Raw genomic sequence first — 56,312 nt, 5'->3', positions numbered from 1 at the left:
CAGGCTCAGGGTCGAGCACTGGGACACCGCGCTCAATTCCCCCGAGGTCGCCGCCGGGACCCTGATGGGCGAGGACGTCGCGTACGATCCGGTGCCGTACTTCTGGTCGGAGCAGTTCGGCCACATGGTCCAGTACGCCGGCCACCACCCGGCCGGCGAACGCCTCCTCTACCGCGAGGATCCCGGCGGCACATGGTCGGCCGTGTGGCTCACCGCCGACGACTTCCTGACCGCCGTGCTCGCGGTGGACCGGCCGCGCGATCTCCTACAGGGGCGTAGAATCATCGCGGCGGGTCACCGTCTCGACACGGAACGCCTGGTAGATCCACAAGTCTCCCTACGAGATTGTGTTGTTTGAGCAAGGACGGCATGTGGTAGTTGTGGTTTCGTGACGCTTTCTGTTGCACAGATCGACCGGGAGACCGAGCGGCTCATCGACGAGTGGCTCACTCTCCCCGAAGTGGCCTCGCGCCTCGAGCTTCCGCTGGGGCGGGCCAAGCAACTACTCAAGGACCACAAGCTCCTCGGCGTGCGCCGGGGGAGCGGCGGGCCACAGGTGCCCGCGGTGTTCCTGCAAGGAAACGACGTGATGAAGGGCTTGCCCGGCACGCTGACCGTGTTGCAGGACGCCGGCTACGACGACGTCGAGGCGCTGCGCTGGCTCTTCACTCCCGACGAGTCCCTGCCGGGCTCGCCCATCGAGGCGATCAGGGCCGGCCGTCATACCGAGGTCAAGCGGCGTGCCCAAGCCCTCGCTTTCTGACGCCCGCCTCTATCTCTGCACCGACGGCCGTCGCGACCGCGGCGATCTGGCGGAGTTCCTCGACTCGGTGCTGGCCGGCGGCGTGGACATCATCCAGCTGCGGGAGAAGAACCTGGAGGCACGCGACGAACTCGCGCTCCTCGAGGTCTTCCGCGACGCCTGCGACCGGCACGGCAGACTACTGGCCGTCAACGACCGGGCGGACATCGCCTACGCCGCCCGGCCCGACGTGTTCCACCTGGGGCAGGACGACCTTCCTGTGACGGTCGCGCGAGAGATACTCGGCGACGACATCGTCATCGGACGGTCCACCCATTCCGCCGCCGAGGCTTCCGCCGCGGCGGCGGAGGAGGGCGTCGACTACTTCTGCTGCGGCCCCGTCTGGCCCACGCCGACCAAACCCGGCCGCCCGGCTCCCGGCCCGCCGCTGCTCAGGCACGCGGCGTCGCTGGGCGCCACGCGGCCGTGGTTCGCGATCGGCGGCATCGACCTCGCCAACCTGGACGAGGTCATGTCGTACGGCGCGAGCCGCGTCGTGGTGGTACGCGCGATCACGGATGCCGAGGATCCAGGGGCCGCGGCGGCGGAGTTCGCCAAGCGCCTGTCCTTCCGCTGACCGCCCGTTCCGCTCCCGGCCCGCGCCGGTCCGGCACCGCCGCCTGAGCCATGCCCGCACCGCGGCCTCCGCGGGTGCGAAGCCGGGCGAGGGTCAGGCGGTGCGGGTGGTGGCGGCGATGGCCAGCCCGGTCAGGGCCGCGCGGGACTCCGCCGTGATGGGCGCCTCTTCGAGCGCGGCCAGCGCCTCGCCCAGATAGTCGCCGATCAGCTCCTCACAGACCTGCAGCGCCCCGGTGTCCTGGATGATCCGGCGCAGCGTCGCCACCCCGTGCTCGTCCAGCCCGGGATCCCCGAGCAGCCGCCGCACGGTCTCCGCGCCGGCGGGGGAGGCGGCCGCAAGTGTACGGGCCACGAGCATGGTGCGCTTGCCCTCGCGCAGGTCGTCGCCCGCGGGCTTGCCCGTCTGCGCCGGGTCTCCGAACACTCCCAGGATGTCGTCCCTCAGCTGGAACGCGATCCCGACCCGCCGGCCGTACTCGGTGCAGAGGTCGTCCATCCACGGCAGCAGCTCCCTGGCGGCCAGCACGAGGCCGAGCCGGAGCGGCTGCTCGACCGAGTACTTGCCGCTCTTGAACAGCGCCACGCGCAGGGCCGAGTCGAACGTGTTCTCCCCGTGCGCCTGCTCCAGCAGGTCGAGGTACTGGCCGTACATCAGCTCCGTGCGCATGTGGTCGTGCACGGGACGTGCCGCATCGAGCGACTCGCGCGGCAGGCCGCTGGTGCGCCACATCTCGCCGGACCAGATCAGCAGCAGATTGCCCAGCAGGATCGCCGCGCCCTCGCCGAACTGCTGAGCGGAGCCGTGCCAGCCGGACTTCTCGTGCATGGTCTGGAAGCGGCGGTGCGCGGCCGGCATGCCTCTGCGCAGGTCGCTCTGGTCCATCACGTCGTCGTGCACCAGCGCGCTGGCCTGGAGCAACTCCAGGGAGGCCGCCGCGGTGAAGATCTCGGGCACGTCCGTGCCGCCCGCCCCGCGCCAGCCCCAATAACAGAATGCGGGCCGCAGCCGCTTGCCGCCGGAAAGCAGTTCGCCGGCGGCGGTGCGCAGCGGCTCCAGCTCGGGGTCGCCGGGGGCGGGCAGCTGCCGTTCGACGAACTCGGCCAGGGCACGCTCCACCTGCGTGCGCAAGGCATCCATGCTCGCGGCGTCAGTGGTCATGCCTTGAGACTAGTGCGGAGTGGAACATTTCGGATCTCCAGCTCCCAACAGCCCGCCCAGGTGACCGTCGCGCCTGACTCGACGCGGCGGCGCCGGGCTCGAGCGGTGCTGGAGTTCCGGGATGACCGTTACCTGTAGCCTTGGTTCATGGCTCTTGGTCGATCCTCCATCAGGCCCGATCGTGTTCCCACCGTCCGTGACCTGCTGGCCGCCGGTGGCCGATCGTTCTCCTTCGAGTTCTTCCCGCCGAAGACCGACGACGGCGAGCGGCAGCTCTGGCGGGCGATCAGGGAGCTGGAGTCCTTGCAGCCGACGTTCGTGTCGGTGACGTACGGCGCCGGTGGCTCCACCCGCGACCGCACGGTCGACATCGTGGAGCGGATCGCCCACGACACCACGCTCACGCCGGTGGCGCACTTCACCGCGGTCAACCACTCGGTGCGCGAGCTGCGCCACCTGGTGGGGCGCTTCGCCGACGCCGGGGTGCGCAACATCCTGGCCGTCCGCGGCGACCCTCCCGGCGACCCGACGGCCGAGTGGGTCCGCCACCCCGAGGGCGTGCACTACGCCGAGGAGCTGGTGCGGCTCGTCAGGCAGGCGGGCGACTTCTGCGTCGGCGTGGCGGCCTTCCCCTACAAGCATCCGCGCTCGCCGTCCATCGAGAGCGACACCGACTACTTCGTCCGTAAGTGCCGCGCCGGGGCCGACTACGCGATCACCCAGATGTTCTTCCAGGCTGACGACTATCTGCGGCTGCGCGACCGGGTGGCGGCCAGGGGGTGCGAGACGCCGATCATCCCGTGCATCATGCCGGTGACGCGGATGAGCACGATCGCGCGGTCTGAGCAGCTGTCGGGGGCGCCGTTCCCCGCGGATGTGGCGGCCCGCTTCGAGGCCGTCGCCGACGACCCGGCCGCGGTGCGGCGCCTGGGCATCGAGCACGGGGCGGAGCTGTGCCGCCGGCTGCTGGACGAGGGCGCGCCGGGCATCCACTTCATCACCTTCAACCAGTCCAGCGCCTCCCGCGAGGTGTTTGAGTTGGTTGCCCCCGCTTTGGCGCGTCCCGCCTGAAAACCTTCTTCAACTTCTACGGCGGAGCCGTCCCCACCCATCCGCCGACCAGGGCAGAGGGCCTCCAGGGAGACGGCCTCTGACCCCGCACGGGGTCGGTCGCCGTTACGACGCCCCGCCGGCCGTCTGGGTGGTTCAAAAGCGTTGACCCGGCCGGGATCGCCTATAGGTGTCCGAACGCGTTGAGCCGGCCGGGATCGCGCCTCTGGCTGTCCGAGCCGGCCGGGATCGCGCTTCTGGGTGTCCGAACGCGTTGGGCCGGCTGGAATCCCGCGTCCAGGTGTTTGAGCGCGTTGGCCTGTCCGGAGTCCCATGCCGTGGAGTGCCGGGACAAGGGTGGCCCGTCACCCGCCCGCAGGGGGACCGGGCGGGTGACGGGCAGGGGACGGTAGCCGAGGAGTCAAAGAGTGGTTACTTTGTGTAATGAGTGATGCCCCCGGGCATGCCCCGGCAAACCCATCCCGTCACTTCCTCATCAGAAGTCAGGGTCAGGTCAAGGGGAGGGGGCGGCCCACGATGGCGTACTCCTCCGAACCGCCGGGGAAGACGAACCGGGTCAGCAGGTCCGTGAAGCCGAGGCGGGCGTAGAGGTGGCGGGCGGCGGTGGGCTGGTCATGGGTGGACAGGACGGCCGAGCGCTCGCGGCGCCCGGCGCACAGAGTCCTGATCATCGCCCGGCCGATGCCCTTGCCCTGGTAGTCCGGGTGGACATGGATCTCGGCCAGTTCGAACGCGTTCCCCAGCCAGGCGTTGGCGGCCTGCTGGCCGGACCGCTCCGCCAGCGCCCGCAGGACCACGTCGTGCCACCACTGTCCCGGCGCGCCGCGGAAACCGTACGCGAAGCCGACGATTTCCGGTGCCGTCGCGCCGGACGAATCACGCAATTCCGCGAAATAGCACTGAAAATGGGGATATGTCGCGTGGTTTCGCATGATGGTCTTGCGGCCGGCGAGCTGGTCCGCGGGCGGGCGCATCGCCGCCGCGTAGATGTCGATCACCGTTTCCAACTGCTCGGTGAACTCGGCCGGACCCGCACCGCGAAACTCGATCACCCGTCGCACACTACTCGACGTCCACCGGGGTGCCCCCCGTGATCCGCACCAGTTCGTCGAACGTCGTCGGGAACACCGTCAGCGGATGCCCGCCGGCCGCCCACACCACCTCGTGCTTGCTCAGCCAGTTGTCCACCAGTGTGCGGACGGGCGCCGGATGCCCGACCGGTGCGACGCCGCCGATCGGCTGGCCGGTGGCGGCACGTACGAACTCGGGGGTCGCCCGGCGTACCCGCTGGGCGCCTGCCGTGCGGGCGACGAGCTGCACGTCCACGCGGTGCGCCCCGCTGGTCAGCACCAGCAGCGGCGCGCCGTCCGCGTCGAAGATCAGGCTGTTGGCGATGGCCCCGACCTCGCACCCGACCTGGGCGGCGGCGGTCGCGGCCGTGGGCGCCTTCTCCGGCAGGACGACGATCTCGCCGCTCGCGCCCAGCTCGCGCAGCGCGGACTCCACCAGAACGGCATTCGCCGGCAACTTCTCAGACATGGAGACACTCTAATCAGGTTGACCGCTTCATTACCGGTTGATGGTGCGTGGTATAAGATCAATTGATCTATGCATTATTGGTATGAGAGGTGGTACGGGTGCGTGCCAGACGTCTGCCCGGAGTGGCTGCTCTCCTGACGGCTGGGGCCGTCCTTCTCGCCGGTTGTGGCACCCAGTCGCCGCAACGCTCCCGAACCTCACTGGCCATGACCCAGGCGCCGCCCGCCGCCGCGTGGACCGCGCAGGAGGGCACGTCCGCGGCCGGTGCCCAGGCCGCGCCGGACGCCGCCCCGCGCAAGACGCTCAGGCTCGGCGCCAAGGGCGAGGCCGTCACCTGGATGCAGGAGCGCCTGATCGAGCTCGGCTACCGCCCGGGCAAGGCCGACGGCAGGTACGGCGGCACGACGCTGGCCGCCGTGTGGGCGTTCCAGAAGGTCAACGGCATCAAGCCGACCAGCACGATCGCCGCGCGGACCTGGGACGCCCTGGAGGCCCCGAAGGCTCCGAAGGTCCTGGCCCCGAACGGCAAGCCGACCCGCGCCGAGATCAACCTGACCAAGCAGATCATGGTCATGTACGTCGACGGCCGGCCGGAGCTGATCAGCCACGTGTCGTCGGGCAGCGCCGTCCCCTACTGCGAGACCGCCATGTGGCAGGGCAAGGAACAACGGTTCTGCGGCTCGGCCACCACGCCGACCGGCAACTACAGGACGACGTGGCGTACGAGCGGGTGGCACAGGTCGTACCTGGGGGAGCTCTACAACCCGATCTTCTTCAACGGCGGCATCGCCCTCCACGGCGCGCTGTCGGTGCCGCTGTATCCGGCCTCGCACGGGTGCGTGCGCCTGCCGATGAACGTCGCGGAGGTTTTGCCCGGAATGCTCGGCAAGGGGGTCCCTGTCCACGTCAGGGGCGCGTTCAAGCGCACCTGACGGCTCATGACGTGACCGGGGTGCTCTCCTCGCCCAGCTTCGCCCGCCTGCCCGCCACGACCGCCAGGCCGGCGGCCTGGGCCAGCCCTCCTGCCAGCGGGATGAGGGCCGCGGCCGGCTGCCACGAGGGGATCCCGGCCGCGAAGTCGGGGGAGTCGTACAGCCCGGCGAGTATCCGTACGGGGTTGAGCAGCGCGACGAGGAACGCGAGCGCGTACGGCACGATGAGGACGCCCGACGACACGAGCAGGAACGCGCGGCCCCTGCTCCGCCGCCGCAGCAGCACGCCGATGACGACGTAGGCCACCGCCAGGGCCCCCACCAGCAGCGAGGTCCACGAGACCAGCCGCCAGGAGTCCACGCCCAGCGCCGTCATCCCGTCGGCGCCGACCCGGCCGCCCTCCCATTCCGGCCCGCCGACCTGAGCCTTCGACGCCAGCCGGATGGCGGCGTGGTTGACCACCGCGTACGCCGCCGCCAGGACAGGCCCCAGCGCCAGCAGGACGAGGCCGACCCGCCCGCGTGCCATTCGCTCTCCTCTCGCCCCGGAGGGCCGGCTTTCCAGAACACCCGGCGTTCCGGGCACCGCCGCTGGTCTAGTCGATGGAACGCAGGCCGGACAGGGCCAGATCGGCCGCACGGCGCACCGTGACCCAGACCTGCTCGAGCGAACGCTCGTTCTGGATGTCGGCGATCACCGCGAGCTTCACGGCCCCCAGCAGCGCGCCCACCGCCGCGGCCGCGTCCACCTGCGACAGCCGGCCGGGGAACGCCTCGTGCAGCGCGCGCGCGATGGCGAGCTGGCTGTCGAACAGCAACTGCAGACCCCGCGCCTGCAGCGCCGGCTCGGTCAGGATCAGCCGGACGCGCAGCGCCGCGTCCTCGAACGTCAGATCCCCGTCCGCGGCCGCCCAGGTGACGCTCTCTTCGAGGAGCCTGAGCAGCAACTCGGTGGGCGACTCATCGGGCCTCCTGGCCGCCAGGAGCGCGACGGCACGCTTCGTCCGGTCCGGCCCGTCGTGGAAGACCACGTCCTCCTTGCTCGCGAAGTAGCTGAAGAACGTACGGGTCGAGACGTCGGCCTCCGCCGCGATCTGCGCGAGCGTCGTCTCCTCGTAGCCCTGCTCCGCGAACAGCCGCAACGCCGCCTCGATCAGCGCCTGGCGTGTCCGCTCCTTCTTGCGCTCCCGCAGCCCCACCATGCCGGAACTATACTGCACGTGGCAATGTTTTTCACCCATTGAAATTTTGCAATGAATGAGGTTTTCTGGGGTGGGAACGAGGAAAGGAGCCGCAACATGTCCGAACTCACGTATCCGACCGCCAGGCAGCGCCCGCTCGACCCGCCCGACGAAGCCCTCCGCCTGCGACAACAGGCGTCCATGCACCCGATGACGTACGTGGACGGCCACGTCGGCTGGCTGGTGACCGGCTACGCGGCGGCCCGCGCGATCCTGGCGGACCCACGCTTCAGCAACCGGCCGGAGCTCCTGCACCCGCCGATCGCGGCCAGTGCGGCACGCCGCGGCGAGGAGGGCTTCAAGCTGCCTCCGGGGTTCTTCCTGCGGATGGACCCGCCGGACCACACGCGCTACCGCAAGCTGCTCACGGGGCAGTTCACCGTGCGCAGGATGAAGATGCTCGAGCCCAGGATCGCGGAGATCACCGACGCCTGCCTGGACGGCATGGCCGCCGCCGGCGGTCCCGTGGACCTGGTCCAGTCCTTCGCGTTGCCGATCCCCTCGCTGGTGATCTGCGAGCTGCTCGGGGTGCCGTACGAGGACAGAGAGAGCTTCCAGGAGGACACGAAGCTCCTCGTCGACCTCGAGACCAAGGCCGACGACGCGATGGCCGCGCTCGGACGGGTCATGACGTACCTGCATGGGCTGATCCAGCGCAAGCGCGAGGAGCCGGACGAGCATCTGATCAGCGGGCTCATCGAGGGCGGCGAGCTCAACGACGAGGAGCTTACGGGGGTGGCGTTCCTGCTCCTGGTGGCGGGGCACGAGACGACGGCCAACATGCTGGGGCTGGGGACGTACGCGCTGCTCACGAACCCCGGCCAGCTCGCCGCCATGCGGGACGACCCCTCGGTGGTGGACAACGGGGTGGAGGAGCTGCTGCGCCACCTCACGATCATCCACCTCGGCCCGTTCCGGGTCGCGCTGGAGGACGTCGAGATCGAGGGCAATCTCATCAAGGAGGGTCAGACGGTCGGCATCCACCTGCCCGTCGCGAACCGTGACCCCTCGCGCTTCCCCGACGGCGACGACCTCGACGTCACGAGGCCCGCGGGCGGGCACCTGACGTTCGGCCACGGCATCCACCAGTGCCTGGGCCAGCAGCTCGCGCGGGCCGAGATGCGCATCGCCTACCCTGCGCTGTTGCGTCGCTTCCCTGGCCTACGCTTGGCGGTAACGCCAGAGGAGGTGCCGATGCGCTCGGACATGAGCATCTATGGAGTGCACAGCCTCCCAGTCACTTGGTAGGTCACTATGGAAATCAAGGCAGATACGACAGTGTGCATCGGGGCGGGCATGTGCGCGCTGACGGTGCCCGAGGTGTTCGATCAGAGTGAGGACGACGGCACGGTGCTGCTCCTGCAGCAGGTGCCGCCGGAGGACTTGGAGGACGGCGTACGTCGTGCCGTGACGCTGTGCCCTTCGGGCGCCTTGTCCGCCTCCTGACGGCCCTTCGCCACTCCGGACCATCCGCCGCCGCGGCCCGACCCTGCGGCGGCGGCTTCTCTTGCTCCCATGAGTCCCTTTCCTCCGGCTGGTCTCTCGCATCTCAGACCATGGTCATCGAACCTGTGTTCGTGGAACTGGTTGACAGTCGAGCATGGTCGAAATTATGTTCGATCCAGTGACGATGAGGCTCGCGGCTCAGCGTCACAGGACCTGGTCGCGGGCCGTTCGCTTTCCCAAGCGAGCCCCGCGGCCAGGTCCACGGGCGAAGGGCACGTCCTCGTCGTCGGCGGAGACGAGCGGGCGTGTCCTGGCCGGACGGGGAGAGGGGAAGCTCCTCGTCCGGCCGGCCCGGCGGAAATGTCGGTGGGGTCTGCCAATGTTGGCTTCACCGGCGGAGACGTCGGCGGCCGCCCATGGACTCCAAGGAGGCGCGCAAGATGGCACCAAGGCCTAGAGACACACCCGGGCCCCGGCTGTCGCCTGCGGTTCGGGCACATCTGACCGATTCACGTTCCTGCCTGGCGGAGGCGGCGAGCGCCCGCACGCCGGCATCCCGATATGTGGCGGCCCACCTGGCGGCCCTCCGGGCGGCGGCGGCGATGCTGGCCGCCCGTCCCCGTCCCATGGAGGGCCGCAGGCGCCGGCTGCGCAGCGCGTGGGAGCTTCTGCCTGAGGCCGAGCCGCACCTGGCCGAGTGGGCCGCCTACTTCTCGGTGAGCGCAGCCAAGCGCGCCGCCGCGGAGGCGGGCATGGTCCGCGGGGTCAGCGCGGCCGACGCCGAGGAGATCCTGGCCGAGGCGGAGACCTTCGTCTCCACGGTCGAAGAGCTCCTCGGCCTCCCCGGTCAACCCCAGCTTCCCGTGAGCGTCCCCCTGGCCGGCTGATTCACCGGACGGGGTCACCGCGTCCCGGGACGCCTGGTGCGACCGCCTGGATCCGGCTGATCCACGCTCGGGATGCCGGGTGTGACCGCCTCGGCGCGATCCTCAGTGGTTCGACGATGCCCCACGACGTCGAGGCGGCACACGTCGCTCCGGCGAACGGCCTGACCGTCCGGCAGACGCACCCTGCCCGCACGGCGACCTTGTCCGAGCGGCTGTCCTACGGCGGATCCGGGTAGGCGCCCCGCGGGGGTGTCAGTCCTGCGGAGGGTGCCAGCCGGGCGACCTGGCACGGTTCGGGCGGGTGTGACCGCATCGGCGGCCGCCGCTCTCAGGCGGGTGCTCCGCGATCCGGGCCGCCCAATATGGCAGCTCAATGTGGCAAGCCCGGTATGGCAAAGGAGCCCGCCGGCGGTCGGCGGGCCCCTTGGCGGAGCGAACGGCAGGGGTCAGAACGACTCGACGGCGCGGCGGGCCTCCGCGTCGAGGACACCCCAGCTGATCAGCTCCTCTGTCAGCTCGCTGGGCGACTTGTCATAGATCACCGCCAGGGAGCGCAGGTCCTCCTGGCGGATCGACAGGACCTTGCCGTTGTAGTCGCCACGCTGACTCTGGATCGTGGCGGCGTAGCGGGCCAGGGCCCCCGCCTTCTCCTTCGGCAGCGAGGCAAGGCGCTCCAGGTCGATCACAAGCTTGGGTGTCGGACCGAGCGGGCTGGGGGCGGCGCCGCCCGGCAGCAGCTCGGAGACGGGCACCCCGTAGAAGTCGGCAAGCTCGGCAAGCTTCTGCACCGTGACCGCTCGGTCGCCACGCTCATAAGAGCCCACGACTACGGCTTTCCACCTGCCGCGCGACTTCTCTTCGACTCCATGCAGGGACAGGCCCTGCTGGGTGCGGATGGCGCGGAGTCGTGCACCCAGCGACTTTGCGTACTCAGACGGCATCGTGTGGCCCCCCGGCTCTCGTATGTATCGCTCTCAGTAGATTGTGCTCCCTTGCGGCGAATGCCCGAGCCACCGGGGGGTCAGGTGCCGAGCTCGGCACCAACGGTAGCCATGGCCCTGGGTTTACCCCAGAACGCCGCGCGGTGTGGTTACGCACAGTGACGGTAAAGGGGTGGACGCCCGAGGTCAAGCTGATTGGAAAAAAGATGCCGAATCCGGTCCGGGAGGGAACGCAACAAACGCCCCTCATGTCCCAGTGCTAACACTACTTCGTCAGAGTTTGCCGAGTGACGCCGGACGGCCGGATCCGACGGGTGAGAATCATGACAGGGCAGGTCGAGGCCCATACGGTCTTGATCGAAGTGTCGCCGGGGACGACCCGCCCGGGTGACCCGGCGGCCACTCGAAGCGCATATGATCATCTCGCTGACGGTGAAACCCCCGAGGGGCGAGCGGGACGGGAACGGATGAGGAGTGCGGAAGCGGCCCTGGCGGGGCGCATCCGGTCGGCACGCCGTCGAACTGCATTCAGGACACCTCGGCATTGAGCCGCGAATGGCCATAGCCGTACGCGAAGTAGCAGAAGAGGCCGGCGAGCATCCACAGGCCGAACGCCAGCCAGGTCACCCCGGCCAGCCCCGCCATCACGACGACGCAGAGGATCGCGCCGAGCACCGGCGTGGCAGGGAAGAACGGGACGCGGAAGCCGCGGGGAAGCTCGGGGCTGCGGTAGCGCAGGACGAGCACGCCGACGTTCACGATGGCGAAGGCGAACAGCGTGCCGATGCTGGTGGCCTCGGCGAGCTGTCCCAGCGGCACCAGCCCGGCCAGTACGGAGATGAACAACGCGACCAGCAGGGTGTTGGCGACGGGGACCTGGCGGCGCGGGTTGACCCGCTGGAAGACGCGGGGGATGAGCCCGTCGCGCGACATCGCGAACAGGATGCGGGTCTGGCCGTAGATGACCGTGAGGACGACGCTGGCGATGGCGATGACCGCGCCGAACGACACGACCAGGCCGGGCCAGGTGGCGCCGGTGGCCAGGCCGGCGATGTGGGACAGGCCGGCCTCGGTGCCCTCGGGATCGAAGTCCGTCCACGGCATCGCCCCGACGGCGGCCACGGCCACGAGGACGTAGACGGCGGTCACGACGGCCAGTGACAGGATGATCGCCAGGGGCAGGTCGCGCCTGGGGTTCCTGGCCTCCTCACCGGCGGTGGAGGCCGCGTCGAAGCCGATGTAGGAGAAGAACACCTGCGAGGCCGCCGCGGTGATCCCGGCGATCCCCATGGGGGCGAACGGCGCCAGATTGCCCGAACTGAACGCGGTGAACGCCACCACACAGAAGAACAGCAGCACCGCGACCTTGATCAGCACGAACACGGCGTTGGCCGTGGCGCTCTCCGAGGCGCCGTAAAGCAGGAGCCAGGTGGTCAGCAGCACGATGAGGATCGCGGTGACGTTCACCACACCGCCGCCCTGGCCGGGGGAGTGGGTGATCGCGTCCGGCAGCGTGAAGCCGGGCAGCGCCCGCAGGAACGCGTTGAGGTATTCGCCCCAGCCCACGGCCACGGCCGCGACGGACACGGCGTACTCCAGCATGAGACACCAGCCGCAGACCCACGCCACCAGCTCGCCCAGCGTCGCGTACGCGTAGGAGTACGACGAGCCGGCCACCGGGATCGTCCCGGCCAGCTCGGCGTACGACAGCGCGGAGAACAGCGCCGTGATCGCGGCCAGCCCGAACGCCAGCACCACCGCCGGACCGGCCTTCGGCACCGCCTGCCCGAGGATCACGAAGATGCCGGTGCCGAGCGTGGCGCCGACGCTGAACAGCGTGAGCTGCCACAGCGACATCGTCCGCCGCAGCTCACCGCCCTCGCCGTGCCCGCCCTCCGCCACGATCCGCTCGGTGGGCTTGGTACGGAGAAGCCGGGCCAGTGTCATGCGACACCCCTACAGCGTGCTCGTCAGCGGCCACCTGCCGTTGGGTGTGACGATCGTGCCCGCCGCGCCGTGAAGTATGCGCTCGGCCTGGTCGAGCCGTCCGATGGCGGCCATGTCGCCGGTCGTCTCCACGAACCGGCAGACGGCCTCCACCTTCGGCCCCATCGACCCGGCGGGGAACTCCATGGCCCGCAGCTCGTGCGGCGTGGTGTAGGTGATCTCCTTCTGGTGCGGCGTGCCGAACCCGCGCAGCACGCGCGGCACGTCGGTCAGGATCAGGAACGTGTCGCACTCCAGAGACTCGGCCAGCATCGAGGAGGTGAGGTCCTTGTCGACTACCGCCTCGACGCCGGACAGCCGCCCCCGCTCGTCGCGGACGACCGGGATGCCGCCGCCGCCCGCGCACACCACGACCACGCCCTCGCGGACCAGCCGGTGTATCAGGCGGGTCTCCACGACGCGCCGCGGGGCGGGGGAGGGCACGACGCGCCGCCACTGGGCGCCGTCCTGCTTGACCGTCCAGCCGTGCTCGGCGGCCAGCTTCCCGGCCTCCTCCCGCTCGTAGACGGGGCCGACGAACTTGGCCGGGTCGCCGAACGCGGGATCCACGGCCGACACCAGCGTCTGGGTGACCATGGCGATGACCTGCCGGCCTGGCAGCGCGTTCTGCAGCGCCTGCTGCATCCAGTAGCCGATCATGCCCTGCGTCTGCGCGCCGAGCGTGTCGAGCGGGTAGGGCGCGCGGTGGCCGGGGGCGCCCTGCGAGGCGAGCAGGCCGACCTGGGGGCCGTTGCCGTGGGTGATGACCAGCTCGTGCTCCAGCGCGAGCCTGGCGAGCGTCCGGACGGCTGTGTGGATGTTGTTCGTCTGCACGGCCACGTCCGGCGGCTGGCCGCGCCTGAGCACCGCGTTGCCGCCGATCGCGACCATCACCCGCATTCAGTCTCCCAGGGTCGCGACCATGACGGCCTTGACGGTGTGCAGGCGGTTCTCGGCCTGGTCGAAGACGATCGAGCGCGGCGACTCGAAGACGCTCTCGGTGACCTCCAGCGCGTCGAGGCCGGTCCTGTCGTAGAGGTCCCTGCCGACCCGCGTCTCCCTGTCGTGGCAGGAGGGCAGGCAGTGCATGAACTTGACGGCGGGGTTGCCTGTCGCCTCCACCACGGCGTCGTTCACCTGGTACGGCAGCAGCAGCTTGATCCGCTCGTCCCACACCTGCGCAGGCTCGCGCATCGACGCCCACACGTCGGTGTAGAGGAAGTCGGCCCCCTTGACGCCCTCGTTCACGTCGCCGGTGATGGTGATCCTGGCACCGGTGTCCGACGCCAGCGCCTCGGCCGCCTCGACCACCGCGCCGGAGCCGGGCCGCAGCGCCCCGGGCGCGACGATGCGTACGTCCATGCCGAGCATGGCCCCCGTCACCAGCAGCGAGCGCCCCATGGCACTGCGCGCGTCACCCAGATAGGCGAACGACACCTCGCGCAACGGCCGGTCGCTGTGCTCGCGCATGGTCAGCATGTCTGCCAGCGTCTGCGTGGGACGCCACTCGTCGGTCAGGCCGTTCCACACGGGCACCCCGGCCAGGGCCGCCAGCTCCTCCACGTAGGCCTGCCTGCTGCCGCGGTACTCGATGCCGTCGAACATCCGGCCGAGCACCCGCGCGGTGTCGCGTACGGACTCCTCGTGCCCGATCGGCGACTCCAGGGAGGTGACGTGCGCGCCCTGCTCGCGCCCGGCCACCTCGAACGCGCATCGGGTGCGGGTCGAGGGCTTCTCGAAGATCAGCGCGAGGTGCCTGCCTCTCAGCCGCTGCCGCTCGGCCCCGGCCTGCCTTTCCGCCTTCAGCTCCGCGGACAGCCGCAGCAACTGCTCGAACTCCTCCGGTGTGAGGTCGAGCTCCTTGAGGAAGCTGCGGTCGCGCAGGTCGAAGGCCGTCAAAAGCCCCCCGGATGTCATCGGACAAGCCCCCTAGATGCCGTCGCGTTCGAGCGGGCAGCTCATGCACCGAGGCCCGCCGCGTCCCCTGCCGAGCTCGCTGCCCCGGATCGTGATGACCTCGATGCCGTTGTCGCGCAGGTGGTTGTTGGTGGTGGTGTTGCGCTCGTAGGCGACGACGACGCCCGGCTCGAGCGCCAGGCCGTTGCAGCCGTCGTCCCACTGCTCCCGCTCGGCGGCGCGGACGTCCTGGGTGGGGGTGAGGACCGTGATCTCGGCCAGGTCGAGCGCGTGCGCGATGGCCTGGTGCATGTCCTCCGGCGGGTGGTCGGTGACCTTGAGCTCCTTGCGCGTGTCGCCGGGCTCGATGGTGTACGAGGGCAGCATCCCCAGGCCCGCGTACTGGGTGAACACGCCCACGTCCAGCATCGTCATCACCGTGTCGAGATGCATGAACGCCCGTGCCTTCGGCATGTCGAGCGCCACGATCTTCCGAGCGGAACCGGCTTCGAACAGCCGCTGCGCCAGCATCTCCACCGCCTGCGGCTGGGTGCGCTCGCTCATCCCGATCAGCACCGCGCCCCGGCCGATGACCAGCACGTCGCCGCCCTCGAGGGTGGCCGGCGCCACGGCCTGGCCGGGCAGCCAGCAGTGGAAGCCGCCGCTCTCCGGCCGGTCGAACCCGCCGGCGAACGTCGGGTGATACATGTAGACGGCCTCCATGTTGACCGTCTCCCGCATGCGGGCCTTCTTCTTCATCGCGTTGATCGACACGCCGTCGTACACCCAGCAGGAGGTGTCACGGGTGAACAGGTGGTTGGGCAGCGGCGGGAGGATGAAGTCGTCGCCTGCGGTGGCGTGGAAGGTCACCGACCTGGGGTCGCAGCCCATCTCCACCAGCTCCCGCTTGGTGATGCCGCCGGTCAGGTAGAGCTGCAGCGTCGCCGAGTCCATGCCGTCGAGTGTGTTGCGGATGTCGTCGATGGCGCCGGGGCCGTACCAGCGCTCGTCGATGACCGCGTCGAGGATGTGCTTGCGGGCCTCGGGGATGTCGACCGTCTCCTTGAGCAGGTCGGCCAGCATGTGGATGCGGATGCCGCGGTCGCGCAGCACCCGCTGGAACTCCTCGTGCTCCTCCATCGCGCGCTGCACCCACAGCACGTCGTCGAACAGGAACTCGTCCTTGTTGGTCGGGGTCAGCCGCTTGAGCGCCAGCTCGGGCTTGTGCAACAGGACCTGGCGCAGGCGTCCGACCTCGGAGTCGACATGGAACGTCATCTTCGCTCTATCCCCCGTCATACGGGCCGTATCCGCCGCGCCCGGCCTTTCGCCCAGAGGTGGCGGCGTCGGCGCCCGCACCGCCCCCGGACTCGTACGCCGGTCGGCGGCCCCCGTGACCTGCCCCGCGCGGAGGGCGTTGACACGGTGGCGGGCCCGGAAATTACCTGATCATGGGATCGGGCCGGTCCGCGCCGCGACGGAAGGGCACTCCCGTTGTGGCTGGTGGCCCCTGGTACTCTGTGTCCCGACCAACACCCTTTAAGACCCGTCCCGTGAGGCGGGAAAGGTGGTGAGATTCGCCATGTCCGATTCCCGGGCAGTTCTGGAAGCTCCGGACATCCATCGGGCGCTGACCAGGATCGCGCACGAGATCCTCGAGCGTACCAAGGGTGCCGGTGACGTCGTTCTCCTCGGCATCCCGACCCGCGGCGCGACGCTGGCCCACCGGCTCGGCGACCGCATCGAGCAGTTCGAAGGCGTCAAGATCCCCGTCGGTTCCATCGACATCACGATGTACCGCGACGACCTGCGCCTCAAGCCCGCTCGCCCGCTCGGCCGCACCGAGCTGCCGCCCGACGGCATCGACGGCCGCGTCGTGGTGCTCGTCGACGACGTCCTCTACTCCGGCCGCACCGTGCGCGCCGCGCTCGACGCGCTCAACGACCTCGGCCGGCCTACCGCCGTACAACTCGCCACGCTGGTCGACCGCGGCCACCGCGAGCTGCCCATCCGCGCCGACTACGTCGGCAAGAACCTCCCGACGGCCAAGAGCGAGAAGGTCAAGGTGTTCCTGCAGGAGACCGACGGCCGCGACGCCGTGCTGCTCATGAAGGGGCCTGAGAGGGGGAACGCCAAGTGAACCGGCACCTGATCTCGGCGGGCGACCTCGCCAAGGACGACGCCCTGCTCATCCTCGACACCGCGGAAGAGCTGGCGAGAGTCTCGGAACGTTCCATCAAGAAACTGCCCACGCTGCGCGGGCGCACCGTGGTCAACCTGTTCTTCGAGGACTCCACGCGGACCCGGATCTCGTTCGAGGCGGCGGCCAAGCGGCTGTCCGCCGACGTGATCAACTTCTCGGCCAAGGGGTCGAGCGTGTCCAAGGGCGAGTCGCTCAAGGACACCGCGCTCACCCTGGAGGCCATGGGCGCCGACGCGGTCGTCATCAGGCACAGCGCCTCCGGGGCGCCGCACCGCCTGGCCAACTGGGTGCACGGCAGCGTCGTCAACGCCGGCGACGGCACCCACGAGCACCCGACGCAGGCGCTGCTCGACGCCTTCTCCATGCGCCGCCGCCTGGGCGGCCTCGAAGGGCGCAAGGTGACGATCGTCGGCGACGTGCTGCACAGCCGGGTCGCCCGCTCCAACGTGCTGCTGCTGCACACCCTGGGCGCCGAGGTGACGCTGGTCGCGCCGCCCACGCTGGTGCCCGTGTCCGTCGGCACCTGGCCGTGCGAGGTCTCCTACGACCTCGACGCGGTGCTGCCCAAGTCGGACGTGGTGATGATGCTGCGGGTGCAGAAGGAGCGGATGAACGCCGCGTACTTCCCCTCCGAGCGCGAATACTCACGCCGGTACGGGCTCGACCGCGACCGGTTCGCCAGGATGCCCGACGACGCGATCGTCATGCACCCTGGGCCGATGAACCGGGGGATGGAGATCGCCGCCGAGGTGGCGGACTCCGCGCGGTCCACGATCGTCGAACAGGTCGCCAACGGGGTGACCATCCGCATGGCCGTCCTGTACCTGCTGCTCGGGGGAGAGACCACGTGAGTGAGCGCGGCATGATCATTCGAAACGTCAGGATCACGGGTGGGGAGCCCGCCGACATCCGCGTCACCGACGGCATGATCACCGAGATCGGGCCGGGGCTGGCCGGGGCCGAGAGCGTCGACGGCGCGGGCGCGATCGCGCTGCCCGGCCTGGTCGACCTGCACACCCACCTGCGCGAGCCCGGCCGCGAGGACGCCGAGACCGTTCGCAGCGGCACCCAGTCGGCGGCGCGCGGCGGCTACACCGCCGTGCACGCCATGGCCAACACCTCGCCGGTCGCCGACACCGCCGGCGTGGTCGAGCAGGTGTGGCGGCTCGGGCGCGAGTTCGCGCACTGCGACGTGCACCCGGTCGGCGCCGTCACGGTCCGCCTGGAGGGCAGGCAGTTGGCCGAGCTGGGCGCGATGGCCGACTCGGCGGCCCGCGTACGCGTCTTCTCCGACGACGGCAAGTGCGTGGACGACGCCGTGCTGATGCGCCGGGCCCTGGAGTACGTCAAGGCGTTCGACGGAGTCGTCGCCCAGCACGCCCAGGAGCCCAGGCTCACCGCCGGCGCCCAGATGAACGAGGGCGTCGTCTCCGGCAGGCTCGGCCTGACCGGCTGGCCGGCCGTCGCCGAGGAGGCGATCATCGCCCGCGACTGCCTCCTGGCCGCCCACGTGGGCTCCAGGCTGCATGTGTGCCACGTCTCCACGGCCGGCTCCGTAGAGATCATCCGCTGGGCCAAGTCGAAGGGCTGGAACATCACCGCCGAGGTCACCCCGCACCACCTTCTCCTCACCGACGACCTGGTCGAGGAGTCGCCGGTGGGCGCGTACAACCCGATCTACAAGGTCAACCCGCCGCTGCGCACCCGCGCCGACGTCGAGGCGCTGCGGGCCGCGCTGGCCGACGGCACGATCGACGTCGTCGCCACCGACCACGCGCCCCACCCGGTCGAGGACAAGGAGACCGAGTGGTCGGCCGCGGCCATGGGCATGGTCGGGCTGGAGACCGCGCTCAGCGTGGTGCAGCAGGCCATGGTCGAGACCGGGCTGCTCGACTGGGCAGGCGTCGCCCAGCGCATGTCCGTCGTGCCCGCCCGCATCGGCCGCCTGGCCGGGCAGGGCCAGGCGCTGGAGGCGGGCGCGCCGGCCAACATCACCCTGTACGACCCATCCGTCCGCATCGAAGTGGACCCCTCGGCCTTCGCCTCCAAGAGCAGGAACACCCCCTTCGAGGGGATGACGCTGCCGGGGCGGGTAGTGGCCACGTTCCTGCGTGGCAGGCCGACCGTTCTCGAAGGGAAGCTGGTTTGAACGACAGCCCCGCTGACGACGTCAGCCCCGCTGACGTGCTCAAGAACGTGCCGCGTAGCGGCTCCTCGCTTTCTGGGGGGCGCTTGGGGGGCGAAGCCCCCCGAGGAGCGGTGCTGGTTCTGGAAGACGGCCGCGTCTTCCAGGGATCCCCATACGGCGCCGACGGTGAGACGTTCGGCGAGATGGTCTTCAACACCGGCATGACCGGCTACCAGGAGACCCTTACCGACCCCTCCTACCACCGGCAGATCGTCGCCATGACGGCGCCGCACATCGGCAACACCGGCGTCAATGACGAGGACCCGGAGTCCCGGCGCGTCTGGGTCGCCGGCTACGTCGTACGCGAGCCCTCCAGGGTCGTCTCCAACTGGCGGGCCGACCGCTCGCTCGGCGACTACCTCAAGGAACAGGGCGTCGTCGGCATCGCCATGTCCGGCACCCGGGCGCTCACCCGCCACCTGCGCGAGCGCGGCGCCATGCGGGCCGGCATCTTCTCCGCGCCGTCAGAGCCGGTGGAGGACCTCGTCGAGCGCGTACGCCGCTCGCCCCGCATGGAGGGCGCCGACCTGGCCGCCGAGGTGGCCACCGCCGAGCCCTACGTGGTGCCCGCGATCGGCGCGAAGCGGTTCACGGTCGCGGCCGTCGACCTGGGCATCAAGGGCATGACGCCGCACCGGATGGCCGAACGCGGCTGCGAGGTGCACGTGCTGCCCGCGACGGCGACGTACGAGCAGATCATGGCGGTCGAGCCGGACGGGGTGTTCTTCTCCAACGGGCCGGGAGACCCCGCCACGGCGGACGTCTCGGCGCTCCGGCGGTTGCTCGAGGCCGGGGTCCCGTTCTTCGGGATCTGCTTCGGCAACCAGCTGTTCGGGCGGGCCCTGGGGCTGTCCACGTACAAGCTGCGTTACGGGCACCGGGGCGTCAACCAGCCGGTTCAGGACGTGCGCACCGGGAAGGTGGAGATCTCGGCGCACAACCACGGGTTCGCGGTGGACGCGCCGCTCGACGGCCCGTTCGAGACCCCCTTCGGGGCGGCGGAGGTGAGCCACGTCAACCTCAACGACCGCTGCGTCGAGGGCCTGCGCCTGCTGAACGGCCGCGCCTTCAGCGTCCAGTACCACCCGGAGGCCGCCGCGGGGCCGCATGACGCCGCCTACCTTTTCGACGAGTTCTGTGAGGTCATCGCCCGTGCCCAAGCGTGAGGACATCAGGTCCGTCCTGGTCATCGGCTCTGGGCCGATCGTGATCGGTCAGGCGTGCGAGTTCGACTACTCGGGCACCCAGGCGTGCCGGGTGCTGCGGGACGAGGGGTTCCGCGTCATCCTGGTCAACAGCAACCCAGCGACGATCATGACGGACCCCGAGTTCGCGGACGCCACGTACGTCGAGCCGATCAATCCCGAGTTCGTCGAGAAGATCATCGCCAAGGAGCGGCCCGACGCGCTGCTGCCGACGCTGGGCGGCCAGACCGCGCTCAACACGGCGGTCGCCCTGCACGAGTCCGGCGTGCTCGAGAAGTACGCGGTCGAGCTGATCGGCGCCGACTTCGACGCGATCCAGGCGGGGGAGAACCGCGAGCGGTTCAAGGAGATCGTCGCCAAGGTGGCCCGCGAGCACGGGCTCAACGCCGAGTCGGCCAGGTCGCTCATCTGCCACACGATGGAGGAGTGCCTGGCCGCTGCGGGCGAGCTCGGCTACCCGGTGGTGGTCCGGCCGTCGTTCACGATGGGCGGCGCCGGCTCCGGGTTCGCCTACGACGAGCCGGACCTGCGGCGCATCGCAGGCGCCGGGCTCGACGCCTCGCCGACCACCGAGGTGCTCCTTGAGGAGTCCATCCTCGGCTGGAAGGAGTACGAACTCGAGGTCATGCGCGACAAGCACGACAACGTCGTCATCGTCTGCTCCATCGAGAACATCGACCCGATGGGGGTGCACACCGGTGACAGCGTGACCGTCGCGCCCGCGCTGACCCTGACCGACCGCGAATACCAGAACATGCGCGACGTCGCCATCGCGGTCATCCGCGAGGTCGGCGTCGACACCGGCGGCTGCAACATCCAGTTCGCGGTCGACCCGCGCAGCGGCCGCATGACCGTCATCGAGATGAACCCGCGGGTGTCGCGCTCCAGCGCCCTGGCCTCCAAGGCCACGGGCTTCCCGATCGCGAAGATCGCGGCCAAACTGGCCATCGGCTACACCCTCGACGAGATCCCCAACGACATCACCAAGGAGACGCCGGCCTCCTTCGAGCCGACGCTCGACTACATCGTGGTGAAGGTGCCGCGGTTCGCGTTCGAGAAGTTCCGTGGCGCCGACCAGACGCTCACCACGCACATGAAGTCCGTGGGCGAGGCCATGGCCATCGGCCGCTCGTTCCCCGAGGCGCTGCAGAAGGCGCTGCGGTCCCTGGAGAAGAAGGACTCCTCCTTCACCTGGGCGGGCGACCCCGGGGAGAAGGCGGAGCTGCTCGACGCCTGCCGCGTCCCGCACGACGGCAGGCTCCGTACGATGCAGCAGGCCATCAGGGCGGGCGCCACGCCAGAAGAGGTCCACGAGGCCACCAACGTGGACCCGTGGTTCGTCGACCAGCTCTTCCTGCTCGACGAGGAGGCGCGGACGGTGGCCGGCGCGGCCGAGATGACCGCAGAGGTGCTCGAACGCGCCAAGCGCCTCGGGTTCAGCGACGTGCAGCTCGGCGAGCTCCGCGGCATCGACGAGGCCAGGGTGCGCGACCTGCGGCACGCACTCGGCCTGCGCCCGGTCTACAACACCGTGGACACCTGCGCCGCCGAGTTCGCGGCGAAGACCCCGTACCTCTACTCGACTTACGACGAGGAGACCGAGGTCCCCCACGGCGAGCGGCGCAAGGTCATCATCCTCGGCTCCGGGCCCAACAGGATCGGGCAGGGCATCGAGTTCGACTACGCGTGCGTGCACGCCTCGTTCGAGCTGGCCAGGGCCGGGTTCGAGACCGTCATGGTCAACTGCAACCCGGAGACCGTCTCGACCGACTACGACACCTCCGACCGGCTCTACTTCGAGCCGCTCACGCTGGAGGACGTCCTGGAGGTCTTCCACGCCGAGCAGGAGACCGGCCCCGTGGCGGGCGTGATCGTGCAGCTCGGCGGCCAGACGCCGCTGGGGCTCGCGCAGGCGCTCATGGACGCGGGCGTGCCCGTGGTCGGCACCTCGCCGGAGTCCATCCACCTGGCCGAGGAGCGCGGCGCGTTCGGGCGGGTGCTGGCCGAGGCGGGCCTGCCCGCGCCCAAGCACGGCACCGCGCTGACGGTGGCGGAGGCGCGGGAGATCGCCGAGGAGATCGGCTACCCCGTCCTCGTCCGCCCCTCGTACGTTCTCGGCGGCGCCGGCATGGCCATCGTCTACGACGAGGAGACCCTCACCACCTACATGGCGGCCCAGGAGGGCGGCCACCCGGTGCTGGTGGACAAGTTCCTCGACGAGGCCATCGAGATCGACGTGGACGCGCTCTACGACGGCGAGGAGCTCTACCTGGGCGGAGTCATGGAGCACATCGAGGAGGCCGGCATCCACTCCGGCGACTCGGCGTGCGCCCTGCCGCCCATCACGCTCGGCAGCGCCGACATCAAGCGCATCCGCGCCGCCACCGAGGCCATCGCCGCAGGGGTGGGCGTGCGCGGCCTGCTGAACGTCCAGTACGCCGTGTCAGCCGGAGTCCTGTACGTCCTGGAGGCCAACCCGCGCGCCAGCCGCACGGTGCCGTTCGTGTCCAAGGCCACGGCCGTGCCGCTGGCCAAGGCGGCGGCCCGGGTGATGCTCGGGACGCCGATCGCCGTCCTGCGCGAGGAGGGCATGCTGCCCGCCACCGGCGACGGCGGCACGCTGCCGCTGGACGCCTCCATCGCGGTCAAGGAGGCCGTGCTGCCGTTCGACCGGTTCCGGGGCGTGGACACGGTGCTCGGGCCCGAGATGCGCTCCACGGGCGAGGTCATGGGCATCGACGAGTTCTTCGGGATCGCGTACGCCAAGTCGCAGGCGGGCGCGTACGGCGAGTTGCCGGTCAAGGGACGCGCGTTCGTATCCGTGGCCAACAGGGACAAGCGTGCGATGATCTTCCCTGTGAAGGCGCTGGCGGATCTCGGATTCGAGATCCTGGCCACCGAGGGGACCGCCGAGGTGCTGCGCCGCAACGGCGTCCATGCCAAGATCGTGCGAAAGCACAGCGAGGGGACCGGGCCCGGAGGTGAGCCTACGAGCGTGCAGTGCATTCTCGACGGCGAGGTGGACCTGATCGTCAACACGCCGTTCGGCAGCCCGGGACAGTCGGGGCCGCGGCTCGACGGTTACGACATCCGCACCGCCGCGGTGCTGCGTGGCATCCCGTGCATCACCACGGTCTCGGGACTCGCCGCCGCGGCGGCGGGCATCCAGGCGATCGTGCGCGGCGACGTGGGCGTACGGTCGCTCCAGGAGCACGCGCAGGCACTCCGGGGCTGACCCCGCACGGGAGGTGAAGACGACTGGCCGGCACTCCGGTGCAGGTGACGGGCACGGTGCTGACGACGCGCCGGGTCGACGCCTACCATGCGCTGACGGTGGTGGCGCCCGGCATCGCCGAGCGTTACCGCCCCGGTCACTTCGTCTCCGTGGCGGTCGGCGGGGCCAACACGTCGATGGTGACGCGTCGCGCGTTCTCCATCCACGACGTCAAGTCCGACTACGGCGGCACGGTCGAGCTGGTCTTCACCACCGGCGGGCCGGGCACGGCCTGGCTGGCCGAGCGGCGCGCCCGTGACACGCTCGACCTGGTCGGGCCGCTCGGGCGGCCCTTTCCGCTGCCGCGCGACCCCGCGCACTGCGTGCTCGTCGGCGCCGAGTACGGCTCCGCCGTGCTGTTCCCGCTGGCCGACGCGCTGCTGGCGCGGGGCTGCCGGGTCGACTTCGTGCTCGGCGCGGCCGGGGCCGAGCGCGTGTTCGGCGCGATGCGGGCCCGCAGGATGGCCGAGACGACCACGCTGACCACCGAGGACGGCTCGCTGGGCCTGCGCGGCAAGGTCACCGACGCGCTGCCGTCCGTGATCGCCGATACGCGGGCCGATGCCGTCTACGCCTGCGCGCCCATGGAGACGCTGCGGGCGGTGACGGCGGTGGCGATGGAGTTCGACATCCCGGTGCAGGTGGCCGTCGAGGAGTCGATGGCCTGCGGGATCGGGGTGTGCATGACGTGCGTGCTGCCGGTCATCGGGGACGACGGGGTGACCAGGATGGTCCGGGCGTGCGCGGAGGGGCCGGTGTTCCGGGGGGAGCGGGTGCGCTTCGAGGACGTGGGAACGATCCCGTTCGACGCGCTCGGCGCCCCCGGAGGCGGGGCACGACATGTCAGTTGATATGCGGACATTTCTGGCGCACGTGGAGCTGGCGAACCCGATCACCACGGCCGCCGGCTGCGCCTCCTCGGGCCGGGAACTGGCCCAGTTCTTCGACCTGCACCGGCTCGGGGCGCTGACCACCCGCTCGATCACCATGGCGCCCAGGTCGGGCCGGCCCACGCCCCGCATGGCCGAGACGCCCTCGGGCATGCTCAACTCCGTCGGACTGCAGGGCCCGGGCATCGAGGCGTTCCTGGAGCGTGAGCTGCCCTGGCTGGCCCAGCGGGGCATCAAGACCATCGTCTCGATCGGCGGCGGCACCGTCGCCGAATACTCCGAGCTGGCCCGCAGGCTCGCCGACGCGCCCGGGGTGACCGCGCTCGAGGTCAACCTCTCCTGCCCGAACATGGAGGACCGCGGCCGGGTCTTCGCCCGCGAGGGCAGCGCGGCCGCCGAGGTGATCGCCTCCGTGCGGTCCATCATGCGTTACGACGTGCCCGTCGTCGCCAAGCTCGCGCCCGACGTGGCCGACATCGTGTCCGTCGCGCGGGCGTGCGTGGACTCGGGGGCCGACGCGCTGTCCATGATCAACAACCCGCTGGGCATGGCCATCGACACCGAGGCGCTGCGCCCCTCGCTCGCCGCCGTCACCGGTGGGCTGTCGGGGCCGGCGATCCTGCCGCTCGCCGTACGGTGTGTCTGGCAGGTCCACGCCGCCCTGCCCGGCGTGCCGCTGATCGGCATCGGCGGCGTCATGACCGGCAGGGACGCCTTCCAGCTGGTCCTGGCGGGCGCCTGCGTGGTCGGAGTGGGCACGGCGCTGTTCCATGACCCGTACGCCTGCCTGCGCATCGAACGCGAACTCGAGGACCTCCTGAGGGCCCGCGGCTTCCAGCGGCTGGCCGACGCCGTCGGCCTGGCCCACCGCCCGCCGGGAAGCGCCCCCCGGCACCTGCTGGTCGATTCCGAGGAGACCGCGCCGTGACTCCCGTCGATTCCGAGGAGACCGCGCCGTGACTCCCGTCGTTTCCCAGGACACCATGCCGTGACTCCCGCACCCGGCACCTGCTGGTCGTTTCCGAGGAAGGCGCGTCGTGACCTCCGCTTCTGAAGACAGCACCATTGAACGACTCCAAGGAGAGCAAGCCTTGACTCCCGCACCCATCGCCGTCGCTCTCGACGCTCCCGACCTGGAAACCGCAGCCCGGTGGGCGGCCCTGGTGACGCCGCACGTCAGCACGGTCAAGGTGGGCCTGGAGCTCTATCTCCGCTACGGGCCCGACGTCATCGCCTCCGTACGCGGCGCCAGCGGCGTCCAGGTGTTCCTCGACCTCAAGCTGCACGACATCCCCAACACCGTCGCAGGCGCCGCCCGCGCGGTCGGCCGCCTGCGCCCGGCCATTCTGACGGTGCACGCCGCCGGCGGGCCCGCCATGATCCAGGCCGCCGTCGAGGCCGCCCCGCACACCATGATCGCCGCGGTCACGGTCCTGACCTCCCTCTCGGAGGACGACCTGGGCCGCATCGGGCTCGCCGGGCCCGCCGACGACGCGGTGCGCCGCCTGGCCGTCCTGTCGGTGGAGGCGGGAGCCACGGCCCTGGTGTGCTCGCCGAACGAGGTGCGGGCGGTGCGGGCGGAGATCGGGACGGGGATCACGCTCATCACGCCGGGCGTGCGGCCCACGGGGGCCGCCACGCAGGACCAGATGCGCGTGGCCACACCCGAACAAGCGCTCGCCGACGGCGCCGACCTGCTCGTCATCGGCCGGCCCATCACCGATTCCCCAGACCCGGGTGCGGCCGCCGCCGCCATCGCCGCGTCCCTGCGCCGTTCCGTGTGATCCCGCTGCTCGCGGTCTGATCCTTCAGCCCATGCTCGCGGCCTGGTCCCTCGGTCCATGCTTGCGGCCTGATCTCTCAGTCCACGCTCGCGGTCTGATCTCTCGGTCCATGCTTGCGGCCTGATCTCTCAGTCCACGCTCGCGGTCTGATCTCTCGGTCCATCTTTTACGGCGGAGCCGGCTTCACCGCACGCGCCGACGTCGGTCTCCCTCCGTCATGGCCGGTTGTGAAGGCTCACGTGGTGCTCGCCGTGACGACCGCATCGTCGACCCCCTCCGTGGTCGATCGGCGGCCGCTTCCGTCCTCGGGCATGGCGCCCGATATCCACCTATGTCGTGACGTGCCCGAGGCATGACGGTATGCGCCGAACCCCCGTTCTCGCCCCCGGCTGCGGGCCTCCGCTAACAAGATCATAATGCATGCCGGCGGGCTCTCGTACGCGATCTTCATCAGGGTTTCGGGCCTGGTGTGGGGTGGGTTTCGGACATTAGGGTGTGGGCGCTGCGTGATCATCGTTGCGTTTCGCGACACCGTCGCGCCCCGACGGGCTAAGCGGGAAGTGAGGGCGATTTGATCAGCAGTGTGTGATTTTACGATCACGCAGAGTGATGAAGTGGATTTTGTGACGAGAGAAACCGCTCTTGACGTTGCTTAGGGGGCGATGACCAGCTAGTTTCCCTTCCCGTCCGAGTACATCGACAGAAATTCGAGGTGACCCGGCGTGGCTCTTCCTCCCCTGACCCCTGAGCAGCGCGCCGCAGCCCTGGAGAAGGCTGCCAAGGCCCGTAAAGAGCGTGCCGAGGTCAAGAACCGGCTCAAGCATGGCGCGGTTTCTCTGGCTGAGGTGCTCAAGGATGGGCAGACCGACGACGTCATCGGCAAGATGAAGGTGTCGGCTTTGTTGGAATCGCTCCCCGGCGTGGGCAAGGTCCGCGCCAAGCAGCTCATGGAGCGGCTTGCCATCGCCGAGTCCCGCCGCGTGCGGGGTCTCGGCGCGAACCAGAGGGCCTCCCTCGAGCGCGAGTTCGGTGGCAACGAGAGCTAGTCTCGGTTCCACACGAAAGCGCAGGTTCAACGGGGGTAGGAAGTGACCGACAGGTTCTGGTCCGGCGAAGTCAGCGCCCACGAGGCGGTCGGATCGGGAGTGGAGGTCGGCTTCCTGCCTTCGAGTGAGAGACGGCTGACGGTCCTTTCCGGGCCGTCAGGCGTCGGCAAGTCCACGGTCGTCGCCGAGCTCCGGCGGGCACACCCCGAGGTGTGGCTGTCGGTCTCGGTGACCACCAGGAGACCCCGTCCCGGCGAGGTGAACGGGGTCCACTACTTCTTCGTCGACGGCGCGGAGTTCGACCGCCTCGTGGAGGCCGGCGAGCTGCTCGAGTGGGCGGAGTTCGCGGGCAACCGCTACGGCACCCCGCGCGAGCCGGTGCTGAAGAAGCTGGCAGAGGGCGTGCCGACCCTGCTGGAGATCGACCTCGAGGGCGCCAGGCAGGTCCGGCGCAGCATGCCGGAGGCGCTGCTGGTGTTCCTGGCTCCCCCCAGCTGGGAGGAGCTGGAGAAGCGGCTGCGCGGTCGCGGCACCGAGCCCGAGGAGGTCATCGCGCGCCGGCTGGAGGCCGGGCGGGTCGAGATGGCCGCGGAGAAGGAGTTCGACCTCACCCTGGTGAACACGAGTGTCCAAGGTGTGTGCCATCGGCTGATAGCCTTGATGACTGACCCTCAGGGGGTCACGACAACCACCAACCGAGAGGTCTGACATCGTGGCAGGCACCACCCCGGCCGCGGAGGGCATCACCAACCCGCCGATCGACGCGCTGCTCGACATCGTCGACAGCAAATACTCCCTGGTGATCATGGGCGCCAAGCGCGCTCGCCAGATCAACGCCTACTACTCCCAGCTCGGCGAGGGTCTGCTGGAATACGTCGGGCCGCTGGTCGAGACGCATGCCCAGGAGAAGCCGCTGTCCATCGCGCTGCGCGAGGTCTCCGAGGGCCTGCTCAACGCCGAGCCCATCGAAGGCGCGGTCTGACCCCTTCGATGAAGGTCGTCCTGGGCGTCAGCGGCGGCATCGCCGCGTACAAGGCTTGCGAGTTGCTGCGCCTGTTCACCGAGTCGGGGCACGAGGTGCGGGTCGTGCCGACCCGCGAGGCCCTGAAGTTCGTGGGCGAGCCCACCTGGGCCGCCCTGTCGGGCCACCCCGTGTCCGCGGAGGTGTGGGACGACGTTCACGAGGTGCCCCACGTGCGGATCGGCAAGCAGGCCGATCTCCTCGTGGTCGCGCCCGCGACCGCCGATGTGCTGGCCAAGGCGGCCCACGGGCTGGCCGGCGACCTCCTCACCAACACGCTGCTGACGGCGCGCTGCCCGGTCGTGTTCGCGCCCGCGATGCACACCGAGATGTGGCAGCATCCCGCCACCCGCGCCAACGTCGCTACGCTGCGCTCGCGCGGCGCCGTCGTGCTCGACCCGGCCGTGGGCAGACTCACCGGCGCCGACACCGGCCCCGGGCGGCTGCCCGACCCCGCCGAGATCTTCCAGGTCTGCCTGCGCGTCCTGCGCGGCCGGCCGCGCGACCTGGCCGGGCGCAAGGTCGTCGTCTCCGCCGGAGGCACCCGCGAGGCCATCGACCCGGTCCGCTACATCGGCAACCGCTCGTCCGGGCTGCAGGGTTACGCCCTTGCCCGCACGGCGGCGGCCAGGGGCGCGGAGGTGACCCTCGTGGCCGCCAACGTCACGCTGCCCGATCCCGCGGGGGCCACGGTGGTGCGGGTGGAGTCCACGGCGCAGTTGCGCGAGTCGGTGCTGGCCGCCGCGCGGGATGCCGACGTGGTCGTCATGGCCGCCGCGGTGGCTGACTTCAGGCCCGTGACCCGGCACGAATCGAAGATCAAGAAGACCGAGGGCGACCCGGAGCCCATCCGCCTGGCCAAGAACCCCGACATCCTCGCCGAACTCGGCGAACTCCGCCGCAAGGCCGAGGCGGCCGAGGCTGTGAGAGCCGTGGCTGGTGGCGTCGGTCCCGAGCCCGGTGGCGCCCGGGTGGGGGGCGCCGGCTCGGAGTCCGGTGGCGGGGCGGGCGGCGCCGGCTTGGAGTCCTCTGGTGTTGCTGGGGCGGATGGCGCCGGCTTGGAGTCCTCTGGTGTTGCCGGAACGGGTGGCGTTGGCTTGGAGTCCGCTGGAGTGCGGGCAGCGGGTGGGGGGGAGCGGCGGGCGTACCCGGAAGTGATCGTCGGGTTCGCGGCCGAGACGGACGACGTGCTCGCCAACGGGCAGGCCAAGCTCGCGCGCAAGGGCTGCGATCTGCTGGTCGTCAACCAGGTGGGCGAGGGCCTCGCCTTCGGCACCGCGGACAACGCCGCCACCGTGCTGGTGGCGGGCGGCGAGGCGGTCGAGGTGCCGTTCGGGCCCAAGGAGGATCTCGCCGACGCCGTGTGGGATCTGGTCGCCGCGCGTCTCTCTGAATAAATCGGACTAATTCCACTCAACTGCAACAAATCGTACGAACCGCACATGGTGCACGAAGTGCGCAAGACCAATTACCCGATCAACTGTTGCGACACCCCCGCGCGCCTGCGGATACTTAGGGCGAAGGGGGGGCGGAATGCCGGTTGGTTCTGCTGTCAGAGATCGTTGTCGGACCTTGCTCGGTGAGCAAGGAGAGATCAACTACGTCTTCCCCGCGTCCGCCTCCGGACCGGCGGCGGTGGGGAACTTCCTGATCGTGGTCACCGACTCGGCCATATCGGTGCTGGCGACCAGGACGCTCAGGAGTGACCGGCCGGTGGCGGTGTTCGTGGAGTTCCCCCGGCACACCAGACTCGGCCCCATCCTGCCTGGACCGATCATCGAGTTGGGCTCGATGGCGTTCGAGTTCGATGAGGAGTATGCCGCTGTGGTCTCCGCCGCCGACGCGGAGATCTTCGCGCCAGAGATCCTTCCGCCCGATCCGCTGCCTGACCTGTGATCGGCGACATACGGTGGACAGTTTCGCGACTCGGCGCCGGGTAGGGCTAGACTTCGGCGAAGCCCTGGCGCGTCCATCCGTCCCGGGCATCACATCCGTCAGCAGCCGCTGCATGAGGAGCCACTGAGTTGTCACGTCGCCTGTTCACCTCCGAGTCGGTCACCGAGGGCCACCCGGACAAGATCGCCGACCAGATCAGTGACGCGATTCTCGACACCATGCTCAAAGACGACCCCAAGAGCCGGGTCGCCGTCGAGACGATGATCACTACCGGCCAGGTCCACGTCGCAGGCGAGGTGACGACTGAGACCTACGTCGACATCCCCGGCGTCATCAGGGAGAAGATCCTTGAGATCGGTTACGACGCCTCCCACAAGGGCTTCGACGGCGCCTCGTGCGGCGTGTCGGTGTCCATCGGGGCGCAGTCGCCCGACATCGCCCAGGGCGTCGACGACGCCTACGAGCACCGCGTGGGCGAGGAAGACGACGAGCTCGACCGTCAGGGCGCGGGCGACCAGGGCCTCATGTTCGGCTACGCCTGCCGCGAGACGCCCGAGCTGATGCCGCTGCCGATCACGCTCGCCCACCGGCTGGCCCAGCGCCTGTCGGCGGTCCGCAAGTCAGGCACGGTGCCCTACCTGCGCCCCGACGGCAAGACCCAGGTCACGATCGAGTACGACGGCGACACCCCCGTCCGGCTCGACACCGTGGTCGTCTCCACGCAGCACGCGGCCGAGATCGACCTCAAGGAGATGCTGACGCCCGACATCAAGGAGCACGTGGTCGACCCGGTGCTCGCGGGCCTCGACATCGACACCGAGGGCTACCGGCTGCTGGTCAACCCGACCGGACGCTTCGAGATCGGCGGCCCGATGGGCGACGCGGGCCTGACCGGTCGCAAGATCATCATTGACACCTACGGCGGCATGGCTCGTCACGGTGGCGGGGCGTTCTCCGGCAAGGACCCGTCCAAGGTGGACCGCTCGGCGGCCTACGCGATGCGCTGGGTGGCCAAGAACGTCGTGGCGGCGGGGCTGGCCGACCGGTGCGAGGTTCAGGTGGCGTACGCGATCGGCAAGGCCCAGCCCGTGGGCCTGTTCGTGGAGTGCTTCGGCACCGAGAAGCTGCCGGTGGAGAAGATCCAGACCGCCGTGCTGCAGGTGTTCGACCTGCGCCCGGCCGCGATCATCCGCGACCTCGACCTGCTGCGCCCGATCTACTCGGAGACCGCCGCCTACGGCCACTTCGGCCGCGACGGCTTCTCCTGGGAGTCCACCGACCGCGCCGAGACCCTCCGCACGGCCGCCGGCCTCTGACATCTGCCCAGCCGCCGGCGTCCCGGGCTTCCTCCGAGACGCCGGCGGTCACGGCACCAGGCCCGCTCCCAGGCGTTGCGGTGTCCGGGGGAGTTCCGTGTTGGGGTGTCCGGGGTGCTGCGTGAGGTTGCGGTGCCCGGCCTCCTGGCGTTGCGACGTCTGTGGCGTTGCGATGTCCGGACCACCCCGCGTTGTGGTGTCCGGGCGCTCCGTGGCCTTGCGGTGTTCGGGGCGCTGACCGGCGTTGCGGTGTTCGGTCCTATTCGTGCTGCCGTGTCTGGCGATATCTGGCGTTGCGGCATCTGGAGTGCCACTCCGTGTCCGGGCCTCTCGCTTGGCGTTGTGATGCCCCCAGGGGGCTGCCGGCCTCGCGGTGGCCCGTGACTTGTTCAGGGCGACACAAGGGTCTCGGCGGTCGTCCATCTCGTCCGGGACCGGCGGACCCGGCTGCCCGCTTTCGCCGCCGGTTACTGGCTTCGTTCGTTCACGAAGAATCAGGGAGCGGGCGGGACACCGGGGTCTCTTCGCGGAGGTGGCCGGGTGGGGGCCGGAACGCCGCTGAGCCATGTGCCGGCGGGTTGTCCGTGATGGTGGCGGCGGGCGTTCGGGGTGGTCGGGTCTGGTAGACGTTAGGCGTGACCGACTCCGACGACGCCCTCCTGCCGCTCGACGCCGTGCGGCCCCCAGCGTCGTCGAAGGACACCAAAGGGGCTCCCGTCCCCGCCCCCGAGCAGCCCGTGGCGAGGGTGGCGGTGGACAACCCGCTGCCACACCTCGACCGGCCCTTCGACTACCTGGTGCCCGCCGCCATGCACGAGACGGCCACGCCGGGGGTGCGGGTGCGAGTGCGGTTCGCGGGCAAGCTGGTCGACGGGTTCCTGCTGGAACGAGCCGACGACACCGACCACGACGGCAGGCTGACCCCGCTCGAACGCGTGGTGTCCCCTGAGCAGGTGCTCACGCCGGAGATCGCCGGCCTGGCCAGAGCGGTCGCCGACCGGTACGCGGGCACCCTGGCCGACGTGCTCCGCCTCGCCGTCCCGCCCCGCCACGCCAGGGCCGAGGCGGAGACCCCTGCGCCGGCCGCCGTCTCGGAAACACCCCAGGCGCCGGCCGCCGTCTCGGAAACGCCCCAGCCGCCGGCCGCCTCAGAGACTCCCCCCACAGCCGCTGCGGAGACGCCCTCAGCACCCGCTGGCATCGCCTCGGAAACGTCTTCGGCAGCCGCCGCCGTCGTCGTCTCGGAAACTCCCGAGGCGCCGGACGAGAGCGCCTGGGAGGCGTACCCCACCGGCCCCTCGTTCCTGGACGCGCTGCGCGACGGGCGGGTGCCCCGCGCGGTGTGGTCGGCCCTGCCCGGCGCCAGAGGCTGGGCGGTCGCGGTGGCCGAGGCGGTGCGGGCGACGCTGGACGGCGGCAGGGGAGCGGTCGTCGTGGTTCCCGACGGCAAGGACGTGACGCTGGCCGACCGCGAGTTCGAGCGGCTGCTCGGCGCGGGCAGGCACGTGGCGCTCACCGCCGACCTCGGCCCGGCCGAGCGGTACAGGCGGTGGCTGAAGGTGCTGAGAGGCCAGGTACGCGCCGTCGTCGGCACCAGGGCCGCCATGTTCGCCCCCGTCGCCGAGCTCGGCCTGGTGGCCATCTGGGACGACGGCGACGACCTGCACGCCGAACGCCTGTCCCCGTACCCGCACGCCCGCGAGGTCCTCGGACTGAGGGCGCACCGGACGGGCGCGGCCATGCTCATCGGCGGCTACACGCGCACCGCCGAGGCGACGCAACTCGTCGCCACCCGCTGGGCCAGGCCGATCGTGGCCGCCCGCACGACCATCAGGACCCTCGCCCCCCGGGTACGCCCGGCCGGTGAGGACGCCGAACTGGCCAAGGACCAGGCCGCCCGCCAGGCCAGGCTGCCCAGCATCGCCTGGCGGGCCCTGCGCCAGGGGCTGGAGAGCGGGCCCGTGCTGGTGCAGGTTCCGAGACGGGGATACCTGCCCGCGCTGGCCTGCCGGCACTGCCGTACCCCCGCCCGCTGCGTCCTGCCCCCCACGCGCGAGCCCGCCGGCGCCCCGGAGCCGCGCTCCGCGATGGCGGGGGCGATCCCGCTCACCGGTCCTGGACGGGCGCGCGCCGAGGACGAGGGGGGCGCTTCGATCGGCCTGTCGGGACCAGGGCTGCTCTGCCATGGTCCGCTCGCGCTCAGAGGCGGCCACGCGGCCCCCTACTGCCGCTGGTGCGGCCGGGTGGACGCCGACTGGCGGTGCCCGTCCTGCGGCAGTCCCAGGCTGCGCGCCGCGGTCACCGGCGCCAGGCGCACCGCGGAGGAGCTCGGCCGGGCCTTCCCCTCGGTGCAGGTGCGCACGTCCGGCCGTGACGGCGTCCTGGCCACCGTGCCGCCCGCCCGCGCACTGGTCGTCGCCACACCCGGCGCGGAACCGGTGGCCGAAGGCGGCTACGCGGCGGCCGTGCTGCTCGACACGTGGGCGTTGCTCGGCCGGGCCGACCTGCGGGCCGCCGAGGAGGCGCTGCGCCGCTGGATGAACGCCGCCGCGCTGCTCCGCCCCGCCGCCGAGCTGGTCGTGCTGGGGGACGCCGCGCTGCCCGCCGTACAGGCTCTGCTGAGGTGGGATCCCGTCACCCACGCCGAGCGCGAACTCGGCGACCGCGCAGAGCTGGGCTTCCCCCCGGCCGTGCGGATGGCGACGCTCACCGGCGCGGCGAGCGCCGTCAGACAGATGCTCGACGAAGTACGCCTCCCGCCCGGCGCCCAGGTGCTCGGCCCCGTTCCCGTCGACGAGACCGGCCAGGAACGCGCCATGATCCGGGTGCGCCGCGGCGGCGGCTCCGCGCTGGCCGCCGCGCTCAAGGGGGCCAGTGGGGTGCGTGCGGCGCGTAAGACGCAGGATGTCGTGAGGGTGACTGTCGACCCACTCGACCTGATTTAGACCATTTCCCCGATTCGCTCATCCGTTGGCCAGCCGTTAGCGTGCCCCTGTGTCGATCGAATGGGTGAACCAGGTCATCGACGACCTGCGTGCTTGGGGGCGCGCGCGGGAAGTCGAAGTGGACGCGGACGAGGTCCGCCTGCTCTGCGACTACTCCAGTGACTACCTCAACGTCAGCGAACTCGGCGACTTCACCCCCGAGACCTTTGACGAGTTGCTGCTGTCCATCTACCCGCGCAAGGTCATCGCGCCCCCCGAGAGCGCGCAGGAGACCGTCGCCGCCGCGCGCACCCTGGTCGACTACCTCAGCGCGGCGGGCGCGGTGCCGGAGCCGACGGCGATGCGGATGCGGGCCAGGCTCGACGACATCGCGCCGCGCATGACCGAGGCGCTCGCCGACCCCGCCAACTTCGGCATGGCCAAGAGCCTTTTCAGCTCAATCGGCCCCGAATCGCTCGAGCAGTCGATCGCCATTCCGTCCGGCGAGCTGCCCGACCTGGGGGAGGCGCCCTGCGACTGTCCCGGCTGCACACCCCTGCCCGCCGCGCGGCTGGCCCCGCCCGAGGATCTGACGGCCGCGCTGCCAAGCGTTCCCATGCTGGCCGAGCAGCCCCTGCCAGACGACGGCGACCCGCTGGCCGCGTGGGCGCAGGCCGTGGCCCGCGTCGTCGAGCACGGCACGGAGGGGTCGGTCACCGGATGGCCCGAGCTCGACGAGGGCCTCTATGACCTGTTCGACATGCTCTACCGGCTCCAGGTGCGGGTCCCGGTCACCGTGATCGGCGACTACCTCGGGGAGATCGCGGGCGACGGGGAGATCGACCTGACCGCCGTGCTTGACCGGCTGGCCTGGCACGGCATGCTCCAGGTCAGCGGCGACAGCGCCCAGCTCACCCCCCTCGCGGTCTGGGGGCTGCGCGAGCACTACCTCTCGCTCGGGCTCGACGCTCCGCAGGCCGCCGACCTGGCCGAGACCGACGCGCTCGGGCTCATCGAAGGGCTGCTCGACGGCGTGCCCACCGAGATCGCCGAGGACGACATCAGCCGCTGGCTGACCGGCAGGACTCCGGGCGAGGCCGCAGCCACCCTGCTGGCCGCCGCCTCAGGCGCGCCCTCCGTGGCCCGCGGGATCGCCGTCTCCATCGTCGACCGGCTGAGCGCCGAGGCCGCGCCGCAGGTACGCGACCACCTCGACGACCCGGAGCTGCGGCCGCACGCCATCCACTGGTTGTCCGCCAGAGGGCTGCCCGCGCCGCCGCTCACCCAGGAGGAGCTGCTCTGGGTCAGCATCGACATGCTGGCGCTGGCGATGCCCGCGGCCGAGGAGGACCCCGAGATCTTCGCCGAGAACATGGCGGCCTCCGGCCCGCCCGCCCATATGATCGAGGAGATGTGGCGGGTCGACCACCCCGACGTGGTCGAGGTTCTGGAGCTGCTCGGCCGGTTCATTCCCGATGACACGGTCGCCAAGGCGGCGCGCAAGGCGGCGTTCAAAGCGCGCTCCCGAGCCATCCGTTGAGTACGTGCATGTGACTCCTGTGCAGTAAGTTTCGTGGGTGGCAAACAACGTCTTCGACCTCGCCGAGCTGCGCAAGCTGATCGATGAGCAGGCCGCCGTGCCTCCACGGCCACCTGAGGAGACTCGCGTGGAGCATGAGGCGCTGACGTTCCCGCCGGTGCTGCTGGCGCCCGACGCCGATCTGGCCAGGGCGGTGCCCGCGGTGCCCCTCGTGGCCGACGCCATCAGGCTCACCGCCTGGACCGGCAGCCGCCAGGCCGGCGCCGACGGGCACCTGAGCGAGGCCGACGCCGCGGCCGCGGCCCAGGAACTCGGTCTGGTCCCCACGCGGCTGCGGCTGGCCTGGATCGTCGCCGTCAACGCCGGGCTGCTGCGCATCGCCGGCGGCCGGGCCTCCAGGGGGCCGCTGTCGATGCGGCTCACCGTGGAGGCCACCCTGGAGCTCTGGGACGGCGTCGTCATGGACGTGCTCGACCGCGCCGACGAGGGCCTCACCGGCTCGGCCGTGGTCGACGTCCACCTGGCCGAGATGCTCGCCACGATCTACTCCGTACGCTCCGGCGTCGCCGTCGCCAACCTCGCCCGCGGCATCCTCCAGTCCCACGAGGTCGCCTTCGCGCCGGGCCCCGTCGAGATGCGCAGGATCGCCGCCGCCCTGCCCGCCGAGTTGCTCGACGCGCTGGCGCTGCTCGCGTACTGCGGCCTGGTCGAGCAGACCGCCGCGGGCCGCACCGCGCTCACCCCGCTCGGCGTCTGGGCCATCCGCCGTGACCTGCTGCGCGAGGGCCATGACGCGCCGACCGCCGCCGAGGTGCAGGTGTTCGCCGACCTGTCCGCGGCCGAACTCGTCGAGGCGCTGGTCAAGGGCTCGGCCACGCAGAGCGCCGTCGCCGGCTGGCTGGAGCGCCGCCCGCCCGAGTCCGCCGCCCGCGACCTGATCGAGATAGCCGCGTCCGGCACGGCCGGCCAGCGCGGCGCGGTCGGCGCCATCCTGGAGGAGCTCGGCCCCGAGGCGGAGCAGCCCGTCAGGGAGGCGCTCGACCACCCGCTGATGCGCCGCTACGCCGCCTCCTGGCTGCACATCCGCGACCTCGAGGCCCCGCCGTTGAGCCCGGCGGACCACACCTGGATCGCGGTCGACTCCCTGGCCGCCCTCATGCACCTGTCAGGCCCGGCCGCGGGCCGGCTCGACACGCCCGAGCCAGGGGAGGACCTGATCAAACTGGTCGGCGAGATGCCCGCGGTCGGCCATCCCGACACGATCGCGGTGCTCGACATGCTGGCCACCGCCCACGACGACCAGGCCGTCGTCAAGGCGGCGCGCAAGGCCGCGATGAAGGCGCGCTCGGTGGGGCACCCACGTCCAGCGGCTCGCCCCAGGTGACGGGGCGGTCCCTCGAGACTGGTCGCGCCGTCGCTCGTCCGCCGCAGGTGACGGGGTCCGCGCCTGCATTAAACTGAGCTGATCCACGCTTGAGAAACGGAGTGACCCCCTTGGCGATCCAGTCGATCCGGCTGTTCGGAGACCCGGTGTTGCGCAGCCCGGCGGCCCCGGTCGCCGACTTCGACAAGGAGCTCCGCAAACTGGTCAAAGACCTCACCGACACGATGATGGACGCCCCCGGCGCGGGCCTGGCGGCACCCCAGATCGGCGTCGGGCTGCGCGTGTTCACCTACTACGTGGACGACCAGCTCGGCCACCTGATCAACCCCGACCTCGACCTGTCGTCCGAGATCGACGAGGAGGGCGAGGAGGGCTGCCTGTCCTTCCCCGGGCTGTCGTTCCCGACGCCACGCGCCATCCGCGCCGTCGCCAAGGGCTTCGACATGTACGGCGAGCCCGTCGTCCTCGAGGGCACCGACCTGATGGCCCGCTGCTTCCAGCACGAGACCGACCACCTCGACGGCATCCTGTTCATCGACCGCATGGACCCCAAGCAGCGCAAGCTGGCCATGAAGGCCGTCCGCGAGGCCGAGTGGAGCGGCCTGGCCGCCCCGGTCATCAAGGCCTCGCCCCACGCCACCGGCGGAAAGGCGCTCTGAGATCATGCGTCTGGTCTTCGCGGGCACGCCAGAGACGGCGCTCCCGTCGCTGCGCACCCTGATCGACTCGCCGCGCCACGAGGTGGTGGCGGTCGTCACCCGCCCCGACGCCCAGTCGGGCCGGGGGCGCAGGGTCCACCCCTCGCCGGTGGCCGCGCTCGCGGAGGAGTCCGGCATCGAGGTGCTTCGTCCGCTGAAGGCCGGTGACCCCGCCTTCCTCGACCGGTTGCGCGCGCTTGAGCCCGACTGCTGCCCGGTGGTCGCGTACGGCGCGCTGCTGCCGCAGTCGGCGCTCGACGTGCCCCGGCACGGCTGGATCAACCTGCACTTCTCGATCCTGCCCGCCTGGCGCGGGGCCGCGCCCGTCCAGCACGCGATCCTGCACGGCGACGAGATCAGCGGGGCGACCACGTTCCAGATCGTCAAGGAGCTGGACGCGGGCCCCGTCTACGGCGTGGTGACCGAGGAGATCCGCGCCACCGACACCAGCGGATCACTGCTGGAACGACTGTCGGTCTCCGGGGCGGAGCTGCTCGCCGCCACCCTCGACGGCGTCGAGGACGGCACCCTGGAGGCCCGGCCGCAGCCGGCGGACGGGGTGACCATCGCGCCCAAGATCTCCGTCGCCGACGCCAGGGTCGACTGGGCCAAGCCCGCCATGCACGTCGACCGCCTGATCCGGGCCTGCACGCCGAGCCCGGGAGCGTGGAGCGAGTTCAGAGGGCAGCGGGTGAAGCTCGGGCCGGTCCGGGTGGCCGCAGGGGAGCGGCTCGCGCCGGGCGAGATCGCCGCCACGAAGACGACGGTGCTGGTCGGGACGGCCACCGACGCGGTCGAGCTGGGCGAGGTGCAACCGCAGGGCAAGCGCTTGATGGGCGCGGGGGAGTGGGCCCGTGGAGTTCGCCCAGAGGGTAAAGAGATCTTCAAGTGACCGAGCGTGTCGATCAAGATGCAGCCGGTAACATGGACGCCATGACCACAACGCCTAGCGAGGCACTCGCTATCGTCGCGCGCATGGACAACCTCCGCGAAGACCAGGACGCCACTTTCAAGGTGCTCGGCGATGTGCGCGACGACTGTCGCGATATCAAGAGCCACGCCCGGCGGACGGAGTTTTCGCTGGAGAAGACGCAGGGCAAGGTTGCACGGATGGAGCAGAAGGTCGACAAGGCCCTCGGCGTGACCGTGCAGCTCGACCAGAAGTTCGACGGTCTGCAGACCACGGTGACCACCATCGACGGCCGGGTCGCTGTGCTCGAGACGGACGTCGCGATTCTCAAGACAGACGTCGCCGACCTCAAGACGGACGTCACGGTCCTTAAAGCGGATGTCGGAGTCCTGAAGACGGATGTCGGAGTCCTGAAGACGGATGTCGGAGTCCTGAAGACGGATGTCGGAGTCCTGAAGACGGATGTCGGGATCCTCAAGAGCGACGTCGCGGTTCTCAAGACCGATGTCGGGGAGCTCAAGACCGGCATGGTCGATGTCAAGGCGCTGCTCGGCCAGATGCTCGACAGGCTGCCACCGAAGTAAGTGAAAGTTTGAGGGGATGAAAAGCAGGGGGCACCAGGGGGACGCAGGCAGGGGCGGCGGGAGTCGTTCGCAGAGGCCGCGCAGACCGGCGCGCGACCCCGCGCGCAACGCGGCCTTCGACGTCGTGCGAGCCGTTGACGAGCGCGACGCGTACGCCAATCTGCTGCTGCCGCGCCTCCTGCGTGAACGTGGGATCCGGGGCCGCGACGCGGCCCTGGCCACCGAGCTCGCGTACGGGACGCTGCGCGGGCTCGGCACCTACGACGCCGTCATCGAGACGTGCAGCGACCGTGCGCCCGACCCGGACGTACGCGACGCGCTGCGGCTCGGCGCGCATCAGCTGCTGCGCATGCGCGTCCCGCCACACGCGGCCGTCGGCACCACCGTCGATCTGGTACGCCTGCGCATCGGTGCCGGCGCGGCCAAGTTCGTCAACGCGGTCCTGCGCAAGATCGGCTCCAGGACGCTCGAAGAATGGGTGCCCATCGTCGCGCCCGACCCCGCCGAGGATCCCGTCGGGCACCTCGCCGTCGCCTACGGACATCCACGGTGGATCGTCTCCGTCTTCCGCGACGCCCTGGGCGGGAGCGACGAGGTGGCCGACCTGCTCGACGCCGACAACGCCCGTCCCCTGGTGACGCTGGTCGCGCGGCCGGGGCGTAGTTCGGTGGCGGAGCTCGAAGACTCGGGCGCCATCCCGGCCCGCTACTCGCCGTACGCCGCCTATCTGCGTGAGGGCGACCCCGGGCAGATCGGGGCCATCGCCGAGACACGTGCCGCCGTGCAGGACGAGGCCAGCCAGCTGGTGGCGCTCGCCCTGACCCGGGTGCCGGTCGAGGGCAAGGGCGAGGAGCTGTGGCTCGACATGTGCGCCGGTCCCGGCGGCAAGGCGGGGCTCCTCGACGCCATCGCCACCCACGGCGACCTCGCCGGACTGGCCACGGCCGGCAAGAGCGCCGGCACCCATGCGGCTGCCGCCCACGGCAAGGGTGCCCAGGTTGCGGGTGGTGACGGTGCCGGGCGCGGTGAGGGTGCCCAGGTCATGGTTGGCGGCGGTGCTGCTGGTCATGGCGAGGCCGCGGGAGATGCCGGGACCGGCGGCCGCGGTGATGGGGGTGCCGCCGTGGGTCGCGGGGATGGCGTCGTTGTTGAGGCGTTTGCGGGTGGGGCGCGGCTGGTGGCCGTCGACGTGCAGCCGCACCGGGCGCGGCTGGTCTGGCAGACCACCAGGGACGCGGTGGTGGTCACCGCGGACGGCACGGAGCCGGCGTGGCGGCCGGGGGTGTTCGATCGGGTCATGCTCGATGTTCCCTGCACCGGGCTGGGCGCGTTGCGGCGCCGGCCCGAGGCACGGTGGCGGCGGGATCCGGCGGGCGTCGCCGAGCTGGGGAAGCTGCAGCGGCGGCTGCTCGACACGGCGCTCGACGCCGTACGTCCTGGCGGAGTCGTCGCGTACGTCACCTGCTCGCCGCACCTGGCCGAGACTCGGGTCGTGGTCGGGGACGTCCTCGCCCGCAGGGGCGATGCCGAGCAGCTCGACGCGCGTGACTACCTGCCTGAGGTCGGCGGCCTGGGTGAAGGGCCGCACGCCCAGTTCTGGCCGCACCGGCACGGCACCGACGCCATGTTCCTGGCCCTGCTCCGCAAGCGCTAGAGCGTCGGTCATGTGTCGCTGATGGCGTTTGTGGTCACTCTTCCTGATCGCGCGGTTTGGGTCAGGGAGAGGATCCATGATTCATGCGTCCCAGAGCGTGGCAGCCGCCGATGGAGCCGTTCCCGGCTGAGCAGGCCGTCATCAAGGCGATGACGGGCCAAGTCGTTCGTCTTCCTGCGCCTGCATCGGCGAGCTGTTCGATGAGGCTTTCCAGGATGGCGTCGGCGGTGCCTGGCGCCAGGCGCTGTGGGATGCTGGTCGTGTGACGTTGGAGGACCTAGTACGGCTGCGCCGCGCCCGTGACCTGATGGACCGCGAATACGCGAAGCCGCTCGACATTCCCGCGCTGGCGCGCGTCGCCTTCATGTCGCCGGGCCATTTCTCGCGCAGCTTTCGCGCCGCCTACGGGGAGACTCCGTACAGCTACCTGATGACGCGCCGGATCGAGCGGGCCAAGGCGTTGCTGCGCCGGGGCGACCTGACGGTGACGGAGGTCTGCTTCGCGGTCGGCTGTACATCGCTGGGGTCGTTCAGTTCGCGGTTCACCGAGCTGGTCGGCGAGAGCCCGAGCTCATACCGGGCGCGCCCCCATGACGAGGGCGCCGCCATCCCGGCCTGCATGGCCAAGATCTACACGCGACCGGTCAGGAACGGAGAAGCGAAACCGGCTTCCGGCCCGTAGCGTGAAGCACATGGACATCAAGCTTTCAACGTGCTTCATCGCCGTCGACGACCATGACAAGGCGCTCGCCTTCTACCGGGACGTTCTGGGCATGGAAGTGCGCAACGACGTCGGGTTCGAGGGCATGCGGTGGGTGACCGTCGGGGCGCCGTCGCAGCCCGGTGTGGACATCGTCCTCGAACCGCCCCTCGCGGACCCGAACGCCTCGCCCGCCGACAAGGAGACCATGGCGGAACTCCTGGCGAAGGGCCTGCTGCGCGGCGTCATCTTCATGACCGACGACTGCGACGCCACCTTCGAGCGCATCCGCGCAGCGGGCGGCGAGGTGCTGCAGGAGCCGGTCGACCAGCCGTACGGCGTTCGCGACTGCGCCTTCCGCGATCCCTCAGGCAACATGCTGCGCTTCAACCAGCCTCGCAGGCGGTGAGCTCTGGTCCCGCGAACCGGGCGCCGCCCTCGGATGTGATCCGATCGACCCTGTGGACTTCATGAACGACCTTCACAGAGCCGAGCTGGAGCTCATCGTGTGGCTTCAGCAGTGGCCGGAGTGGGTCCGGCCGGTGTTGGATCTCGTCTCGGTGTTCGGCACGGACACGTTCTTCCTGCTGTGTCTGCCCGTCCTCTACTGGTGTGTCGACCCGGGGCTCGGCCTGCGCCTGGGGCTCACCGTCCTGGTGGCCGCCGTCACGAACACGATCGGCAAGCTCGCCGCGCACCAGCCCAGGCCGTACTGGATCGACGCCGGGGTGCGTCCCCTGTCCGTCGAGGAGAGCTTCGGGCTGCCGTCCGGGCACGCCCAGAACGGCACCGCCGGGTTAGGGCGGCTCGCCGTGATGGCAGGCAGGCCGTGGGCGTGGTGGACGGCGGGAGCGCTCGCGGCTCTCGTCTGCCTGAGCCGGGTCTACCTGGGCGTGCACTTCGTGTCGGACGTCGTGGCCGGGGCACTGCTGGGCGTGGCCGTGCTGGTGCTGGTCCTCAAGGTGGAACGGCCGTTGACCGCATGGTGGCTGGGACTGGCGCTGTGGAGACAGCTCGCGGCCTCCGTCGTGTCGTCCGTCGCGTTGATCGGCGCCGCCGCGCTGGCCAACGCGCTGTACGGCGGATGGTCCCCGCCCCTGTCGTGGAGCCCGGCGGGCCGGATCGCGCCCGAGAGTCTCGACACGATCGTCACCCTGTCGGGCGTGCTGCTCGGCACGCTCGCCGGAGCCTCGATCATGTACCGGCTCGGCTGGTTCGACGCGGGCGGGCCGCTCGGGCTCCGCGCCGCCCGCTGGTTGCTCGGCACGCTGGTGGCCGTGTTCATCTGGTACGTCCAGCGCGAGGTGCTGCCCCAGACCGGTCCGGTGAGGTACGCCGGATACGCGCTGCTGGCGCTCTGGGTGCACCTCGGGGCGCCGGTGACGTTCATCGGGCTCGGACTGATGTCCCGGGCGAGGCAGGCGCAGGCCGTTCACTAGACTTGGCCAATCATGGCCGTACAGATCTCGCCCAGCATCCTCGCCGCCGACTTCGCCAGGCTCGCCGACGAGGCCGCCGCCGTGCCCAATGCCGACTGGCTGCACGTCGACGTCATGGACTACCACTTCGTGCCCAACCTCACCCTGGGGCTGCCCGTGGTGGAGGCGCTGCGCAAGGCGACCGCGACGCCGCTCGACTGCCACCTCATGATCGACGATCCCGACCGCTGGGCGCCGCAGTACGCCGAGGCCGGGGCGGGCAGCGTCACCATCCACGCCGAGGCGGCCAAGGCGCCGGTCCGCACGCTGCGCGAGATCCGCTCGCTCGGCGCCAGGGCGGGGCTCGCGCTCAACCCGGCCACGGCCGTGGAGCCGTACGAAGACCTGCTCGGCGAGGTCGACATGCTGTTGCTGATGACCGTCGAGCCGGGGTTCGGCGGGCAGAAGTTCCTCGACGTCGTGTTGCCGAAGCTGAGGCGGACACGGGAGCTCATCGACCGGCACGGCGGCCGGATCTGGCTGCAGGTGGACGGGGGCGTGGACGCCGGCACCATCGAGCGTTGCGCCGAGGCGGGGGCCGACGTGTTCGTGGCGGGCAGCGCCGTCTACGGAGCCGCCGACCGGGTGGCCGCGATCGACGCTCTTCGCGCGGCTGCTGCCGTATATGCCCCGCCATCGGAAAAATTGTGACATGAACCACCCCTCGCCTGGGTAATTCTTCACTTATGAGCGACCATGGGATCTTCGGCCCGCGCTCGGTGACGTGGCGGGTGATGGGTGAGCCGATTCTGCTGGTCGGCGGCCTGCGCGCGCTGCTGATGCAGGGGCTGCACCCGAGGGCGATGCGCGGCGTGCTGCAGAACTCGGCGTTCATGGACCCGGGCGAGGCGTGGTCGCGTTTCGTACGCACCACCGAGTTCGTACGCGTGCGCACGTACGGCACCCGCGCCGAGGTGGAACGGGCCGGCCGCCGGGTGCGTAAGATCCACGCCAGTATGACCGCCTACGACCCCGACACCGGCGTCACCTTCCAGCTGGACGACCCGGCCGCCCTGCGCTGGGTCCACGTCGGGGAGGTGGACTCCTACCTGTCCATCGCCCGGCGGGCGGGCGTGCCGCTGTCGGACGCCGACGCGGACGCCTTCGTCGCGGAGTGGCGGCGGGCCGCCGAGGTCGTGGGGCTGACGGCGGATGAGGTGCCCGCATCGGTGGCCGAGCTGCGTGACTACATCGACGCCGAGCGGCCGGGGCTGCGGTTCGTCCCGGAGGCGGCCCATCCGCTGCGCCTGTCGCTGAACGCCCCGCTCCCGCGCCTGCTGACGCCGCTCAAGCCCGCGATGCCGGCGCTGATCATCCTCGCCTTCGCCACGCTGCCGCGCTGGGCCAGACGACTGTACGGACTGCCCGCCACGCCGGTCGGCGACCTGTGGGCGACCGCGACGCTGCGGACCTTGCACACCGGGATCGGCCTGGTCCCGGCCAGTGTCCGCTATGCCCCGTCGGCCAGGCGCGCCCGCCGGCTGATGGCCGCGTGAAATAGGGGTGGTAGGGCGGTCGCGTACGCCAATTCGGACATGGCACACTGGTAGCGAAAGAGCTAGCGTGCTCCGGGGTCGGTGAAATTCCGAACCGGCGGTGACAGTCCGCGACCCGGCCGATGCCATCGGCCGGTTGACTCGGTGAAATTCCGGGACCGACGGTTAAAGTCCGGATGGGAGGAAGCGCGCGAGGTGTCCGGTGTCCCAGCCGGGCGCCTGACGTGGTGCCATAGGCATCGTGAAAATCCCCCGGGGCCCGCCGTGGCTTGGAGCTACTGGCGAGTAGGAGACCCGGGGTGGAGATACCGGCGCAGGACGCCGCCCACATGGCGCGTGCCGTCGAACTGGCCGCGCGCGGACACGGCACCACCAGCCCCAATCCCGTCGTCGGCTGCGTCGTGCTCGACGGCTCAGGTGAGGTCGTCGGCGAGGGGTTCCACGCGTACGCGGGCGGGCCGCACGCCGAGGTCGTCGCCCTGGCGCAGGCGGAGGAGCGGGCCAGGGGCGGCACGGCGTACGTGACGCTCGAGCCCTGCGACCACACCGGCAGGACGGGGCCGTGCAGCCGGGCGCTGCTCGCCGCCGGAGTCGTGCGGGTCGTGGTCGCCGTGGCCGACCCCAGCCCGAAGGCAGCCGGCGGCGCGGCGCGGTTGCGGGCGCACGGGGTCGCGGTGACGTCCGGGGTTCTCGCCGACGCGGCTGAGCGGGTGAACGAGGAGTGGCTCACCTACGCCCGGCTCGGCAGGTCCCACGTGACCTGGAAGTTCGCCGCCACCCTGGACGGCCGGTCCGCCGCCGAGGACGGGACGAGCCAGTGGATCACCTCGCCCGAGGCGCGGGCCGACGTGCACCGGCTGCGGGCCGGCGCCGACGCGATCGTGGCGGGCATCGGCACGATCCTCGCCGACGACCCCCGGCTCACCGCCCGCCCCACCACCCGGGCCGCCCATTCCGACGCCGCGCGCCCCACTGCCCCGGCGGCGCGCCCAGAGGTCGCGGGGGCCAAGGAGGGGCCGCGCGTTCGTACGCCGCTGCGCGTGGTGATCGACAGTGAGGGCAGGACGCCGCCGGACGCCAGGGTGCTCGACGGCGCGGCGCCCACGCTCATAGCGGTCGCCGACGACGTCGACACCGATCTCAAGGCAGACCTCCTGCGCCTGCCCCGCCACCAGGACGGCCTGGACCCGCACGCCCTGCTGCGTGAGCTGGCGGCGCGCGAGGTCGTCAGCGTGTTCCTGGAAGGCGGTCCGACGCTGGCCGGCTCGTTCATGAGGCGGGGCCTGGTCGATCGCGTGGTCGCGTACCTCGCCCCGGCGTTGCTCGGCTCCGGCCGGGCCGCGCTCGGCGCGGCCGGGGTGCGGACGATCGGCGAGATCCACCGCCTGACATTTGATGATTTTTCCCAAATTGGGCCGGATCTACGGCTGATCGCCCGGCCCCATCACACAACCAGGGAGAAGTGATGTTCACCGGAATCATTGAGGAAAAGGGCGAAGTGGTGGCCATCGACCGGGCGGGCGGCGGAGCCCTGCTGTCGGTGCGCGGCCCGGTTGTCACCTCCGACGCCAGGCACGGCGACTCGATCGCGGTCAACGGTGTGTGCCTGACGGTCGTGGAGACCAAGGACGACGTGTTCACCGTCGACGTGATCAGGGAATCGCTCGACCGCAGCTCCCTCGGCGGCCTTGCCCCGGGCTCGGCGGTGAACCTGGAGCGGGCCGTACGCGCCGACCAGCGCCTGGGCGGCCACATCGTGCAGGGCCACGTGGACGGCACCGCCGTGCTGCTGTCGCGCGCCCCCGGCGAGAGCTGGGACGACCTGCGCTTCTCCCTCCCCAAGGCCCTCAGCCCGTACGTCGCCGAGAAGGGCTCGATCGCGATCGACGGAATCAGCCTGACGGTCACGACGGTTGAGGACGAAGGCTTCGGCGTGAGCCTCATCCCGACCACGCTGAAGCTCACCACCATGGGCGAACGCCAGGTGGGCGACCTGGTGAACATCGAGGTCGACGTGATCGCGAAGTATGTCGAGAGGCTGGTGGTCAGGCAATGAACTGGGCCGACGCGGGATTCGAGATATTCGGCACACACGTGCTCTGGACCGACCTGGCCGGCAACATCGCCGCCCTGTCCACGGTCGTGCTCGCGATGAGCAAGTCGATGTGGACCTGGCCGGTGCAGTTCGCCGGGTCGGTGCTGCTGTTCATCGCCTCCATCAACGCCCACATCACCGGCAACGCGCTCAAGCAGGCATTGTTCGCCGCCCTGGCGATCTACGGCTGGTGGGCGTGGCGGCGCGGCACCCAGGACGGCGGCAGGCTGGCCGTCCGCCCGGCCAAGACGTGGGAGAGAAGCCTGCTGGTCGGCCTCATGCTGGCGGGCACCGCCGTGGTCGGGTTCCTGTTCTATGTCACGGGCCTGTCGTGGGGTGCCGCCGAGCCGCTGCCCAAGGGCGCGTTCCTGGTGGCCGCCGACGCCTACATCTTCGTCGGCAGCGCGCTGGCGACCTGGGCGCAGGGGAGGGCGCTGGTGGACTTCTGGATCGTGTGGGTGGCCGTGGACCTGGTCGGAGTGCCGCTGGCGTTCAGCTCGGGCCTGGTCGTCTCCGGATACGTGTACGGGATCTTCTTCGTGCTGGTCCTGGTCGGTTTCGTGAAGTGGCTGCGGGAATACCGGACGGCCACGCTCAAGGTGGCGGTGGCCCAGTGAACGAGATCAAGCTCGACCCGATCGAGCGCGCCATCCAGGACATCCGCGACGGCAAGCCGGTCGTGGTCGTCGACGACGAGAACAGGGAGAACGAAGGCGACCTCATCTTCGCCGCGGTCAAGGCCACGCCGGAGCTGTGCACGTTCACGATCAGGCACACCAGCGGGATGATCTGCGTGGCCATGGAGGGCAAGGAGCTCGACCGGCTGGGCCTGCCGCTCATGGTCTTCCAGAACAAGGAACGCATGCGCACGGCGTACACGATCACCGTGGACGCCCGCGACGGCGTCACCACCGGCATCTCCGCGGCCGACCGGGCCAGGACGATCCGGACGCTCGCCGACTCCGCCACCGAGCCCAACGAGCTGGTGCGGCCGGGGCACATCTTCCCGCTGCGCTACCGCGAGGGCGGTGTGCTGGCCAGGCGCGGCCACACCGAGGCGGCCGTGGACCTGGCCAGGCTGGCCGGGCTGTCGGCGGCGGGCGCGCTGGCCGAGGTCGTCAACGACGACGGCACCATGGCCAGGCTGCCCGAGTTGCGCCGCTTCGCCGACGAGCACGACCTGGCGCTCGTCTCGATCGAGCAGCTCGTCGACCACCGCCGCCGCGCCGAGAGCATGGTCACCAGGGTCGCCGAGACGCGGCTGCCGAACGCCTACGGGATGTGGCGGGCGTACGGCTACTCCAGCGCGCTGGACGGCGGCGAGCACGTCGCGCTCGTCTACGGCGACCTGGACGGCGGCGAGAACGTTCTGGTCAGGGCCCACTCCGAATGCCTGACCGGCGACGTGTTCGGCTCGCTGCGCTGCGACTGCGGGGTGCAGCTCGACCACGCCATGGCGGCCGTCGCCGAGGAGGGCCGCGGCGTGATCGTCTACCTGCGCGGCCACGAGGGAAGGGGGATCGGCCTGCTGGCCAAGCTCAAGGCGTACAGCCTGCAGGACAACGGCAGCGACACCGTGGACGCCAACGTGGAGCTGGGGCTGCCGGTGGACGCGCGGGAGTTCTCCAACGCGGGGCAGATCCTCGCGGACCTCGGGGTCAAGTCGGTGCGGCTGCTCACCAACAACCCGGCCAAGCTCAAGGGCATGGACGGCTACGGCATCAAGGTGCTGGGCCGTGAGCCCATGCCCGTGGCCATGAACCCCTACAACGAGCGTTACCTCACGGCCAAGCGCGACAGGCTCGGCCACGACATCGCACCCGACATCACGTCTGATATCTCGGAGGCCTCATGAGCGGGGAAGGACGGCCGGCCGCCTCGGCGCCCGACGCCTCGGGACTGACGGTCGGGGTGGTGGCGGCCAGCTGGCATGCCAAGATCACCGATCAGCTCGTGTCCCGCGCCGTGCAGGCGTGCGACGACAGCGGCGCCACGGCCACGGTGGTACGGGTGCCGGGCTCACTGGAGATCCCAGTGGTCGCCCAGGCGCTGGCCCGCCGCTGTGACGCGGTGGTGGCGCTGGGCGCGGTCATCCGCGGCGAGACCGCCCATTTCGACTACGTCTGCGATTCGGTGACCTCGGGCCTGACCCGGATCTCGCTGGACGAGGAGACGCCGGTCGGTAACGGCGTACTCACCTGCGAGACGCTGGACCAGGCCCTCGACCGGTCGGGGCTGCCGGGGAGCAAGGAGGACAAGGGGTACGAATCGGTCGTGGCCGCGCTCGAGACCGCCCTCCTGCTGCGAGACCTCCACTGAGCCTGCCGCCCGGCCGCCGTGCCCGGCCGGCGTCCGGCCGTCGGGCCGTCGTGTCCGGCTGTCGTGCCTGGCCGGCGGTCCGGCGGCGGTCGGCTTGGGGGACTTCTCCCTCGGACCTGCGGTAGGTTTCCTTCGTGTCCGAGCCCGTGCCCCCTCCGCCCCTGCCCGTCACCTGGCGTCCCCGCCGGGGAAGGCTCGTCGCGTACGGCTTCGCCGTGCTGATCGTGCTGGGGGCGGTGGTCATGGCCGTCTTCATCGCCGAGCCGTTCAAGCTGCCCGACCGGCTGGCGATCGTGGCGTTCGGGTGCGTGGTGGCGTACGTGCTGCATCTGCTCGGCCGCGTCCGGGTGGAGGCCGACGAGCAGGGAGTCACCCTCGTCAACGCCCTCCGCACCCACCGCTACACGTGGCCGGAGATCCTGGAGATCACGCTGCTGGTGGGCGACCCGTGGCCGCGCATCGACTTCTCGGACGGGCGCACCATCGGCGCGATGGGCATCCAGGGCTCGGAGAAGGCCCGCGCCCGCCGGGCCACGGCCGAGCTCGCGGCCCTGATCCGGGAGCGCGGAGAAGCACGGGAAAACTGACCGGCATCGAGCCGGAAACCTGGCGCTCACCGTCGGGCCGGCGCGGGTGGCGACGTAGCCTGAAGAGGTGCTACGGCGGACAACCAGGGCGATGGACATCGAGTCGCCGGAGAAGCTCATCGAGCTGCTCGACCGGCACGCCTACCTGGCCGACGAAGGGCTGGCCACGGCCGCCTTCCTCGCGCTGCGGATGGGGCGGCCGCTGTTCCTCGAAGGGGAGGCGGGGGTCGGGAAGACAGAGCTGGCCAAGACTCTCGCGGCGCTGCTCGACGCGCCGCTGATACGGCTGCAGTGCTACGAGGGCCTCGACGCGGCCCAGGCGCTCTACGACTGGGACTTCGCGCGCCAGCTCCTCCACCTCAAAGCCGCGGAGGCCGCCGGGATCACCGACGTCGGCAGGCTCGAGGGGGAGATCTACGACCGGCGGTTCCTGATCGCGCGGCCGCTGCTGAAGGCGATCGAGACGCAGCCGAGCGTGCTGCTGGTCGACGAGATCGACCGGGCCGACGACGAGTTCGAGGCGTTCCTGCTCGAAGTGCTCTCCGACTTCACGATCTCGATTCCGGAGCTGGGCACGATCAAAGCCGGCACGCCGCCGGTGGTCGTGGTGACCTCCAACCGGACGCGGGAGGTGCACGACGCGCTCAAGCGGCGCTGCCTCTACCACTGGCTGGAGCACCCGGGCTTCGACCGCGAGGTCGCCATCCTGCTGCGGCGCCTGCCCGGCTGCACCGAGACGCTGGCCACGCAGGTGGCGCGGGCGGCCGAGCGGCTGCGGCGGGCCGGCCTGGTCAAGCCGCCGGGCGTCGCGGAGACGCTCGACTGGACCGAGGCGCTGCTGACGCTGGGCGCCAAGGAGCTCGACCCCGGCCGGGCCGCGGCCACGCTGGGCGCGGCGCTGAAATACCGCGAAGACGTCGCGCACGTCCTGGGCAACGGGCTGCTCACCCATGGATGAGCTGGCCGCCACCATGACCGGGTTCGCGAGGACGCTGCGCGCGGCCGGCGTCGCGGCCGACCACGAGCGGACCGAGAACCTGCTGAAGGCGCTCGACCACCTCGACGTGACCGATTCCGGCGAGGTCTACTGGGCCGGGCGGCTCACCCTGTGCGCCACGCCCGACGACCTGCCCAGGTACGACCGGTGCTTCGCCGCCTACTTCGGCGGCCAGAGGGCGGGCCTGGCCCGTACGAGCACGACGAGCGTCACCCGGCACCTCGCCGCGACGGCCGACGGCGAGAGCGGCGGCGACGACGGGACGGCGGCGCCTGCGACCGCCAGCGGGGCCGAGGTGCTGCGCCACCGCGACGTGGCCAGGCTGAGCGAGGCCGAGCGGGCCGAGGTGCACCGGATGCTGGCCATGCTGAGGGCCGGGCGGGAGCGGCGGCGCTCACGCCGTTTCGAGAGCGCCCACCGGGGCGGCCTGGACCAGCGCAGGACCATCCGCGACGCCCTCAGGAAGGGCGAGGTGGCCAGGCTCAGGCACCGGCGGCACGCCACCAGGCCGCGCACGGTCGTGCTGTTCGTGGACGTCAGCGGGTCGATGGCCCCGTACGCCGAGACGCTGCTGCGCTTCGCCCACGCGCTGGTCAGGAGCGAGCCCAGGGCCACGAGGGTCTACTCGGTCGGCACGAGGCTCACCCCGATCACGGCCGAGCTGCGGCACCGCGACCCCGGCACCGCGCTGAACGAGGTCTCCAAGGCCATCCCGGACTGGAGCGGCGGCACCCGCCTGGGCGAGGAACTCAAGGAATACCTCACCCGTTACAGCGCGAGGGGGACGATCACGGTGATCGCCTCGGACGGGTGGGAACGCGGTGATCCGGAGTTGCTGCGCACACAGATGGCCAGACTGGCCAGGCAGGCGCACCGGGTGATCTGGGTAAACCCACACAAGGGGTACGCGGACTATCAGCCGCTCACCGGCGGCATGCGGGCCGCCCTGCCCTACCTCGACGACCTGGTGGCCGGGCACAGCCTGGCCGCCTACGAGCGACTCAGCGAAAGGCTCGCGCATGCGTGACGTGCTGCCGGAGATCATGCGGTGGTGGAAGTCCGGGCACAGGTTCGGGCTGGCGACGGTGGTGGGCACGTGGAGCAGCGCGCCCAGGCCACCGGGCGCGGCCATGGCGGTGCGCGGCGAGGAGGTGGTCGGCAGCGTGTCCGGCGGGTGCGTCGAGGGCGCCGTCTACGAGCTGGCCGCCGAGATCGATCAGCCGGTCCTGCAGCGCTACGGCGTGAGCGACGACGACGCGTTCTCCGTCGGGCTGACCTGCGGCGGCATCATCGACATCCTGGTCGAGCCCATCTCGATGGAGACGTTCCCCGAGCTGGGAGAGGTCGCGGCGGCCATCGAGGCGCGTGAGCCGGTCGCCGTCGCCACGATCATCTCAGGCCCAGGCCAGGTCGGCGCCCGCCGGATCATCTGGCCGGAGCGCTCCTCGGGCACCCTCGGCCTCGAACGCCTCGACGAGGCCGTGGACGACGACGCCCGCGGCATGCTCGCCCAGGGCCTGACCGGCATCAGGCACTACGGCGGGCAGGGGGAGCGGCGGCTCGACGACCTGGCGGTGTTCGTGCACTCGTTCGCGCCGGCGCCGCGGCTGCTGGTGTTCGGGGCGATCGACTTCGCCGCGGCGGTGGCCAGGGTGGGCAAGTTCCTCGGCTACCACGTCACGGTCTGCGACGCCCGGCCGATCTTCGCCACCGCCAAGCGTTTCCCCGACGCCGACGAGGTGGTGGTCAAGTGGCCGCACGACTTCCTGGCCTCGGTGCGGGTGGACGAACGCACGGTGATCTGCGTGCTCACCCACGACCCCAAGTTCGACGTGCCGCTGCTGGAGGTGGCGCTGCGCACCGACGCGGGCTACGTGGGCGCCATGGGCTCGCGCCGCACCCACGAGGACCGGCTCGAACGGCTGCGCGAGGCCGGCCTCACCGACGCCGAGCTGGCCAGGCTGCGCTCGCCCATCGGCCTCGACCTCGGCGCGCGCACGCCCGAGGAGACGGCCGTCTCGATCGCCGCCGAGCTGATCCAGCTGCGGTGGGGCGGCACGGGCAGGCCGCTGTCCAGCACCACCGGCCGGATCCACCACGAGTCCTCCCTTGGGGCGCCATGAGATCGGCTGGGGTGGCCGGGCTGCTGCTGGCCGCGGGCCGTGGTGCCCGGCTGGGCACGCCCAAGGCACTGGTGGAGTACGCCGGCGAGCGGCTGGTCGACCGCGGCGTGCGGCTGCTGGAGGACGGCGGCTGCCACCCCGTCGTGGTCGTGCTCGGCGCGGCCACCGTGCAGGTGCGCGGCGCGATCGTGGTGCGCAACCCCGGCTGGGAGTCGGGCATGGGCTCGTCCCTGCGCGTCGGGCTCGCCGCGCTGCCGCCCGAGACGCGGGCCGTCGTCGTCGCGCTGGTCGACCAGCCGCTCATCCGCCCGGACGCGGTGCGCGCGCTGATGACCGCGGACTCCGGGCTGGCCGTCGCCACGTACGGCGGCCGGCGCAGGAACCCCGTCCTGATCGCCAGGGAGCACTTCGCCGAGGTGGCCGAGCTGGCCGTGGGCGACGTGGGGGCCAGGGCGTTCGTGAAGGCGCATCCCGAGCTGGTCACCGAGGTGCCGTGCGACGAGCACGGCGACCCGGCCGACATCGACACCCCCGAGGACCTGCGCCTCCTGCAACCGGAGTGACGTCGATCACAACCGGAGTGACGCGATCGCCGCCCGGTGGTCGCTGCCCGTCGCGGGCGCCACGCCGGCCTGGGTCGCCGTCATCCCCTTGAACAGGATGTGGTCCGGCCGGGTGATCGGGAACTCCGCCGGCCAGGTGAACCCGAACCCGTCGCCCGCCGCGCTCTGCGCGTCCGTCAGCGGCGGGGTCAGCCCCCGCATGCCGCGGTCGGTGGTGGCGGTGTTGAGGTCGCCGAGCAGCAGGATCCGCTTGCTGGGATCGGCGTCGATGAGTCTGCGCGCGCTCGCCAGCGAGGCGTCGCGCGAGGTGGTTGCCCCCGGCCGGGCCGAGGCCAGATGCATGACGTAGACCGTCACCTTGCCCTTGGGGGTGGTGACCACGGCGCGCAGGGCCCGCGCCCAGCCCATGCCGACGTCGAGCGCCCGCGTCTCGCTGATCGGGTAGCGGCTCCACAGGCCGACTGTGCTGACCGGGTAGTGGTACTTGAACATCTTGTTGAGCTGCTTGGCCGCGGGCCCGCCGCGGGTCAGCTCCTGGGCGGCCAGCAGGTCGAGGTCCTTGGCGATGACCCGCACGGCCTCGCCTGAGGCGTTGTTGCGCACGCCCACGTTGATCGTGCCGACGGCCAGGTCACTGGGCCCGCCCGGCGGCGTGCGGAACACCGTGGAGCCGAACATCGCCGCCCACACCACCCCAGGCGCCAGCGCCGCCGCGGTGGCGAGCCTGGAGCGTGCCATCATGGCCGCCACGAGGAGCAGCGGCACCGTGAGGCCGATCCACGGCAGCACGCTCTCCAGCACGGGCATGAATCCGCCGAACTCCGGGATCAGCTGATGACCGGCCAGGGCCACGGCCACCACGGCGGACACGACGATGACAACCCGTCTCAGCATTCGACCCAGGCTAGTGGCTCCCTCCCCGACACGCCGACGCGATAATCTGTTCCCGTCTGAACGGAACAACATTCGGTCTCGGGAGCCCCGCATGCGCATCGGTATGGGAATCACCTACTCGGGCGGCTTCAAGGAGACGGTCGCCGAACTGGCCGACTACGAGAAGGCGGGTCTCGACATCGTCTTCGTGGCCGAGGCCTACTCCTTCGACGCCGTCAGCCAGATGGGGTACATCGCGGCCAGGACCGAGCGGCTGGAGATCGCCTCAGGCATCCTGCCGATCTACTCGCGCACGCCGACGCTGCTGGCCATGACGGCCGCGGGCATGGACTACGTCTCCGACGGGCGCTTCACGCTCGGCATCGGCGCATCGGGGCCGCAGGTGATCGAGGGGTTCCACGGGGTGCCGTACACCGCGCCGCTCGGGCGTACCAGGGAGGTCATCGAGATCTGCCGCCGGGTGTGGCGGCGTGAGCGCCTGGAGTACGGCGGCAAGCACTACACCCTGCCTCTCCCGCCCGATCAGGGCACCGGCCTGGGCAAGCCCCTGAAGATCATCAACCATCCGGTACGCCCCCGCATCCCGATCGTGGTCGCCGCCATCGGGCCGAAGAACGTCGGGCTGGCCGCCGAGCTGGCCGAGGGCTGGGAGCCGATCTTCTACGTCCCAGAGAAGGCCGCCGGCGTCTGGGGCGCGCCGCTGGCCGCGGGCAAGGCCAAGCGGGACCCCGGGCTGGGCGAGCTCGACGTGATCGCGCAGGCGTCGCTGGCGATCGGGGACGACGTGGCCGGGCTGCTGGAGTTCGGGCGGCCGGTGGCGGCGCTCTACATCGGCGGCATGGGCGCCAAGGGCAGGAACTTCTACAACGACCTGGCCCGCCGCTACGGCTACGAGAAGGAGGCCGAGCAGATCCAGGACCTCTACCTCGAGGGCAAGAAGGAGGAGGCGGCGGCGCTGGTCCCGGCCGAGCTGCTGGAGCGGATGTCGCTGATCGGCAGCGAGGGGTTCGTACGCGACCGGGTGCGGGCGATGAAGGACTCCGGGGTCACCACGCTCAACGTGACGCCCCTGGGCAGGACGCACGAGGAGCGCGTGCGGCTGATCGAGCAGATCAAGGAGATCGCCGGGTAACGGGCCGCGTGGCCTTCATTCGTACGTGAGAAGGTCGCCAGGCTGGCAGCCGAGCGCCTCGCACAGGCGTGACAGCGTGGAGAAGCGGATCGCCTTGGCGTGCCCGTTCTTCAGTATCGACAGGTTGACCACGGTGATCTCCACGCGGTGCGACAGCTCGGTGAGCGTCATGCCCCGCTCCTGGAGCACCTCGTCGAGCCGGACCCTGATGACGCGTTCGCCCATCAGATCGTGGCCTCGACCTCTTCGAGCAGGAGCAGGCCACGCCGGACGATCTCGGACACGCCGAGCGCGGCGAAGCCCGCGACGAGGCCCCCGGACAGCTCGCCCCACGGCGGCAGGTAGAACGGATGGCTCTCCGCCAGCAGCATGGAAGCGAGTACGGCCTCCGCGACCATCCCGAGCACGGCCGACACGAGCGAGCCCGCGATCAGGATCCAGCCGAGGTCGTGCAGGTGGCCGGCGGTGACGGTGGAGAACAGCGCCCTGTCGCCCGACCTGGCCCTGCGCAGGGCACGCACGACCGCGAACAACGCGAGCAGCCCCGTCGCCGTGCCCGGGAACCACATGAGCAGGTAGAGCAGGCCGGCCAGCGGTGCGGCGCCGTCGGGGCGGGCCACCACCTCGGCGGTCACGTCGCCGATCGAGGCGCCGTCCGCCGCGAGGCCCGCGACAGGCAGGTCGAACACGCGCAGCGGGATGCCGATCCCGTTGGGCGTGCCGAAGAAGGCGATCATGACGCTCGCGCCGAGGGCGGTGAGCGCCCCCAGGCAGCCGAGGACGAGAGCGGTGCTCAGCAAGATCTCGAGTCTGGTGATCCATCGAGTTGGTATAACGATAATCGTAAACAACGAGATTCGTTATGTCCAGGCCGTCTGGGCCACGCGAGTGGGAGCGCGGGTGGGAGATGGCGGGGCGGGGGAGGCCGTGGG

Annotated in this window: 58 protein-coding genes and 1 riboswitch (1 of these 59 running past the window's edge); of the genes, 45 read left to right on the top strand and 13 right to left on the bottom strand. The window is 70.8% G+C overall.

All coding sequences use genetic code 11. From position 1 onward, the window contains the following. The 3 genes in view from ITP53_RS16420 to thiE are tightly spaced (at most 30 nt apart) and all read left to right on the top strand, a layout consistent with a single transcriptional unit that may run on beyond the window. Positions 1-358 carry the 3' portion of an NAD(P)/FAD-dependent oxidoreductase gene (locus ITP53_RS16420; protein WP_328814708.1) on the top strand. The gene continues 806 nt to the left of window position 1, outside the view, so the window shows 358 of its 1,164 coding nt (coding positions 807-1,164); its start codon lies beyond the left edge, outside the window; it ends in the stop codon at positions 356-358. Positions 359-388: 30 nt separating this feature from the next. Next, on the top strand, positions 389-763 hold the full coding sequence (locus ITP53_RS16415; protein WP_195896250.1) for an Rv2175c family DNA-binding protein: 375 nt from the start codon (positions 389-391) through the stop codon (positions 761-763). Next, on the top strand, positions 741-1,379 hold the full coding sequence (gene thiE / locus ITP53_RS16410; protein ID WP_195896249.1) for a thiamine phosphate synthase: 639 nt from the start codon (positions 741-743) through the stop codon (positions 1,377-1,379). Before ITP53_RS16415 ends, thiE begins: the two co-directional genes overlap by 23 nt. Positions 1,380-1,472: 93 nt before the next feature. On the opposite strand, the gene ITP53_RS16405 is transcribed toward thiE, so the two are convergent. Beyond that, the gene (locus tag ITP53_RS16405) at positions 1,473-2,540 is read right to left on the bottom strand and encodes a polyprenyl synthetase family protein (RefSeq protein WP_195896248.1); all 1,068 of its coding nucleotides are present in this window, start codon (positions 2,538-2,540) and stop codon (positions 1,473-1,475) included. A 147-nt stretch (positions 2,541-2,687) separates the two neighbouring features. Between ITP53_RS16405 and metF the strand changes: the two genes are divergently transcribed. After that, a complete protein-coding gene (metF, locus tag ITP53_RS16400) occupies positions 2,688-3,611 on the top strand; it encodes a methylenetetrahydrofolate reductase [NAD(P)H] (protein ID WP_195896247.1) in 924 nt (307 codons plus the stop codon). Positions 3,612-4,099: 488 nt separating this feature from the next. On the opposite strand, the gene ITP53_RS16395 is transcribed toward metF, so the two are convergent. Both ITP53_RS16395 and ITP53_RS16390 read right to left on the bottom strand, forming a co-directional pair. After that, positions 4,100-4,663, bottom strand: coding sequence for a GNAT family N-acetyltransferase (locus ITP53_RS16395; RefSeq protein ID WP_195896246.1), 564 nt, complete (start codon positions 4,661-4,663; stop codon positions 4,100-4,102). A gap of 10 nt (positions 4,664-4,673) precedes the next feature. After that, positions 4,674-5,150: a YbaK/EbsC family protein gene (locus ITP53_RS16390; RefSeq protein ID WP_195896245.1), complete on the bottom strand. Its 477-nt coding sequence runs from the start codon at positions 5,148-5,150 to the stop codon at positions 4,674-4,676. Between the two features lie 206 nt (positions 5,151-5,356). On the opposite strand from ITP53_RS16390, the gene ITP53_RS16385 reads away from it, so the two are divergent. Next, positions 5,357-6,082 (top strand): L,D-transpeptidase family protein, encoded by a 726-nt coding sequence (locus tag ITP53_RS16385; RefSeq protein WP_195896244.1) that lies wholly within the window; start codon positions 5,357-5,359, stop codon positions 6,080-6,082. A 4-nt stretch (positions 6,083-6,086) separates the two neighbouring features. On the opposite strand, the gene ITP53_RS16380 is transcribed toward ITP53_RS16385, so the two are convergent. Continuing rightward, positions 6,087-6,611 carry a hypothetical protein gene (locus ITP53_RS16380; protein ID WP_195896243.1) on the bottom strand — a complete coding sequence of 175 codons (525 nt, stop codon included), beginning with the start codon at positions 6,609-6,611 and terminating at the stop codon, positions 6,087-6,089. Positions 6,612-6,678: 67 nt separating this feature from the next. Next, positions 6,679-7,302, bottom strand: coding sequence for a TetR/AcrR family transcriptional regulator (locus ITP53_RS16375; RefSeq protein WP_328814703.1), 624 nt, complete (start codon positions 7,300-7,302; stop codon positions 6,679-6,681). Between the two features lie 78 nt (positions 7,303-7,380). Here ITP53_RS16375 and ITP53_RS16370 point away from each other — a divergent pair, with 78 nt between their 5' ends. The 3 genes from ITP53_RS16370 to ITP53_RS16360 all read left to right on the top strand — a co-directional run bounded on the left by ITP53_RS16370 (position 7,381) and on the right by ITP53_RS16360 (position 9,656). Further along, positions 7,381-8,571, top strand: a complete 1,191-nt coding sequence (locus ITP53_RS16370) for a cytochrome P450 (protein ID WP_195896242.1) — start codon at positions 7,381-7,383, stop codon at positions 8,569-8,571. A 6-nt stretch (positions 8,572-8,577) separates the two neighbouring features. Then, the gene (locus ITP53_RS16365; protein ID WP_195896241.1) at positions 8,578-8,769 is read left to right on the top strand and encodes a ferredoxin; all 192 of its coding nucleotides are present in this window, start codon (positions 8,578-8,580) and stop codon (positions 8,767-8,769) included. Positions 8,770-9,185: 416 nt separating this feature from the next. Beyond that, on the top strand, positions 9,186-9,656 hold the full coding sequence (locus ITP53_RS16360) for an SAV_6107 family HEPN domain-containing protein (RefSeq protein WP_328814700.1): 471 nt from the start codon (positions 9,186-9,188) through the stop codon (positions 9,654-9,656). 446 nt (positions 9,657-10,102) lie between these two features. Here ITP53_RS16360 and bldD read toward each other — a convergent pair whose 3' ends face one another. The 5 genes from bldD to ITP53_RS16335 all read right to left on the bottom strand — a co-directional run bounded on the left by bldD (position 10,103) and on the right by ITP53_RS16335 (position 15,757). Further along, complete coding sequence (gene bldD / locus ITP53_RS16355) at positions 10,103-10,597, bottom strand: transcriptional regulator BldD (RefSeq protein ID WP_195896239.1); 495 nt, start codon at positions 10,595-10,597, stop codon at positions 10,103-10,105. 528 nt (positions 10,598-11,125) lie between these two features. Beyond that, positions 11,126-12,544, bottom strand: coding sequence for an amino acid permease (locus ITP53_RS16350; protein WP_195896238.1), 1,419 nt, complete (start codon positions 12,542-12,544; stop codon positions 11,126-11,128). A 9-nt stretch (positions 12,545-12,553) separates the two neighbouring features. Next, positions 12,554-13,483: a carbamate kinase gene (gene arcC / locus ITP53_RS16345; protein ID WP_195896237.1), complete on the bottom strand. Its 930-nt coding sequence runs from the start codon at positions 13,481-13,483 to the stop codon at positions 12,554-12,556. Next, positions 13,484-14,500: an ornithine carbamoyltransferase gene (argF, locus tag ITP53_RS16340; protein ID WP_195896236.1), complete on the bottom strand. Its 1,017-nt coding sequence runs from the start codon at positions 14,498-14,500 to the stop codon at positions 13,484-13,486. A gap of 12 nt (positions 14,501-14,512) precedes the next feature. After that, the gene (locus tag ITP53_RS16335; RefSeq protein ID WP_195896235.1) at positions 14,513-15,757 is read right to left on the bottom strand and encodes an arginine deiminase; all 1,245 of its coding nucleotides are present in this window, start codon (positions 15,755-15,757) and stop codon (positions 14,513-14,515) included. Positions 15,758-16,061: 304 nt separating this feature from the next. On the opposite strand from ITP53_RS16335, the gene pyrR reads away from it, so the two are divergent. From pyrR to ITP53_RS16150, 36 genes are all read left to right on the top strand, one after another. After that, on the top strand, positions 16,062-16,619 hold the full coding sequence (gene pyrR, locus ITP53_RS16330) for a bifunctional pyr operon transcriptional regulator/uracil phosphoribosyltransferase PyrR (RefSeq protein ID WP_195896234.1): 558 nt from the start codon (positions 16,062-16,064) through the stop codon (positions 16,617-16,619). After that, complete coding sequence (locus tag ITP53_RS16325) at positions 16,616-17,533, top strand: aspartate carbamoyltransferase catalytic subunit (RefSeq protein ID WP_195896233.1); 918 nt, start codon at positions 16,616-16,618, stop codon at positions 17,531-17,533. The genes pyrR and ITP53_RS16325 overlap by 4 nt, the downstream gene beginning before the upstream one ends. An 11-nt stretch (positions 17,534-17,544) precedes the next feature. Further along, on the top strand, positions 17,545-18,831 hold the full coding sequence (locus tag ITP53_RS16320; protein WP_195896232.1) for a dihydroorotase: 1,287 nt from the start codon (positions 17,545-17,547) through the stop codon (positions 18,829-18,831). Between the two features lie 83 nt (positions 18,832-18,914). Beyond that, a complete protein-coding gene (gene carA / locus ITP53_RS16315) occupies positions 18,915-20,036 on the top strand; it encodes a glutamine-hydrolyzing carbamoyl-phosphate synthase small subunit (protein WP_195896258.1) in 1,122 nt (373 codons plus the stop codon). After that, on the top strand, positions 20,023-23,310 hold the full coding sequence (gene carB, locus ITP53_RS16310; protein ID WP_195896231.1) for a carbamoyl-phosphate synthase large subunit: 3,288 nt from the start codon (positions 20,023-20,025) through the stop codon (positions 23,308-23,310). Before carA ends, carB begins: the two co-directional genes overlap by 14 nt. Before the next feature lie 38 nt (positions 23,311-23,348). Then, positions 23,349-24,200 carry a dihydroorotate dehydrogenase electron transfer subunit gene (locus ITP53_RS16305; protein ID WP_195896230.1) on the top strand — a complete coding sequence of 284 codons (852 nt, stop codon included), beginning with the start codon at positions 23,349-23,351 and terminating at the stop codon, positions 24,198-24,200. After that, a complete protein-coding gene (locus ITP53_RS16300) occupies positions 24,190-25,167 on the top strand; it encodes a dihydroorotate dehydrogenase (RefSeq protein WP_195896229.1) in 978 nt (325 codons plus the stop codon). Before ITP53_RS16305 ends, ITP53_RS16300 begins: the two co-directional genes overlap by 11 nt. 163 nt (positions 25,168-25,330) lie before the next feature. Beyond that, complete coding sequence (gene pyrF / locus ITP53_RS16295; RefSeq protein WP_195896228.1) at positions 25,331-26,023, top strand: orotidine-5'-phosphate decarboxylase; 693 nt, start codon at positions 25,331-25,333, stop codon at positions 26,021-26,023. A gap of 722 nt (positions 26,024-26,745) precedes the next feature. Next, entirely contained in the window at positions 26,746-27,069 is a 324-nt protein-coding gene (gene mihF, locus ITP53_RS16290) for an integration host factor, actinobacterial type (protein ID WP_020541698.1), read from the top strand. A 99-nt stretch (positions 27,070-27,168) separates the two neighbouring features. Continuing rightward, positions 27,169-27,777, top strand: a complete 609-nt coding sequence (gene gmk, locus ITP53_RS16285) for a guanylate kinase (protein WP_195896257.1) — start codon at positions 27,169-27,171, stop codon at positions 27,775-27,777. Positions 27,778-27,781: 4 nt separating this feature from the next. Beyond that, complete coding sequence (gene rpoZ / locus ITP53_RS16280) at positions 27,782-28,051, top strand: DNA-directed RNA polymerase subunit omega (RefSeq protein ID WP_043638590.1); 270 nt, start codon at positions 27,782-27,784, stop codon at positions 28,049-28,051. Between the two features lie 8 nt (positions 28,052-28,059). Beyond that, entirely contained in the window at positions 28,060-29,487 is a 1,428-nt protein-coding gene (coaBC, locus tag ITP53_RS16275; protein ID WP_236050866.1) for a bifunctional phosphopantothenoylcysteine decarboxylase/phosphopantothenate--cysteine ligase CoaBC, read from the top strand. Positions 29,488-29,662: 175 nt separating this feature from the next. Further along, a complete protein-coding gene (locus ITP53_RS16265; RefSeq protein ID WP_236050865.1) occupies positions 29,663-29,986 on the top strand; it encodes a hypothetical protein in 324 nt (107 codons plus the stop codon). Between the two features lie 128 nt (positions 29,987-30,114). Further along, positions 30,115-31,302 carry a methionine adenosyltransferase gene (metK, locus tag ITP53_RS16260; protein WP_195896226.1) on the top strand — a complete coding sequence of 396 codons (1,188 nt, stop codon included), beginning with the start codon at positions 30,115-30,117 and terminating at the stop codon, positions 31,300-31,302. A 635-nt stretch (positions 31,303-31,937) separates the two neighbouring features. Beyond that, complete coding sequence (locus ITP53_RS16255; protein ID WP_195896225.1) at positions 31,938-34,247, top strand: primosomal protein N'; 2,310 nt, start codon at positions 31,938-31,940, stop codon at positions 34,245-34,247. Between the two features lie 49 nt (positions 34,248-34,296). Beyond that, positions 34,297-35,766: a hypothetical protein gene (locus ITP53_RS16250; protein WP_195896224.1), complete on the top strand. Its 1,470-nt coding sequence runs from the start codon at positions 34,297-34,299 to the stop codon at positions 35,764-35,766. 37 nt (positions 35,767-35,803) lie between these two features. Next, positions 35,804-37,150 carry a hypothetical protein gene (locus ITP53_RS16245; protein ID WP_195896223.1) on the top strand — a complete coding sequence of 449 codons (1,347 nt, stop codon included), beginning with the start codon at positions 35,804-35,806 and terminating at the stop codon, positions 37,148-37,150. A gap of 110 nt (positions 37,151-37,260) precedes the next feature. After that, positions 37,261-37,809, top strand: a complete 549-nt coding sequence (def, locus tag ITP53_RS16240) for a peptide deformylase (protein ID WP_195896222.1) — start codon at positions 37,261-37,263, stop codon at positions 37,807-37,809. A gap of 4 nt (positions 37,810-37,813) precedes the next feature. Beyond that, on the top strand, positions 37,814-38,740 hold the full coding sequence (gene fmt, locus ITP53_RS16235; RefSeq protein WP_195896221.1) for a methionyl-tRNA formyltransferase: 927 nt from the start codon (positions 37,814-37,816) through the stop codon (positions 38,738-38,740). Beyond that, positions 38,737-39,342, top strand: a complete 606-nt coding sequence (locus ITP53_RS16230) for a hypothetical protein (protein WP_195896260.1) — start codon at positions 38,737-38,739, stop codon at positions 39,340-39,342. Before fmt ends, ITP53_RS16230 begins: the two co-directional genes overlap by 4 nt. 16 nt (positions 39,343-39,358) lie before the next feature. Continuing rightward, on the top strand, positions 39,359-40,996 hold the full coding sequence (locus ITP53_RS57500; RefSeq protein ID WP_195896220.1) for an RsmB/NOP family class I SAM-dependent RNA methyltransferase: 1,638 nt from the start codon (positions 39,359-39,361) through the stop codon (positions 40,994-40,996). Positions 40,997-41,303: 307 nt separating this feature from the next. Further along, positions 41,304-41,678, top strand: a complete 375-nt coding sequence (locus tag ITP53_RS16220; protein ID WP_236050867.1) for a helix-turn-helix transcriptional regulator — start codon at positions 41,304-41,306, stop codon at positions 41,676-41,678. Positions 41,679-41,688: 10 nt separating this feature from the next. Continuing rightward, positions 41,689-42,105 carry a VOC family protein gene (locus ITP53_RS16215; RefSeq protein ID WP_195896218.1) on the top strand — a complete coding sequence of 139 codons (417 nt, stop codon included), beginning with the start codon at positions 41,689-41,691 and terminating at the stop codon, positions 42,103-42,105. 61 nt (positions 42,106-42,166) lie between these two features. Then, positions 42,167-43,135: a phosphatase PAP2 family protein gene (locus tag ITP53_RS16210; RefSeq protein WP_195896217.1), complete on the top strand. Its 969-nt coding sequence runs from the start codon at positions 42,167-42,169 to the stop codon at positions 43,133-43,135. Between the two features lie 12 nt (positions 43,136-43,147). Then, complete coding sequence (gene rpe, locus ITP53_RS16205) at positions 43,148-43,825, top strand: ribulose-phosphate 3-epimerase (RefSeq protein WP_195896216.1); 678 nt, start codon at positions 43,148-43,150, stop codon at positions 43,823-43,825. Positions 43,826-43,860: 35 nt separating this feature from the next. After that, positions 43,861-44,670, top strand: a complete 810-nt coding sequence (locus ITP53_RS16200; protein ID WP_195896215.1) for an oxygenase MpaB family protein — start codon at positions 43,861-43,863, stop codon at positions 44,668-44,670. A 63-nt stretch (positions 44,671-44,733) separates the two neighbouring features. Beyond that, a riboswitch (FMN riboswitch) is annotated at positions 44,734-44,864 on the top strand. 105 nt (positions 44,865-44,969) lie between these two features. After that, complete coding sequence (ribD, locus tag ITP53_RS16195) at positions 44,970-46,136, top strand: bifunctional diaminohydroxyphosphoribosylaminopyrimidine deaminase/5-amino-6-(5-phosphoribosylamino)uracil reductase RibD (RefSeq protein ID WP_328814681.1); 1,167 nt, start codon at positions 44,970-44,972, stop codon at positions 46,134-46,136. Continuing rightward, positions 46,136-46,726: a riboflavin synthase gene (locus tag ITP53_RS16190; RefSeq protein WP_195896214.1), complete on the top strand. Its 591-nt coding sequence runs from the start codon at positions 46,136-46,138 to the stop codon at positions 46,724-46,726. The genes ribD and ITP53_RS16190 overlap by 1 nt, the downstream gene beginning before the upstream one ends. Then, a complete protein-coding gene (locus ITP53_RS16185; protein WP_195896213.1) occupies positions 46,723-47,382 on the top strand; it encodes a nicotinamide mononucleotide transporter family protein in 660 nt (219 codons plus the stop codon). The genes ITP53_RS16190 and ITP53_RS16185 overlap by 4 nt, the downstream gene beginning before the upstream one ends. Further along, positions 47,379-48,620: a bifunctional 3,4-dihydroxy-2-butanone-4-phosphate synthase/GTP cyclohydrolase II gene (locus ITP53_RS16180; RefSeq protein ID WP_195896212.1), complete on the top strand. Its 1,242-nt coding sequence runs from the start codon at positions 47,379-47,381 to the stop codon at positions 48,618-48,620. Before ITP53_RS16185 ends, ITP53_RS16180 begins: the two co-directional genes overlap by 4 nt. Next, positions 48,617-49,084, top strand: a complete 468-nt coding sequence (gene ribH / locus ITP53_RS16175) for a 6,7-dimethyl-8-ribityllumazine synthase (RefSeq protein ID WP_195896211.1) — start codon at positions 48,617-48,619, stop codon at positions 49,082-49,084. The genes ITP53_RS16180 and ribH overlap by 4 nt, the downstream gene beginning before the upstream one ends. A 134-nt stretch (positions 49,085-49,218) precedes the next feature. Continuing rightward, positions 49,219-49,671, top strand: coding sequence for a PH domain-containing protein (locus ITP53_RS16170; protein ID WP_195896210.1), 453 nt, complete (start codon positions 49,219-49,221; stop codon positions 49,669-49,671). Positions 49,672-49,762: 91 nt separating this feature from the next. Further along, positions 49,763-50,629, top strand: coding sequence for an AAA family ATPase (locus ITP53_RS16165; RefSeq protein ID WP_195896255.1), 867 nt, complete (start codon positions 49,763-49,765; stop codon positions 50,627-50,629). Continuing rightward, complete coding sequence (locus ITP53_RS16160) at positions 50,622-51,695, top strand: vWA domain-containing protein (protein WP_195896209.1); 1,074 nt, start codon at positions 50,622-50,624, stop codon at positions 51,693-51,695. Before ITP53_RS16165 ends, ITP53_RS16160 begins: the two co-directional genes overlap by 8 nt. Then, a complete protein-coding gene (locus ITP53_RS16155; protein WP_195896208.1) occupies positions 51,688-52,791 on the top strand; it encodes an XdhC family protein in 1,104 nt (367 codons plus the stop codon). The genes ITP53_RS16160 and ITP53_RS16155 overlap by 8 nt, the downstream gene beginning before the upstream one ends. Next, the gene (locus ITP53_RS16150) at positions 52,788-53,354 is read left to right on the top strand and encodes a nucleotidyltransferase family protein (RefSeq protein ID WP_195896207.1); all 567 of its coding nucleotides are present in this window, start codon (positions 52,788-52,790) and stop codon (positions 53,352-53,354) included. The genes ITP53_RS16155 and ITP53_RS16150 overlap by 4 nt, the downstream gene beginning before the upstream one ends. A 6-nt stretch (positions 53,355-53,360) precedes the next feature. On the opposite strand, the gene ITP53_RS16145 is transcribed toward ITP53_RS16150, so the two are convergent. After that, positions 53,361-54,248: an endonuclease/exonuclease/phosphatase family protein gene (locus tag ITP53_RS16145; RefSeq protein WP_207756022.1), complete on the bottom strand. Its 888-nt coding sequence runs from the start codon at positions 54,246-54,248 to the stop codon at positions 53,361-53,363. A gap of 91 nt (positions 54,249-54,339) precedes the next feature. Between ITP53_RS16145 and ITP53_RS16140 the strand changes: the two genes are divergently transcribed. Continuing rightward, complete coding sequence (locus ITP53_RS16140) at positions 54,340-55,380, top strand: LLM class F420-dependent oxidoreductase (protein WP_195896206.1); 1,041 nt, start codon at positions 54,340-54,342, stop codon at positions 55,378-55,380. Between the two features lie 15 nt (positions 55,381-55,395). Here ITP53_RS16140 and ITP53_RS16135 read toward each other — a convergent pair whose 3' ends face one another. Then, positions 55,396-55,605, bottom strand: a complete 210-nt coding sequence (locus ITP53_RS16135; RefSeq protein WP_195896205.1) for a helix-turn-helix domain-containing protein — start codon at positions 55,603-55,605, stop codon at positions 55,396-55,398. Further along, positions 55,605-56,180: a DUF2975 domain-containing protein gene (locus ITP53_RS16130; RefSeq protein WP_195896204.1), complete on the bottom strand. Its 576-nt coding sequence runs from the start codon at positions 56,178-56,180 to the stop codon at positions 55,605-55,607. The genes ITP53_RS16135 and ITP53_RS16130 overlap by 1 nt, the downstream gene beginning before the upstream one ends. Positions 56,181-56,312 lie beyond the last annotated feature (132 nt).

Source organism: Nonomuraea cypriaca, from assembly GCF_015645445.1.
Classification (GTDB): domain Bacteria; phylum Actinomycetota; class Actinomycetes; order Streptosporangiales; family Streptosporangiaceae; genus Nonomuraea; species Nonomuraea cypriaca.
Note: the sequence above shows the minus strand (reverse complement) of the source record. Positions and strands in the feature narration are given on the sequence as shown.

Coding starts and splice junctions, on each gene's coding strand:
- ITP53_RS16405 (WP_195896248.1), bottom strand. CDS start 2,540: ATGACCACTGACGCCGCGAGCATGGATGCCTTGCGCACGCAGGTGGAG.
- metF (WP_195896247.1), top strand. CDS start 2,688: ATGGCTCTTGGTCGATCCTCCATCAGGCCCGATCGTGTTCCCACCGTC.
- ITP53_RS16390 (WP_195896245.1), bottom strand. CDS start 5,150: ATGTCTGAGAAGTTGCCGGCGAATGCCGTTCTGGTGGAGTCCGCGCTG.
- ITP53_RS16385 (WP_195896244.1), top strand. CDS start 5,357: ATGACCCAGGCGCCGCCCGCCGCCGCGTGGACCGCGCAGGAGGGCACG.
- ITP53_RS16380 (WP_195896243.1), bottom strand. CDS start 6,611: ATGGCACGCGGGCGGGTCGGCCTCGTCCTGCTGGCGCTGGGGCCTGTC.
- ITP53_RS16370 (WP_195896242.1), top strand. CDS start 7,381: ATGTCCGAACTCACGTATCCGACCGCCAGGCAGCGCCCGCTCGACCCG.
- ITP53_RS16365 (WP_195896241.1), top strand. CDS start 8,578: ATGGAAATCAAGGCAGATACGACAGTGTGCATCGGGGCGGGCATGTGC.
- ITP53_RS16360 (WP_328814700.1), top strand. CDS start 9,186: ATGGACTCCAAGGAGGCGCGCAAGATGGCACCAAGGCCTAGAGACACA.
- bldD (WP_195896239.1), bottom strand. CDS start 10,597: ATGCCGTCTGAGTACGCAAAGTCGCTGGGTGCACGACTCCGCGCCATC.
- ITP53_RS16350 (WP_195896238.1), bottom strand. CDS start 12,544: ATGACACTGGCCCGGCTTCTCCGTACCAAGCCCACCGAGCGGATCGTG.
- arcC (WP_195896237.1), bottom strand. CDS start 13,483: ATGCGGGTGATGGTCGCGATCGGCGGCAACGCGGTGCTCAGGCGCGGC.
- argF (WP_195896236.1), bottom strand. CDS start 14,500: ATGACATCCGGGGGGCTTTTGACGGCCTTCGACCTGCGCGACCGCAGC.
- ITP53_RS16335 (WP_195896235.1), bottom strand. CDS start 15,757: ATGACGTTCCATGTCGACTCCGAGGTCGGACGCCTGCGCCAGGTCCTG.
- pyrR (WP_195896234.1), top strand. CDS start 16,062: ATGTCCGATTCCCGGGCAGTTCTGGAAGCTCCGGACATCCATCGGGCG.
- ITP53_RS16320 (WP_195896232.1), top strand. CDS start 17,545: ATGATCATTCGAAACGTCAGGATCACGGGTGGGGAGCCCGCCGACATC.
- ITP53_RS16300 (WP_195896229.1), top strand. CDS start 24,190: ATGTCAGTTGATATGCGGACATTTCTGGCGCACGTGGAGCTGGCGAAC.
- coaBC (WP_236050866.1), top strand. CDS start 28,060: ATGAAGGTCGTCCTGGGCGTCAGCGGCGGCATCGCCGCGTACAAGGCT.
- fmt (WP_195896221.1), top strand. CDS start 37,814: ATGCGTCTGGTCTTCGCGGGCACGCCAGAGACGGCGCTCCCGTCGCTG.
- ITP53_RS57500 (WP_195896220.1), top strand. CDS start 39,359: ATGAAAAGCAGGGGGCACCAGGGGGACGCAGGCAGGGGCGGCGGGAGT.
- ITP53_RS16220 (WP_236050867.1), top strand. CDS start 41,304: ATGGACCGCGAATACGCGAAGCCGCTCGACATTCCCGCGCTGGCGCGC.
- ITP53_RS16215 (WP_195896218.1), top strand. CDS start 41,689: ATGGACATCAAGCTTTCAACGTGCTTCATCGCCGTCGACGACCATGAC.
- ITP53_RS16210 (WP_195896217.1), top strand. CDS start 42,167: ATGAACGACCTTCACAGAGCCGAGCTGGAGCTCATCGTGTGGCTTCAG.
- rpe (WP_195896216.1), top strand. CDS start 43,148: ATGGCCGTACAGATCTCGCCCAGCATCCTCGCCGCCGACTTCGCCAGG.
- ITP53_RS16200 (WP_195896215.1), top strand. CDS start 43,861: ATGAGCGACCATGGGATCTTCGGCCCGCGCTCGGTGACGTGGCGGGTG.
- ITP53_RS16190 (WP_195896214.1), top strand. CDS start 46,136: ATGTTCACCGGAATCATTGAGGAAAAGGGCGAAGTGGTGGCCATCGAC.
- ITP53_RS16185 (WP_195896213.1), top strand. CDS start 46,723: ATGAACTGGGCCGACGCGGGATTCGAGATATTCGGCACACACGTGCTC.
- ribH (WP_195896211.1), top strand. CDS start 48,617: ATGAGCGGGGAAGGACGGCCGGCCGCCTCGGCGCCCGACGCCTCGGGA.
- ITP53_RS16165 (WP_195896255.1), top strand. CDS start 49,763: ATGGACATCGAGTCGCCGGAGAAGCTCATCGAGCTGCTCGACCGGCAC.
- ITP53_RS16160 (WP_195896209.1), top strand. CDS start 50,622: ATGGATGAGCTGGCCGCCACCATGACCGGGTTCGCGAGGACGCTGCGC.
- ITP53_RS16155 (WP_195896208.1), top strand. CDS start 51,688: ATGCGTGACGTGCTGCCGGAGATCATGCGGTGGTGGAAGTCCGGGCAC.
- ITP53_RS16150 (WP_195896207.1), top strand. CDS start 52,788: ATGAGATCGGCTGGGGTGGCCGGGCTGCTGCTGGCCGCGGGCCGTGGT.
- ITP53_RS16145 (WP_207756022.1), bottom strand. CDS start 54,248: ATGCTGAGACGGGTTGTCATCGTCGTGTCCGCCGTGGTGGCCGTGGCC.
- ITP53_RS16140 (WP_195896206.1), top strand. CDS start 54,340: ATGCGCATCGGTATGGGAATCACCTACTCGGGCGGCTTCAAGGAGACG.
- ITP53_RS16135 (WP_195896205.1), bottom strand. CDS start 55,605: ATGGGCGAACGCGTCATCAGGGTCCGGCTCGACGAGGTGCTCCAGGAG.